50 protein-coding genes (1 of these 50 running past the window's edge) are annotated in these 57671 nt (G+C 68.2%); 28 read left to right on the forward strand and 22 right to left on the reverse strand.

Annotation, left to right across the window (positions count from 1 at the left end; genetic code table 11):
• The first annotated feature begins 152 nt into the window (after positions 1-152).
• Positions 153-569: a hypothetical protein gene (locus WS49_RS32340; protein ID WP_124817551.1), complete on the forward strand. Its 417-nt coding sequence runs from the start codon at positions 153-155 to the stop codon at positions 567-569.
• Between the two features lie 140 nt (positions 570-709).
• Positions 710-1921 (forward strand): MFS transporter, encoded by a 1212-nt coding sequence (locus WS49_RS32345; protein ID WP_082725625.1) that lies wholly within the window; start codon positions 710-712, stop codon positions 1919-1921.
• A gap of 123 nt (positions 1922-2044) precedes the next feature.
• Here WS49_RS32345 and WS49_RS32350 read toward each other — a convergent pair whose 3' ends face one another.
• The 7 genes from WS49_RS32350 to cobA all read right to left on the reverse strand — a co-directional run bounded on the left by WS49_RS32350 (position 2045) and on the right by cobA (position 8067).
• Positions 2045-2743 (reverse strand): fumarylacetoacetate hydrolase family protein, encoded by a 699-nt coding sequence (locus tag WS49_RS32350; RefSeq protein WP_059537530.1) that lies wholly within the window; start codon positions 2741-2743, stop codon positions 2045-2047.
• 129 nt (positions 2744-2872) lie between these two features.
• The gene (locus WS49_RS32355; protein WP_059537533.1) at positions 2873-3814 is read right to left on the reverse strand and encodes a helix-turn-helix transcriptional regulator; all 942 of its coding nucleotides are present in this window, start codon (positions 3812-3814) and stop codon (positions 2873-2875) included.
• Positions 3815-3940: 126 nt separating this feature from the next.
• Positions 3941-4726, reverse strand: a complete 786-nt coding sequence (locus tag WS49_RS32360) for a YkgJ family cysteine cluster protein (RefSeq protein ID WP_059537536.1) — start codon at positions 4724-4726, stop codon at positions 3941-3943.
• Between the two features lie 32 nt (positions 4727-4758).
• Positions 4759-5358, reverse strand: coding sequence for a uracil-DNA glycosylase family protein (locus tag WS49_RS32365; protein WP_059537539.1), 600 nt, complete (start codon positions 5356-5358; stop codon positions 4759-4761).
• 145 nt (positions 5359-5503) lie between these two features.
• A complete protein-coding gene (locus tag WS49_RS32370) occupies positions 5504-6547 on the reverse strand; it encodes a CmpA/NrtA family ABC transporter substrate-binding protein (protein ID WP_059537785.1) in 1044 nt (347 codons plus the stop codon).
• A gap of 5 nt (positions 6548-6552) precedes the next feature.
• Positions 6553-7149 (reverse strand): ANTAR domain-containing response regulator, encoded by a 597-nt coding sequence (locus WS49_RS32375; RefSeq protein ID WP_059537542.1) that lies wholly within the window; start codon positions 7147-7149, stop codon positions 6553-6555.
• A gap of 156 nt (positions 7150-7305) precedes the next feature.
• A complete protein-coding gene (cobA, locus tag WS49_RS32380) occupies positions 7306-8067 on the reverse strand; it encodes a uroporphyrinogen-III C-methyltransferase (protein ID WP_059537788.1) in 762 nt (253 codons plus the stop codon).
• 50 nt (positions 8068-8117) lie between these two features.
• Between cobA and WS49_RS35485 the strand changes: the two genes are divergently transcribed.
• From WS49_RS35485 to WS49_RS32415, 8 genes are all read left to right on the forward strand, one after another.
• Positions 8118-8732 carry a hypothetical protein gene (locus WS49_RS35485; RefSeq protein ID WP_156441492.1) on the forward strand — a complete coding sequence of 205 codons (615 nt, stop codon included), beginning with the start codon at positions 8118-8120 and terminating at the stop codon, positions 8730-8732.
• A gap of 1 nt (position 8733) precedes the next feature.
• Positions 8734-10059 (forward strand): MFS transporter, encoded by a 1326-nt coding sequence (locus WS49_RS32385; RefSeq protein WP_059537546.1) that lies wholly within the window; start codon positions 8734-8736, stop codon positions 10057-10059.
• A 21-nt stretch (positions 10060-10080) separates the two neighbouring features.
• Entirely contained in the window at positions 10081-12654 is a 2574-nt protein-coding gene (gene nirB, locus WS49_RS32390; RefSeq protein ID WP_059537550.1) for a nitrite reductase large subunit NirB, read from the forward strand.
• A gap of 38 nt (positions 12655-12692) precedes the next feature.
• The gene (nirD, locus tag WS49_RS32395; RefSeq protein ID WP_059537554.1) at positions 12693-13040 is read left to right on the forward strand and encodes a nitrite reductase small subunit NirD; all 348 of its coding nucleotides are present in this window, start codon (positions 12693-12695) and stop codon (positions 13038-13040) included.
• A gap of 17 nt (positions 13041-13057) precedes the next feature.
• Complete coding sequence (locus tag WS49_RS32400; protein WP_059537558.1) at positions 13058-17248, forward strand: bifunctional nitrate reductase/sulfite reductase flavoprotein subunit alpha; 4191 nt, start codon at positions 13058-13060, stop codon at positions 17246-17248.
• Between the two features lie 214 nt (positions 17249-17462).
• Positions 17463-17897, forward strand: coding sequence for a hypothetical protein (locus WS49_RS32405; protein ID WP_059537561.1), 435 nt, complete (start codon positions 17463-17465; stop codon positions 17895-17897).
• Between the two features lie 393 nt (positions 17898-18290).
• Complete coding sequence (gene mprF / locus WS49_RS32410; protein ID WP_059537564.1) at positions 18291-20885, forward strand: bifunctional lysylphosphatidylglycerol flippase/synthetase MprF; 2595 nt, start codon at positions 18291-18293, stop codon at positions 20883-20885.
• Entirely contained in the window at positions 20882-22147 is a 1266-nt protein-coding gene (locus tag WS49_RS32415; RefSeq protein WP_059537567.1) for a virulence factor family protein, read from the forward strand. The genes mprF and WS49_RS32415 overlap by 4 nt, the downstream gene beginning before the upstream one ends.
• A gap of 70 nt (positions 22148-22217) precedes the next feature.
• On the opposite strand, the gene WS49_RS32420 is transcribed toward WS49_RS32415, so the two are convergent.
• The 4 genes from WS49_RS32420 to WS49_RS32435 all read right to left on the reverse strand — a co-directional run bounded on the left by WS49_RS32420 (position 22218) and on the right by WS49_RS32435 (position 26562).
• Entirely contained in the window at positions 22218-22664 is a 447-nt protein-coding gene (locus tag WS49_RS32420) for a DUF934 domain-containing protein (RefSeq protein WP_059537572.1), read from the reverse strand.
• A complete protein-coding gene (locus WS49_RS32425; RefSeq protein ID WP_059537575.1) occupies positions 22661-24445 on the reverse strand; it encodes a nitrite/sulfite reductase in 1785 nt (594 codons plus the stop codon). Before WS49_RS32425 ends, WS49_RS32420 begins: the two co-directional genes overlap by 4 nt.
• Positions 24446-24643: 198 nt before the next feature.
• Positions 24644-25045 carry a hypothetical protein gene (locus WS49_RS32430; protein WP_059537578.1) on the reverse strand — a complete coding sequence of 134 codons (402 nt, stop codon included), beginning with the start codon at positions 25043-25045 and terminating at the stop codon, positions 24644-24646.
• An 83-nt stretch (positions 25046-25128) separates the two neighbouring features.
• A complete protein-coding gene (locus tag WS49_RS32435; RefSeq protein ID WP_059537792.1) occupies positions 25129-26562 on the reverse strand; it encodes an aminotransferase-like domain-containing protein in 1434 nt (477 codons plus the stop codon).
• 348 nt (positions 26563-26910) lie between these two features.
• Between WS49_RS32435 and WS49_RS32440 the strand changes: the two genes are divergently transcribed.
• Together WS49_RS32440 and WS49_RS32445 are read left to right on the forward strand one after the other, a co-directional pair.
• Positions 26911-28035 carry an extracellular solute-binding protein gene (locus WS49_RS32440; RefSeq protein ID WP_059537582.1) on the forward strand — a complete coding sequence of 375 codons (1125 nt, stop codon included), beginning with the start codon at positions 26911-26913 and terminating at the stop codon, positions 28033-28035.
• Entirely contained in the window at positions 28032-29807 is a 1776-nt protein-coding gene (locus WS49_RS32445) for a diguanylate cyclase domain-containing protein (protein WP_059537587.1), read from the forward strand. The genes WS49_RS32440 and WS49_RS32445 overlap by 4 nt, the downstream gene beginning before the upstream one ends.
• A 98-nt stretch (positions 29808-29905) precedes the next feature.
• Here WS49_RS32445 and WS49_RS32450 read toward each other — a convergent pair whose 3' ends face one another.
• The 3 genes from WS49_RS32450 to WS49_RS32460 all read right to left on the reverse strand — a co-directional run bounded on the left by WS49_RS32450 (position 29906) and on the right by WS49_RS32460 (position 31649).
• Positions 29906-30205: a DUF4148 domain-containing protein gene (locus WS49_RS32450; protein ID WP_059537592.1), complete on the reverse strand. Its 300-nt coding sequence runs from the start codon at positions 30203-30205 to the stop codon at positions 29906-29908.
• Positions 30206-30463: 258 nt separating this feature from the next.
• Complete coding sequence (locus tag WS49_RS32455) at positions 30464-30724, reverse strand: hypothetical protein (RefSeq protein ID WP_006760082.1); 261 nt, start codon at positions 30722-30724, stop codon at positions 30464-30466.
• 76 nt (positions 30725-30800) lie between these two features.
• Positions 30801-31649: a sulfite exporter TauE/SafE family protein gene (locus tag WS49_RS32460; protein WP_059537596.1), complete on the reverse strand. Its 849-nt coding sequence runs from the start codon at positions 31647-31649 to the stop codon at positions 30801-30803.
• Between the two features lie 289 nt (positions 31650-31938).
• Here WS49_RS32460 and WS49_RS32465 point away from each other — a divergent pair, with 289 nt between their 5' ends.
• Positions 31939-32835, forward strand: a complete 897-nt coding sequence (locus tag WS49_RS32465; RefSeq protein WP_059537600.1) for a LysR family transcriptional regulator — start codon at positions 31939-31941, stop codon at positions 32833-32835.
• 131 nt (positions 32836-32966) lie between these two features.
• Positions 32967-33599 (forward strand): LysE family translocator, encoded by a 633-nt coding sequence (locus tag WS49_RS32470; protein ID WP_059537604.1) that lies wholly within the window; start codon positions 32967-32969, stop codon positions 33597-33599.
• A 210-nt stretch (positions 33600-33809) separates the two neighbouring features.
• On the opposite strand, the gene WS49_RS32475 is transcribed toward WS49_RS32470, so the two are convergent.
• Positions 33810-35495: a purple acid phosphatase family protein gene (locus tag WS49_RS32475; RefSeq protein WP_059537608.1), complete on the reverse strand. Its 1686-nt coding sequence runs from the start codon at positions 35493-35495 to the stop codon at positions 33810-33812.
• Between the two features lie 296 nt (positions 35496-35791).
• Here WS49_RS32475 and WS49_RS32480 point away from each other — a divergent pair, with 296 nt between their 5' ends.
• The 6 genes from WS49_RS32480 to WS49_RS32505 all read left to right on the forward strand — a co-directional run bounded on the left by WS49_RS32480 (position 35792) and on the right by WS49_RS32505 (position 40401).
• Positions 35792-36091, forward strand: a complete 300-nt coding sequence (locus WS49_RS32480) for a YXWGXW repeat-containing protein (RefSeq protein WP_059537612.1) — start codon at positions 35792-35794, stop codon at positions 36089-36091.
• 221 nt (positions 36092-36312) lie between these two features.
• The gene (locus WS49_RS32485) at positions 36313-37056 is read left to right on the forward strand and encodes an RNA polymerase sigma factor (protein ID WP_082725626.1); all 744 of its coding nucleotides are present in this window, start codon (positions 36313-36315) and stop codon (positions 37054-37056) included.
• The gene (locus WS49_RS32490) at positions 37053-37472 is read left to right on the forward strand and encodes a hypothetical protein (RefSeq protein WP_059537616.1); all 420 of its coding nucleotides are present in this window, start codon (positions 37053-37055) and stop codon (positions 37470-37472) included. The genes WS49_RS32485 and WS49_RS32490 overlap by 4 nt, the downstream gene beginning before the upstream one ends.
• On the forward strand, positions 37469-37972 hold the full coding sequence (locus WS49_RS32495; RefSeq protein ID WP_059537619.1) for a periplasmic heavy metal sensor: 504 nt from the start codon (positions 37469-37471) through the stop codon (positions 37970-37972). Before WS49_RS32490 ends, WS49_RS32495 begins: the two co-directional genes overlap by 4 nt.
• A gap of 145 nt (positions 37973-38117) precedes the next feature.
• Positions 38118-38963 carry a GNAT family N-acetyltransferase gene (locus tag WS49_RS32500; RefSeq protein ID WP_059537623.1) on the forward strand — a complete coding sequence of 282 codons (846 nt, stop codon included), beginning with the start codon at positions 38118-38120 and terminating at the stop codon, positions 38961-38963.
• A 442-nt stretch (positions 38964-39405) separates the two neighbouring features.
• Positions 39406-40401, forward strand: a complete 996-nt coding sequence (locus tag WS49_RS32505) for a hypothetical protein (protein WP_059537626.1) — start codon at positions 39406-39408, stop codon at positions 40399-40401.
• 225 nt (positions 40402-40626) lie between these two features.
• Here WS49_RS32505 and WS49_RS32510 read toward each other — a convergent pair whose 3' ends face one another.
• The 3 genes from WS49_RS32510 to WS49_RS32520 all read right to left on the reverse strand — a co-directional run bounded on the left by WS49_RS32510 (position 40627) and on the right by WS49_RS32520 (position 44107).
• Positions 40627-41679 (reverse strand): alpha/beta fold hydrolase, encoded by a 1053-nt coding sequence (locus WS49_RS32510; RefSeq protein WP_059537629.1) that lies wholly within the window; start codon positions 41677-41679, stop codon positions 40627-40629.
• A gap of 371 nt (positions 41680-42050) precedes the next feature.
• Positions 42051-43052 carry an aldo/keto reductase gene (locus tag WS49_RS32515; protein ID WP_059537632.1) on the reverse strand — a complete coding sequence of 334 codons (1002 nt, stop codon included), beginning with the start codon at positions 43050-43052 and terminating at the stop codon, positions 42051-42053.
• 77 nt (positions 43053-43129) lie between these two features.
• Positions 43130-44107 carry an oxidoreductase gene (locus tag WS49_RS32520; RefSeq protein ID WP_059537635.1) on the reverse strand — a complete coding sequence of 326 codons (978 nt, stop codon included), beginning with the start codon at positions 44105-44107 and terminating at the stop codon, positions 43130-43132.
• A gap of 152 nt (positions 44108-44259) precedes the next feature.
• On the opposite strand from WS49_RS32520, the gene WS49_RS32525 reads away from it, so the two are divergent.
• From WS49_RS32525 to WS49_RS32540, 4 genes are all read left to right on the forward strand, one after another.
• Positions 44260-45141 carry an AraC family transcriptional regulator gene (locus WS49_RS32525; protein WP_059537797.1) on the forward strand — a complete coding sequence of 294 codons (882 nt, stop codon included), beginning with the start codon at positions 44260-44262 and terminating at the stop codon, positions 45139-45141.
• A gap of 261 nt (positions 45142-45402) precedes the next feature.
• A complete protein-coding gene (locus WS49_RS32530; RefSeq protein WP_059537639.1) occupies positions 45403-46797 on the forward strand; it encodes a DUF1800 domain-containing protein in 1395 nt (464 codons plus the stop codon).
• A 2-nt stretch (positions 46798-46799) separates the two neighbouring features.
• Positions 46800-47963, forward strand: a complete 1164-nt coding sequence (locus WS49_RS32535; protein WP_059537642.1) for a DUF1501 domain-containing protein — start codon at positions 46800-46802, stop codon at positions 47961-47963.
• A gap of 42 nt (positions 47964-48005) precedes the next feature.
• The gene (locus tag WS49_RS32540) at positions 48006-48224 is read left to right on the forward strand and encodes a YXWGXW repeat-containing protein (protein WP_059537645.1); all 219 of its coding nucleotides are present in this window, start codon (positions 48006-48008) and stop codon (positions 48222-48224) included.
• Positions 48225-48245: 21 nt separating this feature from the next.
• On the opposite strand, the gene WS49_RS32545 is transcribed toward WS49_RS32540, so the two are convergent.
• Complete coding sequence (locus WS49_RS32545) at positions 48246-49439, reverse strand: tyrosine-type recombinase/integrase (RefSeq protein WP_059537648.1); 1194 nt, start codon at positions 49437-49439, stop codon at positions 48246-48248.
• A 307-nt stretch (positions 49440-49746) separates the two neighbouring features.
• Positions 49747-50922, reverse strand: coding sequence for a helix-turn-helix transcriptional regulator (locus tag WS49_RS32550; RefSeq protein ID WP_059537651.1), 1176 nt, complete (start codon positions 50920-50922; stop codon positions 49747-49749).
• Positions 50923-51163: 241 nt separating this feature from the next.
• Between WS49_RS32550 and WS49_RS32555 the strand changes: the two genes are divergently transcribed.
• Complete coding sequence (locus WS49_RS32555) at positions 51164-51544, forward strand: DUF4377 domain-containing protein (RefSeq protein WP_059537654.1); 381 nt, start codon at positions 51164-51166, stop codon at positions 51542-51544.
• Positions 51545-51573: 29 nt separating this feature from the next.
• Here the strand turns inward: WS49_RS32555 and WS49_RS32560 are convergent, their stop codons facing one another.
• Positions 51574-52962, reverse strand: a complete 1389-nt coding sequence (locus tag WS49_RS32560) for a DHA2 family efflux MFS transporter permease subunit (RefSeq protein WP_059537657.1) — start codon at positions 52960-52962, stop codon at positions 51574-51576.
• Positions 52963-53244: 282 nt separating this feature from the next.
• Positions 53245-53595, reverse strand: coding sequence for a VOC family protein (locus WS49_RS32565; RefSeq protein WP_057925050.1), 351 nt, complete (start codon positions 53593-53595; stop codon positions 53245-53247).
• 258 nt (positions 53596-53853) lie between these two features.
• Here WS49_RS32565 and WS49_RS32570 point away from each other — a divergent pair, with 258 nt between their 5' ends.
• The 3 genes from WS49_RS32570 to WS49_RS32580 form a co-directional block, all read left to right on the forward strand.
• Positions 53854-54993, forward strand: coding sequence for an LLM class flavin-dependent oxidoreductase (locus WS49_RS32570; protein WP_059537661.1), 1140 nt, complete (start codon positions 53854-53856; stop codon positions 54991-54993).
• A 171-nt stretch (positions 54994-55164) separates the two neighbouring features.
• Positions 55165-56358, forward strand: a complete 1194-nt coding sequence (locus WS49_RS32575; RefSeq protein ID WP_059537664.1) for an acyl-CoA dehydrogenase family protein — start codon at positions 55165-55167, stop codon at positions 56356-56358.
• A 10-nt stretch (positions 56359-56368) separates the two neighbouring features.
• Positions 56369-57671 carry the 5' portion of an FAD-dependent oxidoreductase gene (locus WS49_RS32580; protein WP_059537666.1) on the forward strand. It continues 455 nt past the right edge of the window, so 1303 of the gene's 1758 nt are visible here — the first part of the coding sequence; the start codon lies at positions 56369-56371; the stop codon falls past the right edge of the window.

Below are 57671 nucleotides of genomic sequence, written 5' to 3' on the forward strand. Positions count from 1 at the left end.
TCGCCCCATCGTCGCCTCTCTTCGGAACGGGTTGATTCAGTCTAGGCGATCGAACGCGTTTTTACACAGCCTCGGCCAGTTTCGGTCAATCGTTGCTAGTTCCATAATCGTCGACAATTTAAGCTTGCAGCGTTGCCACATACATGATCCAAATGGCAGACCGGATTGCACTTGTTCGCGCAACCTTAGACGAGGTTGCAGCACTACGGGCCGTAGACTTTGGAGGTGACGAAGAGAATCTTCGCCAGCTGCTTAGTATCTATGGAGAGAACAGCGATTTGGCGGAATTGCTTTGGGCCGACCTGCCGGAGAATTATTGCCTGCAGGATGTTGCTGACCTGTTAAATCTGTGGGCGTGGCGAACTAACGACAATGGTCAGCGCATCATGTGCACCCTGACACGGTGGGTAAGTGAATGCTCGGATTTCGGTAAAGTTTGGGTCGCCCTGCATCAGGATGCTTATCCATTTATCGAGCGTTCAAGCCGCATTGAACATCTGCGTAGGGTAATGAGAGTGTTTCCGTCGTTACGCGCTTCGTGCGAGGTGATGATCGAGCAAAGTCAGTGAAGGATGCGTAAGACTTGAACGGCTCGAAATGGCCGTTTCGGAGAAATCTGACGGGCCACTTCGGGTCGACAAGCGACATCCACGGAAATCCACAAGCTCCTTTTCCATTGCGCACGGCCACGCGCCCGGAGGCCACCCACTTGCAACCAAACCCGCCGATCGCTTCCGAACGAGCCGCACCGCGACCCGCAACGCTGATCCTGCTATGCGCGTTCTCGGTGCTGCCGTTGAGCCTGTTCCTGCCGTCACTGCCCGCGATCGCGCTTGACCTGCGCGCCGACTACGCACTCGTCGCACTGTCGCTCGGCGGCTACGCAGCAGTCGCCGCGTCGCTCGAGTTCGTGATGGGGCCGCTGTCGGACCGCTTCGGGCGGCGGCCGATCATCCTGACGAGCCTCGGCATCTTCACGCTCGGGTCGCTGGGCTGCGCAATGGCGTCCGACATCCGCGCGTTCCTCGCGTGTCGGCTGATGCAGGCGGCGATCACGTCGGTCTATCCGGTGTCGATGGCGACGCTGCGCGACACCGCCGGCGGGGCGCGCGCGGCGAGCCGGATCGGCTATGCGGCGATGGCGGCCGCGTTCGCGCCGATGATCGGGCCGACGCTCGGCGGCGTGCTCGATCAGACGCTCGGGTGGCGCGCGAGCTTCTGGTTGCTTGGTGCGACAGGCATCGCGCTGCTCGGCTGGTGCATGTTCGATCTAGCGGAAACCCATGCGACCCGCGCCGCGACGCTCGCCCAGCAGCTTCGCGCATATCCCGCGCTGCTCCGCGCGCGCCGCTTCTGGGCCTATGCGCTTTGCATGGCGTTTTCGACCGGTGCCTTCTACGCGTTCCTGGCCGGCGCGCCGCTCGCCGCGCAATCGGTGTTTCGTATTCCGCCCACGGAAATCGGCTTCTACATGGGAACGATCACGGCCGGCTTCGTTTGCGGGAGCTTTCTGGCTGCGCGTTACGCGCATCGCTATCCGCTGGCCACGACGATTCTCTGCGGCCGCGTGGTCGCATGCGCGGGGCCTGCGATCGGCCTCGTGCTGTTTCTCGGAGGGACGACGCACGCGATCGCATGGTTCGGGCCGTGCGTGCTGATCGGCATTGGCAACGGGTTGTCGAATCCGGGCGCGCATGCGGGGGCGATGTCGGTGCGGCCGGAACTGGCCGGTAGCGCATCGGGGTTGGCCGGGGCGATGACGATCACGGGCGGGGCGGCGCTATCGTCGCTGACGGGCGCTGTGCTGACCGTCGGCAACGCCGGTCATGCGCCGCTGGTCATGATGCTGCTGTCCGCGGCGATCGCGCTGGCGGCCGCGGTGTGCATACGAATTTTCGACGCACGCGAACGGGGTGCGTAATCGATGTGACACGCACGGGGCATGCCGATCCGGCGCGATGCGATCGCCGCCCGGATCGACAGGGAGCGACACGACGCGACGTCCGTCGGACGAACGCCACGTCACATGCCCCCGCACGCTGCGTTACGGCTTCGCCCCCATCACGAACTCGAACGTCGCGACGCCGTCGACGCCACCCGTCACGCGGTCGCCCGGCTGCAGCGCGCCGACGCCGGCCGGCGTGCCGGTGAAGATCAGGTCGCCGGCCTTCAGCTCGACCGAGCGCGACACGTACGCGATCACGTCCGGCACGGCCCAGATCATGTCGGCGAGATCGCCTTGCTGGCGGGTTTCGCCGTTGACCGCGAGCCAGATCCGGCCGCTGGCCGGATGGCCGGTCGCGGTCGCCGCGCGCAGCGCGGTCACGGGGCCGGACGCATCGAAGCCCTTCGCCCAGTCCCACGGGCGGCTCAGCTTTTTCGCCTCGGCCTGCAGGTCGCGGCGCGTGAGGTCGACACCGACGCCGTAACCCCACACATGCGACAGCGCCTCGGCCGGATCGATCGAACGGCCGTCCTTGCCGATCGCGACGACCAGCTCGATTTCGTGATGGAGGTCGCCGGTCAGCGGCGGATACGGGACGGTGCCGGCGGCCGGGACGATCGCGTCGGCCGGTTTCGTGAAGAAGAACGGCGGTTCGCGGTCGGGATCGGCGCCCATTTCGCGCGCGTGGTCGGCGTAGTTGCGGCCGACACAGAACACGCGGCGCACCGGAAAGCGCGCGGACGACTGTTCGACTTCGACGGAAGGACGCTCGGAAGCGTCGATGACGTATGCGGACATCGGATGGCCTCGTTCGATGGAAAGACGGATGCCGTCGCCCGCGCAATCCACCACGGGCCGGCATGCATGGAACGATACCCGACGCATGCGTGCCCGGATGCGACGCAACTGCGCTTTAACCGGACAAATCTACGCGTCGCCGGCCACTGGCGCGTCGTCGGCGGCCGGCAGCGCGGCGTTCGCGTCGCGGTACGCCTTCGGCGACACGCCGACCCGCGCGCGGAAGCGCCGCGCGAAATACCCTTCGTCACGGAAACCGACGGAACGCGCGATGTCGGCGATGCGCCGGCTCGTATGCGCGAGCAGCGATTGCGCGAGCGCGATCCGCCGCTCGGTCACGAGATCGGTGAAGGTGCTGCCGGTTTCCTTGCGCACCAGATGCGCGAGGTAGTTCGGCGACAGGAAGGCGGCCTCGGCGGTGGCCGCGAGCGTCAGGTCCTCGCGGGTCAGGTTCGCGCGCACGTGGCGCAGCACGCGCGCGAGCGCGTCGCGCCGGCCCGCGCGCTGGGCGCCGCGCTGCGCGAGCTTGTCGAGCGCGCCCGCGTACTGCGTGCAGACGAGCCCGATCAGTTGCAGCAGGTAGCCGCGCAGCAACGTGGTGGAGCCGAAGGTGCGCACGCGGTCGGCATCGAGCATGCACAGCGCGAGGCGGCGCGCCTCGTCGAACGCGTCGCCGGTCAGGATGAAGTCGAGATGTTCCTGGAAGCGGAACGGCGTCAGCTCGGGAAAGCGGTGCGCGGGCACGTCCTCGAGATCGAGCGGATCGACGTCGAGATCGGCGCGCAGGAACGCCTGGCTGAAGTTGATCACGATGAAGTGCGCGCCTTCCGGATGCGGAATCAGGTGCTCGCGGTGCGGCAGCACGAACGCGAGCGCGCCGCGCGGAAACGGCCGCGTGACGCCGCCGATACGCTGTTCGGTGTCGCCGCCGAGGTTGAACTGGATCTGGAAATACGCGTGCCGGTGCGGCTCGGTGATCGCCTGGCGCGACGCCTGGTCGCGGATGTAGAAATCGAGCCGGTCGCTGCGTTCGGGCATCCCGTACAGGCGCGGCGGGGCGGTGGAGGGCATGAAGGATTCTGCTGTTCGTGACGCGGTTGAGCCGCGATGGTACAGCGAACCGGGCGCGGCCGGAATCCGCGGGCGCGATCCGCATCGGCCGGCGGGGCGGCGCGCACCCGCCCGGCGACGAGTCAATCAGGCGGCCGGATGAAAGCCCAGGTAGCGGCAGCGCGTGCCGGCCTCGTCGGATGCGGCAAGCCGGCTGGATGCGCCGACCGAGCGGAGCGTGTCGGCCGTCGCGCTGCGATTCGTGAGCAGCGTCCATGCCGTCGGGGCGGCCTCGGCGGCGGCCGTCGCGCGCGCATCGTCGAGCAGGCTCAGCGCGGCCAGCAGCAGGTCGGCGGGCGGCGCATGAATCGCGAAGCCTTCGTTCGCGACGGCTGCCGCGTCGATGCCGAGCGCCGCGCACAGGCGCGCGCGCAGCGGCGCCTCGGCCGCGCTTGCTTCCCGCGCGCGCACGATGTTCTCGCGCGTGAGCGCGTCGACGATCGTGCCGCCGCGGGTGAGCGGCGCGTGCTGCCACGCGTCGGACGGGCACTGCTTGCCGTCCGGCACCAGCGGCACGAACGGATTGACCTCGGCCGGGTAGATCCGGCACACCAGCGGCCGTTCTTCGTAGATGCCGCAGCGCAAATCGTCGAGCAGGTTCGGGCATGGCCCGGCATGGGACGCGGTGAGCAGCGTGGTGACGCGCACCGGCAGCGTGCCGCTGAGCGCGGGCGACGAACGGGCGCGCTTGTACGCGGCGAACGCGTCGTCGGCGGCCGGTTCGACGGGCCATGGCATGGCGTCGCACAACAGTTCCACGTGGCCGCCGCGCCGCAGCCAGGCAGTGGCCTCGGCGACGGTCAGCGGAATGCGCAGGTCGTGGCAGCAACGGCCGCAGCCGGTGCATGAAAAGTCGATGTCGTTCTGATTCATTTCGGTAGGGAACGGGGCACGGCCGGCGTGCGTCAGCCGGCGATCAGCGTCGCGATGCGCCGGCGCAGTTCGGGCACGATCTCGGCGTCGAACCACGGATGATGTTTGAACCACGCCTGATTGCGCGGCGACGGATGCGGCAGCGGCAGCACGCCGGGGCCATAGTCGCGCCACGCGTGCACGGTGTCGGTCAGCGTCGCCTTGCGTGTGTCGCGCAGGAAATGCCGCTGCGCGTACTGGCCGATCAGCAGCGTCAGCCGGATCGACGGCAATCCGGCGAGCAGCCGGTCGAGCCACAGTCGCGCGCATTCGGGGCGCGGCGGGTTGTCGCCGCTCGCACCGCGGCCCGGGTAGCAGAAGCCCATCGGCACGATCGCGAAGCGTGTCTCGTCGTAGAACGTGTCGGGCTCGACGCCGAGCCAGTCACGCAGCCGCTTGCCGCTCGCATCGTCCCACGGGATGCCGCTCGCGTGGACGCGGGCGCCGGGCGCCTGCCCGACGATCAGGATGCGGGCGTCGCGATGGGCGCGCACGACGGGGCGCGGGCCGAGCGGCAGGTCGGCTTCGCAGGCGCGGCACGCGCGGATTTCGGTGAGCAGCACGTCGAGCGGCGTGCGCGTTCGTTTCGGCATCGATTCTGAACGGGGACGGAGTGGCGGCACGCACGCAGATGCGTCCATGTCGCGCGGCGGGCCGGCGCGGACCGGCGCATCGCGTCAGGCGTTCCGCGGGATACGGCATCGCGCTGCGCGGCGGCTCCGGCAGCCCGTGTCGGGATCACCTGTCCGCCGCATCGCCCTCGGCGACCGCAGCATCATACAACGCCGTCTGCGCGATTGCCGCGGCGATCGCCGCGTCGTCGTGCGTGCCGTCGAGCATGCCCCAGCGCCGGTATTGCAGCAGGAACCAGCGGCCTTCCTGCGGATCCGGCCGGTTCACGGCGCCGCCGTCGTGGAAGCGGATCGGCAGCGGCGGCTGCGCGAACGGCCCCGCGCCGTAGTCGCCGAGCAGGCGCGGCGCGATCAGCCGGGCCGGCACGCCGAGCGCGTCGGGCGACGCGAGCCAGTCGGCCGCGTCGCGACGGTGCGCGGGGGTGTCGAGCCACGCGCACGCATCGACGAGCGTGCGGATCAGCGCACGCGCGGTGGCCGGATACAGCGCGACGAAATCGCGCCGGGCCGCGAGCACTTTCTCCGGATGATCGGGCCAGATCTCGCTGGTGACGGCGACGGTCCGGCCCGCGCCGCAGGCTTCGGCCACGGCGTGCCATGGCTCGCCCGCGCAGAAGCCGTCGAGCTCGCCGCTCGCGAGCGCCGCGACCATCTCGGGCGGCGGGATCACGACGCTGCGCACGTCGCGCAGCGGATCGACGCCGTGCGACGCGAGCCAGTGGTTCAGCCACATCGCATGCGTGCCGGTCGGGAAGGTCTGCGCGAGCAGCGGCTTGCGGCCGAGCGTCGCGAGCGCCGCGCGGACGTCGCCGCTTGCGCGGTACGCGTCGGCGAGGCCGCGGGCGAACGTGATCGCCTGGCCGTTGCGGTTCAGCACCATCAGCGCGGCCATGTCGGCCTGCGGGCCGCCGATGCCGACCTGCAGCCCGCACACGAGCCCGTACAGCGCGTGCGCGGCGTCGAGTTCGCCGGTCAGCAGCTTGTCGCGCACGGCGGCCCAGGAGGGCTGGCGGCACAGCTCCAGCGTCAGGCCGTGGCGCGCGCCGAGATTCAGGTGCTGCGCGACGATCAGCGGGGCGGCGTCGCTGAGCGCGACGAACCCGAGACGAAGATGCGCGCGTTCCGGCGCGGCGGGAGGCGAAGGTTTCATGGCATTCATGACGGGTGGGTCGCATCGAGCAGTTGGCGCGCGACGTCGACGATGCGCTGGCCCTGATCCATCGCGCGCTTGCGCAGCAACGCATACGCATCGTGCTCGGACAGCCTGCGCTGATCCATCAGCAGGCGCTTCGCGCGATCGATCAGCTTGCGTTCGGCGAGCTCGCGCTCGACGTCGGCGAGCCGGCGGCGCAATGCATCGTCGTGCGAGAAGCGCGCGAGCGCGACTTCGAGGATCGGCGCGAGGCGCTCGGCCGACAAGCCTTCGACGAGATACGCGCTGACGCCGGCGCCGACCGCCGCGTGAATCAGCGCCTGGTCGGCATCGTGGCTGAACATCAGCACGGGGCGCGGCGCGGTTGCGTGCATCACGGCGAGTTGCTCGAGCGTGTCGCGCGACGGCGAATCGGTATCGATGATCACGACGTCGGGGCGCTGCTCCTCGACGGCGGCGGGCAGGCGCGCGGGCGTCGCGACGTCGTTGAGCATCTCGTAGCCGAGGCGCGCGAGCGCGTCGCCGAGTTCGCCGATCGGCTTGTCGGTGTCGGTGACGAGCAGCACGCGCAGGCGTGCGGGCGGGACGGACGAACTCATGACGCGAACGGGGACGAACGAGCGTCGATGCAACGGTTGAACGGCGGTTGCGGGGTGCTGACGGATGTCGACGGATTCAGGGCCTCACGACCGCATCCCCGACAGCCGGCGCGAACGCCGCTGCGGTGACCGGAATGCCGATGCGGACCGCGCATGCTATGCCGCCCGGAACAGCATCGCTTCGCCGACGGCATCGGTGCCGTGCACGGCGGCTTCGCCGATCGCCGCGCCGACGAGCATCACGGCCGGGCTGCCGAGCCCGGCTGCCGCGACGCCGCGCGCGAGGCCGCCGAGCGTGCCGGTCCAGCGGCGCTCGTGCGACGTGCCGGCCCATTGCACGGCGGCGGCCGGCGTCGACGCGGGCAAGGCGGCGAGCAGGCCCGCCGCGATGCTGTCGACGCGGCTCATGCCCATGTAGATCGCGAGCGTGGTGCCGGTCGCCGCGAGCGTCGCCCAGTCGGGTTCGCCGTGGTCCTGGCGGTGTGCGGTGACGAACGTGACGCCCTGGCAGTGCTCGCGGTGCGTGAGCGAGACGCCGAGGCTCGCGGCGGCCGCGAAGCCCGACGAGATGCCGTTGACGATGTCCACCGGAATCCCCGCGGCGCGCAGCGTCGCGAGTTCCTCGCCGGCGCGGCCGAACAGCAGCGCGTCGCCGCCCTTGACGCGCACGACGTGCGCGCCGCGCAGCGCATGGCGGCGCATCAGTTTCTCGATGAATGCCTGCGGCGTGGAGCGGCAGCCGCCGCGCTTGCCGACGCGGATCACGCGCGCGTGCGGCGCGAGTTCGACGATGCCGGGCGCGACGAGATCGTCGAGCAGCAGCACGTCGGCGGCCGCCAGCGCTTTCACGGCCTTCAGCGTGAGGAGATCGGGATCGCCGGGGCCGGCGCCCAGCAGCGTGACTTTTCCAGTCGTCATGTCGTATTCCATTGCCGCGCGCGTGCGAGCGAGCGGCTGTCGATAACACGTTGTTGCTTGCGGCGGCGGCGGGCGGTCGAAGCGACCATGGCATCCGGCCGTGCCGCGCACGGGAGGACGTCGTTGTCCTGATCTGCTGCGCCCGCCTGCGATGGCGGGCCGACTTGCGGGGACTGCCCACCGGCGCCGTTGCCGGTGTGTGGACGAAATTCAGCAATATCCGGGCCAACCTGAGCGAGCGCGGCGACATGCGCGGCGCGACGCCCCGCGCGACGGAGGCCGGCACGCATGCGGCCGCGGGGACGCGGCGCACGCGATGCCGCATCGACGTGCATCGCGCCCCGTCATCGCGCACCGCGATGTCGCACGGCGACAGTGCTGCAGCGCACCACATCTGTGCCTGGCTGCATCGCGACGCATCGCGCGCCGCGCCCCGCAGCCACGCGTCCGGCGCCCCGCGCGCCTTGTGCGACGGGGCCGCCCGTGCGATTCGGGTCGACATGGCATGGCGTTTGCGTGAGCTCGTCCGGGCGGATCAACGGCGATTCGTCCGCAGTACCGATTACCGACGCGCCCGGAAACGGGCTTCATGGGCAACGGCGTCCTACACATCGGGTCTCGACGAGACCGGGTGTGCAGGACGCCGTTTTTCGTTTGGCGGATGACATGACCGACAAAGCTACCCGTATCGATCTCTTCAGCTTCCGCACCGCGCCGATGCGCGCCTTCCACATGACGTGGATGGCGTTCTTCGTATGCTTCTTCGCGTGGTTCGCGTGTGCGCCGCTGATGCCGCTGATTGCGCGCGAATTTCACCTTACCGCGGCACAGGTCGCGAACATCAACATCGCCGCGGTGGCCGCGACGATCGCCGTGCGGCTGCTGGTCGGCCCGTTGTGCGACCGCTTCGGCCCGCGCCGCGTGTATGTCGGGCTGCTCGTGCTCGGCGCGATTCCCGTGTTCGCGGTGTCGTTCTCGCACGACTACCTGACGTTCCTGATCTGCCGGCTCGGCATCGGCGCGATCGGCGCGGGCTTCGTGATCACGCAGTACCACACGTCGGTGATGTTCGCGCCGAACGTGGTCGGCACCGCGAACGCGACGACGGCCGGCTGGGGCAACGCGGGCGCGGGCGCGACGCAGGCGATGATGCCGCTGCTCGTCGCCGCCGGCCTGATGCTCGGCTTCGGCGACGACGCGTCGTGGCGCATCGCGCTCGTCGTGCCGGGCGTCGCGATGCTCGCGATGGCCTGGGCGTACTGGCGCTTCACGCAGGACTGCCCGCAAGGCGATTTCGTCGCGCTGCGCAAGCAGGGCGTGACGGTCGACAGCGGCAAGAAGGGCGGTTGGGCGAGCTTCTTCGCCGCATGCGGCAACTATCGCGTGTGGATGCTGTTCGTCACGTACGGCGCGTGCTTCGGCGTCGAGGTGTTCATCCACAACATCGCGGCGCTGTACTACGTCGATCACTTCAAGCTGTCGCTGAAGGACGCCGGCTTCGCGGTCGGGATGTTCGGGCTGCTCGCGCTGTTCGCCCGCGCGCTCGGCGGCTGGCTGTCGGACAAGATCGCCGCGCGGCGCAGCCTCGACGTGCGCGCGGCGCTGCTGTGCGCGCTGATCGTCGGCGAAGGGCTCGGACTGATCTGGTTCTCGCATGCGCAAGGCATCGGCATGGCGCTCGTCGCGATGCTGACCTTCGGCCTCTTCACGCACATGGCCTGCGGCGCGACCTATGCGCTCGTGCCGTTCATCGACCGCAAGGCGCTCGGCGGCGTCGCGGGGATCGTCGGCGCGGGCGGCAACGTCGGCGCGGTGGCCGCGGCGTTCCTGCTGAAGGGCGTCGGCGACGTGCAGCACACGCTGAGCCTGCTCGGGCTCGCCGTCACCGCGACCGCATTGTGCGCGATGGCCGTGCGCTTCAGCGAAGAACACAAGGCACGCGAGGCCGAGCTGCGCGATCGCGCGCTGGCCGCCGCCAGCGTCGCGAACTGATCGACCGAAGGACACGTCATCATGAAACTCATCGTCATCGGCCACGGGATGGTCGGCCACAAGCTCCTCGAATGCGTCGCCGCGCAAGCCGGCGCGGCGGGCACGCTGCAGGTCACGGTGCTCGGCGAGGAACCGCGCCCGGCGTACGACCGCGTGCACCTGTCGGAATTCTTCGCGGGCAAGTCGGCGGACGATCTGTCGCTCGTCGAACCCGGCTTCTTCGAGCGTCATCCGCAGTTCGACCTGCGCCTGAACGCCCGGGTCGCATCGATCGACCGCGCCGCGCACACGGTCACGCTCGCGTCCGGCGAAACGCTCGCGTACGACAAGCTGGTACTCGCGACGGGCTCGCGTCCGTTCGTGCCGCCGATGCCGGGCCGCGATCGCGCCGGTTGCTTCGTGTACCGAACGATCGAGGATCTCGAAGCGATGCAGGCGTGCGGCACGCACGCGAAGCGTGGCGTGGTGATCGGCGGCGGGCTGCTCGGCCTCGAATGCGCGAAGGCGTTGCGCGACATGGGGCTCGACACGCACGTCGTCGAATTCGCGCCGCGGCTGATGGCGGTGCAGGTCGACGACGGCGGCGGGCGGATGCTGCGCGCGAAGATCGAAGCGCTCGGCGTGACCGTGCATACGGGCAAGAACACGCTCGAGATCGTCGACGGCGACGAAGGCACGCACCGGATGGCGTTCGCCGACGGCTCGCATCTCGACGCCGACATGATCGTGTTCTCGGCCGGCATCCGCGCCCGCGACGAACTGGCGCATGCGTGCGGCCTGGAAATCGGCCCGCGTGGCGGCGTCGCGATCGACGACGCGTGCCGCACGAGCGACGCCGACATCTACGCGATCGGCGAATGCGCGGCCTGGAACGGGATGGTGTACGGCCTCGTCGCACCGGGCTACGACATGGCGCGCGTGGTCGCGAAGCAGCTCGGCGGCGACCGGGAAGAAGCGGCCAACGCCGCGTTCGCCGGTGCCGACATGAGCACCAAGCTGAAGCTGATGGGCGTCGACGTCGCGAGCATCGGCGATGCGCACGGCGCGACGGCCGGCAGCCGCACCTACCAGTACGCGGACGAACGCCGCCAGATCTACAAGAAGCTGGTGGTGTCGGACTGCGGCAAGTTCCTGCACGGCGCGGTGATGGTCGGCGACGCGGCCGAATACGGCACGCTGCTGCAGATGATGCTGAATCGCATCGAGCTGCCCGAGTCGCCGGAATTCCTGATCCTGCCGTCGTCGGACGGCGCGGCGAAGCCGGCGATCGGCGTCGACGCGCTGCCGGACGGCGCGCAGATCTGCTCGTGCAACAACGTGTCGAAGTCGCAGATCTGCGCGGCGGTGGCGGATGGCGCGACGAGCCTCGGCGCACTGAAGTCGTGCACGGGCGCGGGCACGTCGTGCGGCGGCTGCGTGCCGCTCGTCACGCAGATCATGAAGGCCGAGATGAAGAAGCAGGGTCTCGCGGTCAACAACCATCTGTGCGAGCACTTCCCGCATTCGCGCCAGGAATTGTTCCACCTGATCCGCGTCGAGCGCATCACGACGTTCGACGAATTGCTCGCCAAGCACGGCCACGGGCTCGGCTGCGACGTGTGCAAGCCGGCGGTGGCGGGCATCCTCGCATCGTGCTTCAACGAGTTCGTGCTGAAGAAGGAGCATGCGGGGCTGCAGGATTCGAACGACTACTACCTCGCGAACATCCAGCGCGACGGCACGTACTCGGTCGTGCCGCGCATGCCGGGCGGCGAGGTGACGCCGGAAGGGCTGATCGCGGTCGGCCAGGTCGCGAAGAAATATGGGCTCTACACGAAGATCACGGGCGGCCAGCGCGTCGACCTGTTCGGCGCGCGCGTCGAACAGCTGCCGTCGATCTGGGAAGAGCTGATCGCGGCCGGCTTCGAATCGGGGCATGCGTACGGCAAGTCGGTGCGCACCGTGAAGTCGTGCGTCGGTTCGACGTGGTGCCGCTACGGCGTCGACGATTCGGTCGGCCTCGCGATCGACATCGAGAACCGCTACAAGGGCTTGCGCGCGCCGCACAAGATCAAGTTCGGCGTGTCGGGCTGCACGCGCGAGTGCGCGGAAGCGCAGGGCAAGGACATCGGCATCATCGCGACCGAGAAGGGCTGGAACCTTTACGTGTGCGGCAACGGCGGGATGAAGCCGCGCCATGCGGAACTGCTCGCGTCCGATCTCGACCGCGCCACGCTGATCCGCTACATCGACCGCTTCCTGATGTTCTACGTGCGCACCGCCGACCGGCTGCAGCGCACCAGCGTGTGGCGCGACAACCTCGAAGGCGGGCTCGACTACCTGACCGATGTCGTCGTGCACGACAAGCTCGGGATCGCGGCCGAACTCGAGGCCGACATGCAGCACGTGGTCGACACCTACGAATGCGAGTGGAAGAAGGCCGTCACCGATCCGGAAACGCGCAAGCGCTTCCGCCATTTCGTGAACAGCGACGCGCCGGACGCGACCATCGCGTTCGTCGAAACGCGCGGCCAGATCCGTCCCGCCACGCCCGACGAGCGCGCGGGCGGCAGGCCCGTTGCGATTCCCGTCGTCGCCGAACCCGCAACCGTCTGACGCTGACCGACAGCAGCGTCTTTTTCAAGGAGCCCATCATGAACGATCGTCTTCCCCTGTCCTGGACCCGCGTGTGCCCGCTCGACGACATCGTGCCGAACACCGGCGTGTGCGCGCTCGTCAACGGCGAGCAGGTCGCGGTGTTTCATGTCGCGCATGCCGAGGAAGGCGGCGTGTTCGCGATCGACAACGTCGATCCGGTGTCGCAGGCAGCGGTGATGTCGCGCGGGCTGATCGGCAGCCTCGGCGAGCGCGTGGTGGTCGCGTCGCCGCTGTACAAGCAGCATTTCGACCTGCGGACCGGCGAATGCCTCGAATCCCCCGAGAAATCGGTGCACGCGTATCCGTCGCGGGTCGAGGACGGTTTCGTGTGGATCGCCGCCTGAGCGCCAACGGAGCACGCATGACCGCCACCCCCGTCAAGAGCGTGTGCCCATACTGCGGCGTCGGCTGCGGAATGGTGCTGCACGTCGAGGATGACGAAGTCGTCAAGGTGTCCGGCGACTCCGATCATCCGACCAACTTCGGGCGGCTGTGCACGAAGGGCTCGTCGGCGCACGTCGCGTTGCGCCGTTCCGGGCGGCTCGACCGCGCGTTCGTGCGGCGCGCGCGCGAGGACGACCTCGTGCCGCTGCCGGCGCGCGACGCGATCGTCGAGACCGCGCGGCGGCTGCGCGCGGTGCTCGACGCGCACGGGCCCGATGCGTTGTCGTTCTACGTGTCGGGGCAGATGTCGATCGAGGCGCAATACCTCGTGAACAAGCTCGCGAAGGGCTTCGTCGGCACCCACAACATCGAGTCGAATTCGCGCCTGTGCATGGCGAGCGCGAGCACGGGCTACAAGCAGTCGCTCGGTGCGGACGGCCCGCCCGGGTCGTACCAGGATTTCGATCGCGCGAACCTGTTCTTCGTGATCGGCGCGAACATGGCCGACTGCCACCCGATCCTGTTCCTGCGCATGATGGATCGCGTGAAGGCCGGCGCGAAGCTGATCGTCGTCGATCCGCGCCGCACCGGCACCGCCGACAAGGCCGACCTGTTCCTGCAGATCCGGCCCGGCACCGATCTGGCGCTGACCAACGGGTTGCTGCATCTGCTGCACGCGAACGGCCGCACCGATGCCGCGTTCATCGATACGTACACCGAAGGTTGGGACGCGATGCCCGCGTTTCTCGCCGACTACACGCCCGAGCGCGTCGCGGCAATCACCGGTCTCGCGGAAGCCGACATTCGCACGGCCGCGCAATGGATCGGCGACGCGCAGGAATGGATGAGCTGCTGGACGATGGGGCTCAACCAGAGCACGCACGGCGTATGGAACACCAACGCGATCTGCAACCTGCATCTCGCGACCGGCGCGATCTGCCGCCCGGGCAGCGGGCCGTTCTCGCTGACCGGCCAGCCGAACGCGATGGGCGGGCGCGAGATGGGCTACATGGGCCCCGGCCTGCCGGGCCAGCGCTCGGTGCTGTCCGACGACGACCGGCGCTTCGTCGAAAACCTGTGGCGCGTGCCGGCCGGCACGTTGCGCAAGGACGCCGGCCACGGCACGGTCGACCTGTTCGAACGGATGGCGGCCGGCGACATCAAGGCGTGCTGGATCGTCTGCACGAATCCGGTCGCGACCGTGCCGAACCGGCAGAACGTGATCGCGGGGCTGCAGGCCGCGGAACTCGTGATCGCGCAAGACGCGTTCCTCGACACCGAGACCAACCGCTTCGCGGACATCCTGCTGCCTGGCGCGCTGTGGGCCGAGGGCGACGGCGTGATGGTCAATTCCGAGCGCAACATGACGCTGATGCGTGCCGCGGTCGCGCCGCCCGGCGACGCGCTGCCGGACTGGCGCATCGTCGCGGAAGTGGCGCGCGCGATGGGCTTCGGCGATGCGTTCGACTATGCGTCGGCGGCCGACGTGTTCGACGAGATCGTGCGGTTTTCGAATCCGGCGACCGGCTACGACCTGCGCGGCGCGAGCCACGCGGCGCTGCGCGACGGCCCCGTGCAATGGCCGGTCGCGCCGGGCACCGCGCGCGAGCGGCACCCCATCCGCTACCTGAACGACGGCGTGAGCCAGACGCCGCGCCCGGCGACCGACGGGCATGACGCGCCGCGTATTGCGTTTCCGACGGCGTCGGGCAAGGCGCGCTTCCTCGCGCGGCCGCACGTTGCGCCGGCCGAACTGCCCGACGACACGTTCCCGATCGTGCTGAACACCGGCCGGCTGCAGCATCAATGGCACACGATGACGAAGACGGGCAAGGTCGCGATGCTGAACAAGCTCAATCCGCGCCCGTTCGTCGAGCTGCATCCGGACGATGCGAGCGCGCTCGGCATTGCGACGAAGGACAGCATCGAGATTCGCTCGGCGCGCGGCCGCGCGGTGCTGCCGGCCGTCGTGACCGAGCGCGTGCGGCGCGGCAACTGTTTCGCGCCGATGCACTGGAACGACGTGTACGGCGACGACCTGTGCATCAATGCGGTGACGAACGACGCGATCGATCCGGAATCTCAGCAGCCCGAACTGAAATATTGCGCGGTCGCGCTGACGCGCGTCGACACGGACGCGTTCGCGTCCGCTGCCGACGACGACACGGCGCGACCCGATGCCTCGGCTACCGACGCGCGGCCCGCGCCCGCGTCGGCGCAGATCACGGCTTCACAGGAATCCGACATGGCAGACCTCGACACTTTCGCGGCCGCGCTCGGCGTGGCCGATCTCGCGCCGCCGCCGCTCTCCGATACGGAGCGCCTGTACGTGGCCGGCCTCGTCAGCGGGCTGAAGGCGAGCGCCGGGCGGTGCGAAGGCGGCGTGCCGGTGCTGCCGGCCGGCGCGCCGCTTGCGCCGCCGGTGCGGTTCTGGGTCGAGGGGATGCTCGCGGGGCTGTTCAGCCGCTCGGTGCCTGCGCACGCATCGGACGGTGCCGCGCCCGCGCTGCCGTCCGAGGCCGCCGCGCCCGGCGGTGTGCGGATCGTGCGCACGCGGCCGAAGGTTGTGCTGCTGTGGGCGTCGCAGACGGGCAACATCGAGTCGCTGACCGAGGACTACGCGACGCAGCTGATGAACGCCGGCTTCGAGATCCGTACCGCGTGCATGTCCGACTATCCGGTCGCGTCGCTGGCCGGCGCGCAATACGTGCTGCTGATGACGAGCACGTTCGGCGACGGCGACGCGCCCGACAACGGCAGCGAGTTCTGGGATGCGCTGCAGGACGGTGGCGCCGCGCGTCTCGACGGCGTGCACTTCGCGGTGCTCGCGTTCGGCGATCGCAACTACGACCAGTTCTGCGGACACGGCCGCCGGCTCGACGCGCGGCTCGCGGAACTCGGCGCGGCGCGCCTGTGCGCGCGCGTCGATTGCGACGTCGAGTTCCAGCGCGATGCGGACCAGTGGCTCGAACGCGTGGTTGCCCGGATCAAGGAAGCGGATGCCGCGCTGCACGCGGTGCCGTCCGCCGGGGTAAGCGCGTCGGGGCTGCTGCCGACCAAGGCGCATCCGGCGCCGTCGAAGCTCGTCGCGAACCTGCGGCTCAACCGGCCGGGCGCCGCGAAGGACACGCGCTACGTGTCGCTGTCGACCGAAGGCGCGAACCTCGAATACGAAACCGGCGACGCGCTCGGCGTGTGGCCGACCAACTGCCCGGAGCTGGTCGACGAGCTGCTGTCCGTCACCGCGCTGAAGGCCGATGCGCCCGTGTCGGTCGCGGGCATCGGCGACGTGCGGCTCGGCGATGCGCTCGCGCGCCACTTCGACATCACGCGCCCGCATCCCGACACGCTCGCGTTCATCGCGTCGCGCAGCGCGAACGGCTCGCTGAAGGCGCTGCTCGGCGACGATCGCAAGGCCGACCTGAAGCAATGGTTGTGGGGGCAACAACTCGCGGACGTGCTGCACGAGTTCCCGGTCGATCTGTCGGGTACGGAGCTGGTCGGGATGCTGAAGCGACTCCAGCCGCGCCTGTATTCGATCGCGTCGAGCCCGAGCGCGCACCAGGGCGAGATTCACCTGACGGTATCGGCCGTGCGCTATCACAACGGCCGGCGCGCGCGCAAAGGCGTCGCGTCGACGTTCCTCGCCGATCGCGCGGACGACGGCCGCGTGCCGGTGTTCGTGCAGAAGTCCGCGCATTTCCGGCCGCCGGTGAACGGCGACGTGCCCGTCGTGATGGTGGGGCCCGGCACCGGCGTCGCCCCGTTCCGCGGCTTCCTGCACGAGCGGCAGGCGCGCGGCGCGCGCGGGCGCAACTGGCTGTTCTTCGGTGAGCAGCACGCGCAGACCGACTTCTACTACGGCGACGAACTGAGCGCGATGCGCGACAGCGGTTTCCTCACGCGGCTCGATCTCGCGTTCTCGCGCGACCAGGCCGACAAGATCTACGTGCAGGACCGCATGCGCGAGCAGGGCGCCGAGCTTTACAAGTGGCTGGAGGAGGGCGCGCACTTCTACGTGTGCGGCGACGCCGCACGCATGGCCAAGGACGTCGATACCGCGCTGAAGGCGGTCGTCGCCGAGCACGGCGAGATGTCGGACGACGCCGCGAACGACTACGTCGCGCGGCTTTCGAAGGCGCGGCGCTACATGCGGGACGTGTATTGAGCGCAGGCGATGCGGCCGTGCGGGCTTGCCGGCCCGACACGGCGGCCGGCAAGCCGAAACCGCCGGCGGCCCGGGTTGCCGGCATGGCATCTTCGCGATCATTTCCTCCGGGCGTGCTGCGCGAACGGGCCGGCACCGACGAGCGCGCACGCTGCAGCGATGCGCGGGACGGCGCATGATGACGGCGTCATCCATACAGCCACGGAGTCGCGTCATGACGGCACGCCGGAATCACCCGCTTCGAACCCTTGCGATCGTCGCATCGCTGGCCGCGGCCGCATTCTGCGGCGCGCCGGCCGTCGGGCAGACGTCGACGGTACCGGCCGGCACGGCCGCCGCGACGCCCGACAACGCGGTGCTCTTGACGGTCTTCCTGAAGCACGACCAGTCGCGCCCGCTCGCCGAGCTGAACGCGCAGCTCGCGAAACAGGGGTTCTACAAGGCGTTTCCGCCGCCGGGCGTCGAGGTGGTGAGCTGGACGGTGGCGATGGGAATCGGGCAGATCGTCGTGCTGCGGTTGCCGGCGTCGCGGGTGCGGGAGGTCAATCGCGTGCTCGAAGACACGGCCTGGGGCGCGTACCGGACGGAGTTCTATCCGACCTACGACTACAAGGCGATCGGGCTTGCGGCGCACGAGCGGGCGAAGTGACGAAGGGCGCGGCGCGACGATCCGTCCCTATTCGCTGAAACCCGCGCCCGGTCGCGGTTTTGCCCTCGCTCGCCCGGCCGGGCCGGAGAATTTCTCCCAAATGCATCACAAGTCATTCATCTGATGAGAAAACCCGGTCGGTTCCCGGTATCATGCGCACCTTGCGTGTGTCGAACCCACGATTTTGATGCGGTATTGATGCGCCTCGCGTGCCACAAAACCGCACAATCCGAACTTGAAAGATTCTGTAATATAAATTCCGTATACTCGTAAGTTCTGATCCAGGCGCCGCCTGCCTCCGTCTTCGGCCGACCGCCCACGCAGAACAACCCGATATGTCGCCGCCGGGCCAACCCGCGCCGCGACTCGCTATGCACCACCACTGAACAACCTATGTCTTCCCGCCACCCTGGTCCGCCCGGCCGCGCCGCGGCGGTGATCGCCCGTGTCCGGGCGCTGATCCGCAACGAACGCGTGCTGTCGCCGCTGCTCGCGCTCGGCATCGGGCTGCTGCTGATCGTGGTTTTCCAGCACCTGTCGGAATCCGTCGACTACCGGTCGGTGATCCGCGAGTTGCGTCACATGTCCGCCGAAGAGTGGGGCGCGTCGCTGGCCGCGACGGCCCTCAGCTATCTCGCGCTCGTCGCCCGCGACGCGGTCGGCCTGCGCTATGTCGCCGCGAAGGTGCCGCGCGTCGCGTTGTGGATCGGCGCGATCGCCGGGTCCGCGCTCGGCAACGCGACCGGCTTCGGCGCGCTGACGGGCGGCGCCGTGCGCGCGCGCGTGTACGGCGTGTCGGGCGTCACGCCCGCGCAGATCGGCCGCATGACGGTATTCACGAGCGGCACGCTCGCGCTCGCGCTGGTGCTGATGACGGCGGTCGGCATGGTCTGCGTGCCGCAGACGCTCGCCGCGATGCTGCATGTCGCGCCCGGCGTCCTCACGTGGAGCGGCGCCGCGCTGCTCGTCGTGCTGGCCGTGATGACGATGATGTGCGGCAACACCGCGCGCCCGGTCGTCACGCGCTTCAAGTGGCTCTCGTTCGACGTGCCGGCGCGGCGCGACCTCGTCGCGCAGGTCGTCTATGCGGTGCTCGACGTCGTGGCCGCCGGCCTGACGCTGTGGGTGCTGCTGCCGGCCGCGCCGGTCGGTCTTCCGACCTTCATCACCGTATACGCGGCCGCGCTGCTGCTCGGGATGATCGGCCATACGCCGGGCGGGATCGGCGTGTTCGAAGCGGCGATGGTCTTCACGCTGGGCCGCGAAGTGCCCGCGCATGCGATGGTCGCCGCGCTGATCGCCTATCGCGCGATCTACTTCGGCGTGCCGCTCGTGTTGTCGGCCGGCCTGCTGGCCGGTTTCGAGGGCCGCGCGCTGCGCCGCCGGCTCGTGTCGCGGCAGGCCGCGCGCGTGTCGCAGCTGGCGCCGCTGTTCCTGAGCCTGGTGACCTTCGCGGTCGGCAGCATGCTGGTGATTTCGAGCGCGACGCCTGCGTTCTGGTACCGGATCGCGATCCTGCGCAACATCGTCCCGCTGTGGGTGCTCGAAGGCTCGCAGGTGATCTGCAGCGTGCTGGGCGTCGCGTTGCTGTTCGTCGCGCGCGGGCTGCTGCGCCGGCTCGACGGCGCATGGTGGATGACCTTCGCGCTGACGCTCGCGAGCCTCGCGCTGTCGCTGGCGAAGGGCCTCGCGTTCGTCGAGGCCGGCGTGCTCGGCACGCTGCTGGTGCTGCTGCTCGTCAGCCGCCGCCGCTTCAACCGGCATTCGTCGCTGCTCGCCGAGCGCTTCACGGTGAGCTGGTTCGTGTCGGTGACGATGGTGCTGATCCTCGCGGTGTGGGTGCTGTGCTTCGCGTTCCGCGACGTGCCTTACACGCGCGATCTGTGGTCGCATTTCTCGTTCGACGCCCGCGCGCCGCGCGCGCTGCGCGCGACGCTCGCGGCCGGCGTGTTCGTCGCGATGTTCGCGCTGTGGCAGCTGCTGCGGCCGGCACCCGGACGTTTCGTGAAGCCCGCCGAGCAGGACCTGGTCGACGCGGAGCAGATCATCCGCGCGCAGGAATGCAGCGATGCGGGCCTCGCGCTGATGGGCGACAAGTCGTTCCTGTTTTCCGAATCGCGCCGCGCGTTCCTGATGTACGCGAAAAACGGCCGCACGTGGGCCGCGCTGCACGACCCGGTCGGGCCGCGCGAGGAATGGCCGGCGCTGATCAGCAAGTTCATCGCGCTGGCGCACGCGCACAGCGGCCGCGCGGCGTTCTACCAGGTGCGCGCGAACGCGCTGCCGCTGTATCTCGACGCCGGGCTCACGCTGATGAAGCTCGGCGAGGAAGCCCACATCGCGCTCGACCGGTTCGACCTGAAGGGTTCGAACCGGTCGCACCTGCGCTATGCGCTGCGCCGCGGCGACAAGGACGCGCTGACGGTCGAGGTGATCGCGCCGTGCGACGTGCCGGCCGCGCTGCCGTCGCTGCGCGACATCTCCGACGGCTGGCTCGACAGCCGCGACGCGCGCGAGAAGAGTTTCTCGGTGGCCGCATTCCACGACGGCTATCTCGCGACGCAATCGGTGATGCTCGTGCGCCAGGCCGACAAGCCGATCGCCTTCGTCACGTTCATGACGACCGACCTCAACACCGAGGCGACGGTCGGCGTGATGCGTCATCTGCCGGACGCGTCGCCGTATGCGATGGAGTATCTGTTTACGCAGCTCGCGCTGCATCTGAAGGAAGCGGGGTTCCGCAAGCTGAGCCTGGGCATCGCGCCGTTCTCGGGGATGGGGGCGGCGAAGATGCCGTCGCCGTGGCACAGGTTCGGGCTGATGGTCTGGCGCTTCGGCGGCCGCTTCTACAACTTCCGTGGCTTGCGTGCATTCAAGAGCAAGTTCGAGCCGCACTGGGAGCCGCGCTATCTCGCGGCCTCGGGCTCGGTCGGCGTGTTCGTCACGCTCGCGGATCTGTCCCTGCTGGCTGGAGGTCGGCGTTCATGATGTTGAAGAAGGGTATCGCGCAGGCGGCGCTCGCCTGTGCGGGAATGATGTTGGCCGGCGCCGCGCTCGCGGCGCAACCGGAAACCGTATCGGGCGGCCGCTACGGTCCCGTGACCGTGACGAAGCCGGGCGGCCCGCTGCGCGGCTTCGTCGTGCTGTTCTCGCGTGGGCGGGGCTGGGGCGCCGCCGACCAGCAGGCGGCCGACGCACTCGCGAAAGCGGGCGCGATGACCGTCGGTGTGGATTCGGAACGCTATGCGGCGAACCTCGCCGCGAAGCAGGAAACCTGTCACCACCTCGACGGCGACGCCGAGGCGGTCAGCCACCAGCTCGAACGCCTCGCGCAATCGGCGCGCTATTACACGCCGATCGTCGCGGGCGTGGGCCAGGGCGGCGCGATCGCGAAGCAGATCCTGTCGATGGCGCCGGAAAACACCATCGCCGGCGTCGTGTCGGTCGCGCCGGCGGCGAAGCTCGATGCGCGCTTCAAGCCGTGCCCGCCCGATCCGACGATCGTGCGCCGCGCGATGCCGGGCTTCGTCGAAACGGCCGCGGCCGGCGACACTGCGAAGCTCGTGTCGCTCGTCACGTCGCACCTGCACGACACCAGCAGCAGCGACGAGCTCGACGTGTCGGACCTGCCGCTCGTCGAGCTGCCGGCCAAGGGCGGCAGCGACCGCCTCGCGATCGTGATCTCGGGCGACGGCGGCTGGCGCGATCTCGACAAGACGATCGCCGAGGCGCTGCAACGCGACGGCGTGTCGGTCGTCGGCATCGACAGCCTGCGCTATTTCTGGAGCGAGAAGCCGCCCGCGCAGGTGAGCCGCGACCTGGCGCGCGTGATGCGCACGTACATGGCGCGCTGGCATGCGAACCGCGTGGCGCTGGTCGGCTACTCGTTCGGCGCGGACGTGATGCCGTTCGCATACAACCGGCTGCCGGCCGACCTGCGCGACAAGGTCGCGGTGATGTCGCTGCTCGGCTTCGCGCCGGCGGCGGACTTCCAGATCCGCGTGACGGGCTGGCTCGGCATGCCGGCGAGCGACAAGGCGATGAAGGTCGCGCCGGAAATCGCGAAGGTGCCGCCGCAGCTCGTGCAGTGCTTCTACGGCGCGGAAGAGAAGGACACGATGTGTCCGGCGCTCGCGAATACCGGCGCCGACGTGATCAAGACGGGCGGCGACCACCACTTCGGCCACGACTACATCGCGCTCGAAAAGAAGATCCTCGGCGCGTTCGGCAAGCCGGTGGCGGCGCGCTGAATGCCGGCGCCCGCTTCGCGGCGGGCGCGGTTGTCGTTCATCGGACGGGCGGCCTGCGGGCCGCCCGTTTTCATTGCGCCGTCTGCGTCGCCGCGTCCTGCCGCGGCGCTACCGTTCTCGCGTCGCGCTGATAGAAGCCGGGAAACCGGTCGAGCTGCCGGCGTGCGGCCGCGAGATCGGCATCGGCGCCGAGCACCGCGCTCGAAAACCCGGTGCGTTCCATCAGCAGCAACTGGTCGATCAGCACGTCGCCCGTCGCGCGCAGGTCGCCGGCGAAGCCGAAGCGCTTGCGCAGCAGATACGCCTGGCTGTATGCGCGGCCGTCGGTGAAGGACGGGAAGTGCAGGTCGATGCGCGCGGCCTGCGCGATCCGCTCGGCGAGCGGCGCCAGTTCCTCGTCGTTGCCGATCGTCAGGGGCGTGAGCGTCGCCGTGTCGGGCGAGTGCGTGTCGTCGGCGTGTTCGGCCGGTGTCAGCAGCCGGATGCGTGCGTGGGTGTTTGGGCCGGTCGCGTTCATGCGTGCTCCGCCTGGTGACGTGCGTCGTTCGCCGCGGCCTTGAAGGGCTCGACGCCGATGCGGCGCACCGTGTCGATGAATCGTTCGCCGCGGCCGTCGGCGTCGAGCCGCGCGTCGAGATAGACGTTGACGAGCGCGTCCACCACATCGACGATCTCGTCCGCCGAGAACGAAGGGCCGATCACCTTGCCCGGCCGCGCGGGGCCGCTCGCGCTCGAACCGTCCGAGCCGCCGAGCGTCACCTGGTACCACTCGGCGCCGTCCTTGTCGACGCCGAGGATGCCGATGTGCCCGCTGTGATGGTGGCCGCACGAGTTGATGCAGCCGCTGATGTGCAGGTCGATGTCGCCGACGTCGTGCAGCATGTCGAGATCCTGGAACCGTTCGGCGATCGCGTCGGCGATCGGAATCGAGCGCGCGTTCGCGAGCGCGCAGAAATCGCCGCCTGGGCACGCGATCATGTCGGTCAGGAGTCCGACGTTCGCGCTGGCGAGACCGATCGCGCGCGCGTGTTCCCACAGCAGGAACAGGTCGTCGACGTGCACCCACGGCAGCACCACGTTCTGCGTATGCGTGACGCGCGCTTCGCCGGCCGAGAAGCGATCGGCGAGTTCGGCGAGCGCGTCGAGCTGCTCGGGCGACGCATCGCCGGGCGCCTGCAGGCGGCGCTTGAACGACAGCGTGACGATCCTCAGCGCCGGGTCGCGGTGCGCGGCGACGTTGCGCGCCAGCCACCGCGCGAAGGCCGGATGGCGACCGGCGTGCGCGGCCATGCGCGCTTCGGCATCCTGCACGTCGAGCGCACGCGGCGCGATGCGCGGCGGCACGAACGATGCCGCGATGCGGTCGAATTCGGCCTGCGGGATCGTGTGCGGGCCGCCGTCATGCTCGACGATCTGGCGAAACTCTTCCTCGACGTCGTCGATGTAGCGCTGGCCCTCGCTCTTCACGAGGATCTTGATGCGTGCCTTGTACTTGTTGTCGCGCCGTCCGTAGCGGTTGTAGACGCGGACGATCGCCTCGATGTAGTTCATCACGTGCCGCCACGGCAGGAATGCGCGCAGCAGCGTCGCGATCAGCGGCGTGCGGCCCATGCCGCCGCCGGCGCTCACGCGAAAGCCGAGCTCGCCCGCGTCGTTGCGCACGAGCTTCAGCCCGACGTCGTGCCAGTCGGTTGCCGCACGGTCCTCGGCCGCGCCGGTGATCGCGATCTTGAACTTGCGCGGCAGGAACGCGAATTCCGGATGCAGTGTCGTCCACTGGCGCATCACTTCGGCGAACGGACGCGGATCGGCGATCTCGTCCGGCGCGACGCCCGCGCGCTCGTCGCACGAAATGTTGCGGATGCAATTACCGCTCGTCTGGATCCCGTGCATGTCGACGGTCGCGAGCAGGTCCATCACGTCGGCCGCCTTCGCGAGCGGAATCCAGTTGAACTGCACGTTGGTGCGGGTCGTGAAGTGCGCGTTGCGGATCGGCAGGCGCAGCGTGCCGAGCAGCGCCTGCGCGTCGCGGGCGGCGCGATAGGTGGCGTCGTCGGACACGTCGTAGTCGTGTGCGATCCGGGCGAGCACGCGAAGCTGCGCGCTCGACAGTTCGCCGTACGGCACGGCCACGCGCAGCATCGGCGCGTGGCGCTGCACGTACCAGCCGTTCTGCAGGCGCAACGGCCGGAACGCGTCCTCGCTCAGCGTGCCGTGCTGCCAGCGTTCGAGCTGGTCGCGGAACTGGGCGGCGCGGCTGTGCACGAGCGCCCGGTCGAAATCGGTATATCGGTACATGACGTGATACGCGAGAGGAGCGGCGGTGCAGGGCGCGCGCCGCTCGGAAGGGGACGTTGCGACGGGTGTCGGGCAACCGGAGACAGCGTAGGGAAGGCGGGGCGGCGGGACAAGCAGCAGATCGGGACGAAAAGGGCGCAGCAGATCGGCGATGCGTCGGCCGCCGTCGGGCATGCGTTGCGCATGCCCCCGTCGGGTTCAGGCTTGCGCTTGCGCGTCGACGATCAAGGCCGGATCGAGCGCGCGGATGCGCTGGTCGATGAAGTAGCCGCCGCCTTCCTGGTAGCGCAGGAACAGCCGCCCGCACGACACGCAGCGGCCGACGTTGCAACGGTTGTACGGAAAGTGGCGCGGCGCGATCGGCGCGCGGTCGGACCAGTAGCGCGTGCCGTCCGGATGGAATTCGTCGTAGGTCGGCTCGGGGTCGTCGGGCGGCGCGAGCGTCGCCACTTCGACGAGTTGCGTGTCCTGCAGCGACAGCGGCAGGCTCGTCCAACCGGCAAGCGGGGTCTTCGTACAGGTGCACGGCTGCGTGACGCCGGCGGCTTCGGCGGCGAGCGTCAGCAGCGCGGCGTGATCGAGGTACGGCAATGCGCTCATGAGATGGGTCGAGGGAGCGAAGAGAGGTGCACTGTAACCCGTGCGTGCGTCGGCTGCACGGCGGCGGCCGCCTGCGTGCGGGCTCAACCGGCCTTGCGTACAGCGGGCTCGGCGACCAGTTCGCCAAGCACGCGGATCGCGCGTTCGATGTCGCGGCTCCACGGATGGCCGAAGTTCACGCGCACGCAGCGCTCGAAGCCGTGCGCGGCCGAGAACAGCGGCCCCGGCGCGAAGCTGATGCCGCGCGCGATCGCCTGGCGATGCAGTTCCATCGCGTCGATCGCATCGGGAAACGACAGCCACAGGAAATATCCGCCGTCCGGCCGCACCCACTCGACGCCGTCCGGCAGCCAGCGCCGCAGCGCGTCGTCCATGCGGGCGAGCTGCGTCTGCAGCGCGCCGCGCAGCTTGCGCAGATGACGATCGTAGCCGCCGTGCTCCAGATAGTTCGCGATGCCGGCTTGTGCGGGGATGCTCGCCGACAGCGTGGTCATCAGCTTGAGCCGCTGCACTTTTTCCGCGAACCGGCCGGCGGCGGCCCAGCCGATCCGGTAGCCCGGCGCGAGCGTCTTCGAGAACGAACTGCAGTGCATCACGAGACCGTGCCGGTCGAAGGCGCGCGCGGGCAGCGGATAGTCGGGGCCGAAATGCAGCTCGCCGTACACGTCGTCCTCGATCAGCGGCACCTCGCGCGCGGCAAGCATCTCCACGAGCGCGCGCTTCTTGTCGAGCGACAGCGTGACACCGGTCGGATTCTGGAAATTGGTCATGAACCAGCACGCGCGGATGTCGTGCCGGTCGAGCGCGTTCGCGAGCGCATCGAGATCGAGGCCCGTGCGCGGATCGACGGGAATCTCGACCGCGCGCAGGTCGAGCCGCTCGATCGCCTGCAGCGCCGCATAGAAGCCGGGCGATTCGACCGCGACGACGTCGCCGGGCCGCGTGACGGCCATCAGGCACAGGTTCAGCGCCTCCAGCGCGCCATTCGTGACGACGATCTCGTCGACGGGTTGCGCGACGCCGGTTGCCAGATAGCGCCGCGCGATCTGCTGGCGTAGCGCCTCGTTGCCCGGCGGCAGGTCGACGACCGTGCTCCACGGGCTGACGAGCCGCGTTGCCTGCGCGAGCGATTTCGCGAGGCGCGGCAGCGGAAACAGCTGCGGCGCGGGGAACGCGGAGCCGAGCGGCACGATGCCGGGTTGCGTCGCGGCGTCGAGCACCGAGAACACGAGATCGCTGATGTCGACCTTGCGCGTGGCGCCGGCGCGGCTTGCGCGGTGTTTCGCGGGCGGGTGCGCCGCCGGGCCCGCGCCCGGCGCGACGTAATAGCCGGAGCGTTCGCGTGCGCGGATCAACCCCCACTGTTCGAGCAGGTAGTACGCGCGAAACACCGTCGACTGGCTCACGCCATGCTGCGCGATGATCTGGCGCAGCGACGGCAGGCGCGTGCCGACCGCGAGGTTGCCGTTGCGGATTTCGTCGGCGATCGTATGGGCGAGGGTTTCGTAGCGTTTCATCGGCGCCGGTGGAGCATGCGTGCGCCGCGCGCGGGCCGGTGCGGCGCCGCGCGCGGCGGAGGCGGGACATTGTCCGACGAGCGGCCCGAAAAGAAAAGTGCGACGGGTGGGCGCGGTCGCGCCGTCGTGGCGATGCCGATGCGTGCGCATCCGTCGCGCGTGATCGCGGCGTTCACTCGTGTGCCGCGTGGCTGCAACCGCACGCGGCACGCGTCGAGTCATGCCTATCACCTGATGATTCTTCGCGCGCGCGGACGCGGTGTGCGTGCGGCTTGTTCCAATTGCGCGGCGATATTTTTTATGGTCTTGTTGCAAGCTCAAGCATCGACTCGAAAAAAGGATAGTCGAATGCATACGGGGAATGCGGGCGAGGACCGATTGATCAGGGGAATCGGCGCGTGTCGGCGTGCGCGCCGGGCCGTATGCCGATGGTTTGTCATCCTGACGCTGGGCTTGCAGGGCCTGCCTGCGTGCGCGGCTTCTCCCGAGACCGTCAACGACAACGTCCTGCGCGTCCTTGCATGGCCCGGCTACGCGGACAACGATGTCGTCAATGCGTTTGAGACGCAATTCCACGTACGCGTCGAAGTGACGTTCGTCGATTCCGACGAAGCGTTGTGGACGCGAATGCACAGCGCGTCGCCGCCGCCGTACGACCTGCTCGCGGCCAACACGGCAGAGATCCAGCGCTACGCGCGCGACGGCCTGCTCATACCGATCGACCTGTCACAGATCCCCAACCGTCGGCGGCAACAACCGAATTTCCAGCAGCTCGCGACGATCGGCGGACTCGTGCACAACGGCTCGACCTATGCGATTCCGTTCACGTATTCGTCGATGGGACTGATCTACGATCGCAAGCAGGTGCCCGCTGCGCCGCGCTCGATGCTGGAACTGTGGAATCCGCGCTACCGCGGCAAGGTGCTCGACTTCAACAGCGCGCAGCATAATTTTTCGTTCACCGCACTCGCACTCCGCTACCCCGACCCCTTTCACCTGTCGCCCGCGCAAACGCTTGCCGTCGCGCACAAGCTGGTCGACCTGCGACGCAACCTGCTCACGTATTACACGCTTCCGGAAGAGGCGACCGCGCTGTTCGTCCAGCATCACGCGGCGCTGATGTTCGGCAACTACGGCACGCAGCAGGTCGAACAACTGCGTCGCGCCGGTGCGGACGTCGGCTACGTGATTCCGGACGAAGGCGCGCTCGCGTGGCTCGACTGCTGGGGCGTCACGCGCGGCGCGGAGCATCGCGAGCTCGCGTTCGCATGGATCAACTACATGCTCGAACCGGCGATCGGCGCACTGCTGACCGAACGCCAGGGGCTCGCGAATACCCTCGAGCCGCCACCCGGTCTCGAGTCCGGCAACCAGCACCTCGTGTGGATCCAGCCGGTCGAGGACATCGCGCGGCGCGAGTCGCTGTGGAGCCGCATCGTGTCGGGCGACCGGCCGGAGCGGTTCGACAAATGATCAGGCTCGGGCTCACGTCGAAGCTGTCGGTGCTGTTCGCGTGCATCGGCGTGATCGCGTCCGGCACGACCGGCTACTCCACCTACCGCGCGAACCGGACGATGCTCGTGCAGGAAGCACAGCACAACCTGCTGATGTCGACGCAATTGCTCGGACAGCGCTTCACGACCGCGCTGTCCGACGTGGCCGACGATGCGCTCGTGCTCGCGCAATTGCCGTCGGCGGCGAGCGTCGCGAGCGGCGAGGGCACCGATCCTGCGCCGCGCTCGCGGCTCGAGCAGGTGTATGTCAGCTTCATGAAGAACCATCCCGAGTATCTGCAGATCCGGCTGATCGCGCGCGGCGATTTCGGGCTCGAGCGGATTCGCGTCGATCGCGACGCGCGCGGCATCGTCGTGCTGCCGGAGAGTGCATTCCAGGAGAAAGGACAGTTTTCCTATGTATTCGATACGCTCGCGACGGCACCCGGTCATATCTACCTGTCGCCGATCGTGATCAATCACGAGACCGGCGCGCATGCGGCCGAAGGGCTGCCGATCCTGCGCGTGGGCACGCCGGTCGTCGACCAGGCCGACGTGGTGGTCGGCGCGCTGGTCGTCGACGTCGAGCTGTCGCGCATGTTCGATCGGCTCGAGCGCGACCTGCCGCAGGACTATGCGGTGTTCCTCGCGAACGAGTGGGGCGACTTCCTCGTGCATCCCGATCCGTCGCAGACCTTCGGCTTCGATCGCGGCCGGCGCGTGCTGATGCAGGACCGCTTTCCCGGCACGCGGCTGCTGTTCGCCGGGACGCGCACGAACGTGACGCTCAACGGTCTCGCGCAGCCCGACGACGTACCGGGCGAGATGCTCGCGTTCGTGCGCACGCCGTTCGGCAACAACGAGGGCAACCGCTTCGTTGTCCTCGGCATGGCGCGTCCGCTCACGGACGTGCTGGCGCCGGCCGGGATGCTCGGCGAACGCATCATCCGGATGGTGTTCCTGATGAGCCTGGCGGCGGTGATTCTCGCGATCCTGTTCGCGCGCGCGATCACGCGTCCATTGCAGATGCTCGCGCGCGCGGCGACCCACGTGTTCGACGATCCGGCCGCCGAGCGATTGCCCGTTGCGCGGGCCGACGAGATCGGCGTGCTGGCGCGCTGTTTCGACAGCATGCGCGTCGAGATCCGCACGCAGGTCGCGATGCTGCGCGCGAAGCAACTGGAACTCACGCACCTGGCCGGCCACGATCCGTTGACCGGGCTGCCGAACCGCCTGTTGTTCATGGAGCATCTCGAGGCCGCGATCCGGCATGCGGCCGCGGTGCGCGAGGGGCTGGCGGTGATGTTCGTCGATCTCGACCGCTTCAAGCAGATCAACGACCAGCACGGACACGCGGCCGGCGATCGAACGCTCGTCGCGGTCGCGAAACGGCTGAGCCTCGTGCTGCGTAGCGGCGACATGGCCGCGCGGCTCGGCGGCGACGAATTCATCGTGCTGATTTCGGACGTGCGATCGCCCGAGGTGATCGGCGATATCGCGTCGCGTATCCAGATCGTGATGGCCGAGGAGCTGGAATTCGGCGAACGTCACCTGGCCGTGGGCGCGAGCATCGGCGTCAGCGAATATCCGGCCGATGGCGCGTCGGCCGAGGAGCTGCTGGTCAAGGCCGACGCGGCGATGTATGCGGCGAAGGCGTCCGCGCAATGCGCGTACGTGCGTTACCAGGAATTGCTGGGCGGCGGCATCGGCGCGGATGCGGGCGCCCGCGTGGCGGCGGGCGGCAGCGGCTGACGGCGGGCCGACCCTGCGTGCCGCGCAAACGCGACGAGCCCGTCACGGGACGGGCTCGTCGGAACCGGGCGGACTGCGCGATGCGCGCAGCGGCGGGCTTAGTGGCCGAAGTAGACCGAGTCGCGCGCGTTCTGCACCTTGACTGCCGGTGCGCCGCCCTGGACGACCGGGGCCGGTTGCGCGCCGTAGCCGCTGGCGTCGGCGGCGTGCACGCGCGCTTGCGCGGCCTGGATGTCGGCCGGGTAGTACGGGCTCGACTGGCTCGGCTTGTAGCCGGCGCTTTCGAGCTGGACGAGTTCGTTGCGCACTTGTGCGCGGGTCACGGTGCTTTGGGCGAATGCGCCGAACGAAGCGGACAGGGCAACAGCGGCAACGACTGCGGAAACGAGCGATTTCATGATGACCTCCGATGTTCTATTGAGTTCGCCGGCGACACCATGTCGTAAGCGATTGATTACATCGTAGGCGTCAGCCGATTCAGGGTAAACGTGGATTCCGACGAAAGATCGTTGCGGCCGAGGTAATAATCGCCGCGGAAATTCGATCCGTCCCCGTCCGGCATTGCGGGAATGGCAAACCAACGGCGGGCGGAAGACACGAGGCGCGGCGCGCGGTGTGGTGCCGGCCGGCGGAGCGGGATCGGGGGTCTTGCGCGATCAGACGCCGTCGGCGTCGTCGATTTCCTTGCGCTCGCGGCGTTCCTCGTTGCCGCGGCGGGCCCGCAGGCGCTGGCGCGACAGGACGGCGATCACCTGCTGGGTCGGCGCGCCGGACGGCAGTTCGTTGCGGATGCGATCGGGCACCATCGGCAGGCCCGCGCGCTGCCGGCGCAGGGCCTTCGCGATTGCCCGGCGGCATTCGTCCCCGTGGCAATCCCATTCATCGCGGATTCTCTGGCAATAACGGCATTGTTCCATCGGGACAGTCTAACGCGTCTTGGGGATCGGGGCCGAAGGGGGCGCGGACCGTGACCGGGCCGGCGGGCGGCCGACGTCATTTCGCGTGCGCGTGCGGGCTGTCGGCCGGTGCGACGGGCGAGGCCGCGTGCCGGAAGACGCCCGACTTCCAGATCATCTGGGACGCGGCCACGAGCACGAACAGCAGGACGACCATCCGGAATACACGCGGCGACATCTTGTCCCGCAGCGGGCGAATGAGCCACATGCCGGCGATGGCGGGCAGGCTCGCCGCGGCGGAAATCGCGAGGTCGGCGGCGCTCGCGTGCGCGGCGCCGCTGAACGTCGTGATCAGCGTGACGATCGACACCACGAGGATGATCGCGATCTGCTTCGTGAACGCGCGGCCGGTCGCGCCGGATGAAATCAGGTAGGTGGCGAGCAGCGGCCCCGGCACCGACGCGATGCTCTCCATCAGCGCCGCGCCGAACCCGAGCGCGAAGCCGACCGGCTTTTGCCATGCCTCCGGCAGGTTCAGCTTCGGCGCGCTCAGCATCAGCGCCGCGGCGACGATCAGCAGCGCGCCCGACGCGGCCTGTGCGTGGCCCGCGTTCAGTGACAGGAGAATCGCGACGCCGACGACGTTGCCGAGCACGGTGCCGGCGATCGGTGCGGCGATCTTGCGCGCGGTCGCCAGTACCTCGCCGCCTTCCAGCGCCTGCGGGATGTTGCCGAGGATGATCGGCATCGACAGCAGCAGCACCGCGTGACGGATCGGCAGGAACTGGCTCAGGATCGGCATCGCCACCAGCGGAACGCCGATGCCCGTGATTCCCTTGACCATCCCGCCGAGCAGCAGCGCGACGGCGATGCCGATCAGGTCGAGCAGCGCGAGCCCGTGCAGGCTGGACACCAATACACCTTCAGTCAGATCGAGATGAGTCATCGGGAGCAGGTCGGGACATGAGCGGCGGCGGGGCGGTCGACGGCACCCGTTGCCGATGCGTGCGACGGCGCACGCCGTTGTCTGGTTTTAGGTCGAACCGGTCGCCCGTTGCATCGTCCGCCGTCGGCATTCGACACGGTTCGAGGCTGAATCTTACCCGAGCGCGGCGCGGGGCATCGGGCGTGGTCGAGGGCGCGCGTTCGTCGAAGGTCGTTGAGGCGATTCGATGCAATTCATGATGCACGGCCCTATCATGTGAAAAATACATGGACCGAAACAAGGAGGCGAAATGACGCTTGCGCAGTTGCAGGCCCTGGCGGCCGTGGTCGAACTCGGCTCGCTGACGGCCGCGGCCGAGCGGCTCAGTCGCAGTCAATCCGCGATCAGTCATGCGTTGACCGAACTGGAGGACATCACCGAGGTCAAGCTGCTGTTGCGCGACCGGCAGCCGGTCGTCCTGACTGCCGCCGGCGAACGCCTGTGGCCGTACGTGCAGAACGTGGTTCGCGAGGCACAGACGCTGCGCCAGCAGTTCGGCCTGTCGCGCGGCAAGCTCGAAGGGCGGCTGGTGGTCGCGTCGCTGCCGAGTGTTTCGCTCGCATTCGTCGTGCCCGCGCTCGAGGCGTTGAAGGCGGCGCATGAGGGCGTGACGGCGGTACTGCTCGAAGGCACGGACGCGGAGGTCGAAGGATGGCTCGACGACGGCACCGCCGACGTCGGCGTGGTCGCGGGCACGAAGACCTTCGCGAACAATCTGCCGTTGCTCGACGAGGATTTCGTCGCGGTGGCGGCGGACGGCATGTTCGACGGCCGCAAGAGCATATCCGCGAAACGGTTGTCAGCGATGCCGTTCATTTTCTCGAAGGCGGGGTGCGGGCCGCTCATCGCGGACTACTTCGCGCGCAACGGTGCGTCGCTTCGCGCCGCGTTCAACGTGGTCGAGATGCGGACCATCCTGTCGATGGCGGAGGCGGGAATGGGCGTGTCGATCGTCCCGCGCATCACGCTCACCTACACCCGGTTCGGCGGCCAGGTGCTGGCGCTGTCGCCCAGGCTGCACCGTTCCGTGCGGCTGTCGTGGAACGCGACCGGCAACGCGGTCGCAGACGCGTTCGTGAAGCTGGTCGACGCCCAGCGCGCGAAGGCGGGAAAGGCGATTCAGGCGCGCACGAAAAAGGGAAGGTAGCGCATCGGCGGCGCGATGAGGCGATGAAGCGCGCTCATGGGCGACTTGCAGTTTATTCATGCCGGCAGCTGTCGACATGCAATACATTGTGGGTCATTCGCCCTGACTTCACTGCCTCGAAGGAGACCGCCGTGCCGGCCTTGCCCACCCTGATCGCTTTCGGACTCGTGTCGCTCGGCATGGTCCTGACGCCCGGCCCGAACATGATCTACCTGATCTCGCGCTCGATCTGCCAGGGCCGCCGCGCGGGGCTGGTGTCGCTCGGCGGCGTCGCACTGGGGTTCGTGTTCTACATGTTCTGCGCGGCATTCGGCATCACCGCGCTGGTGCTGACCGTGCCGTATGCGTATGACGCGCTGCGTTTCTCCGGTGCGCTGTACCTGTCGTATCTCGCGTGGCAGGCGCTCAAGCCGGGCGGGCGCTCGGCGTTTCAGGTCCGGCAATTGCCGCACGACAGCGGCGCGCGGCTCTTCACGATGGGTTTCGTCACCAACCTCGCGAACCCGAAGATCGCCGTGATGTATCTGTCGCTGCTGCCGCAGTTCATTTCGCCGGGGCACGGCAGCGTGCTCGCGCAATCGCTGGCACTGGGCTGCGTGCAGATCGCGGTCAGCGTCAGCGTCAACGCGCTGATCGCGAGCATGGCCGGCGCGATCGCGGCGTTTTTTGCCGGTCGGCCGGTCTGGGCGCGCGTGCAGCGCTGGTTGATGGGGACCGTGCTGGCCGGACTGGCCGTGCGTATCGCGCTGGAATCGCGAGGCTAGCCGGTTGAACGGCTTGCGGACGCGATGGACGTACCGATGCGCACGCAACCTTCGGATGGCGAACGGATGCAGTCGATCCGCGTGAGGCAGGCCACCGCCCATTCGCCATACCGATAAGCGGACGGCGCGCGTTGCGCGCGATGTCCCGCACGAGCCGCCCCCAACCTCGACCGCCCGCCGCGCGATCGCGCGCCGCGGGCGGCCGCCGCATCAGCGCTCGCGGCGCTTCTTGCTCAGCTCGATCGTCTCGAACAGCTCGTACTGCGCGGTCGGATGCTGATCCGCGCCCGGCGCGTGGTAATAGCGCATCGTGATCGTCGTGTGGCCGCCCGCGTGGCCCGGATCGTGGTCGAACACGGCGATCCCGTAGCCCGTGCCCGTATCGCGGCGTGCGGACCAGATCGCATCCTCGAGCGCATCGGCCGGCTTGCGCACGAACGTGTTCGGCGAGGCGCCCGGCACCGGCCGATTCGGCTTCGTGAAGACCTTGGCCTGTGCAAAGCCGGTCGCCGGGTTTTCGCCGTACACGTCGAGCGGCGCACTGGTGCCGCCGCCGCCGAGAATCAGGTGGATCGTGCCGTGGCTCGTGTCGAACGTCGTGCTGTTCGGATCGGTCGACCCGACCGGACGCGGCTGCAGCGTCTCGACGACTTCGCCGGTCGAGGCATCGACGCCCGCGCGGTGATTGCAGCCGCGCACCGGGTAGCTGCGCTCGTAGTCGTGATCGTGACCGCACAGCACGAGGTCGACGCCATAGCGGTCGAACAGCGGCAGCCATGCCTCGCGAATGCCCTTGTCCGACCCGTTGCCCGTCTTCGACGAACTCAGCGCGTCCTGGTGCATCTGCACGACGATCCAGTCGATGTCGTCGTCGTGCGACGCGTGACGCAGCGTGTGCTCGAGCCAGCGCGTCTGCTCGCCGTTGCTGTAGCCGCGTACGTAGAACGACGTGCCCGGTTCGATCGGCGCGCGGCCGGTGCTCGCGGCCGGCACGAGCGGATTCGGGCCGCCGACGAATGCGGCCGCATCCTGGTACACGACGTCGTCGGCGTCGAGCGAGATGAACAGCACCGAACTCACGCGGAAGCTGTACCAGCGGCCCGGAAAGCGCGTGCCGTTCTCCGGGAGCGTGTAGCGCGCGAGATACGAGTCGAGCCCCTGCGGGCCGTTGTTGAATTCGATCTCGTGATTGCCCGGGCATGGCATCCACGGGCGGTTCGCGGCCGACGTCTGGTTGTTGTTGCCGAAGTCGCGCCACACCTCCGGCTGATGCGCGGGGTTCAGGTTCGCGTAGCAGAGGTCGCCGTTCAGCAGGTGGAACAGCGGCTGGAACTGCTCGACGGCCTGCACCGCGAAGCGGCTTTGCGGCGACGACAGCACCCACGCGCCGTTCGGCGTCGCGAGGTCGCCGTAGCTCGTGAAGCGGAACGGCGCGCGCCCGCGCGGCGCGGTCGTGAAGGTCGCGGCAAACGGCTGCGCGGCGTTGCTGTCGTTGTCGGCCGTTAGTTCATAGCGGTAGCGCGTGTTCGGCTTCAGGCCGTGCACGCGTGCGTGGTACGTGAACACGGTTTCGCCGTTCAGGCCGTCGGTGTAAAGGCGCTGCACGCCGTGCACGGTGCGTGCCGGTTCGCCGTCGGCGACGATCCGCGCGCGCGGATTGACGGCCGGTGCGAGCGACGCCCACGAGATCGCGACTTCCGATGTCGGGTCGCTGCCCCACGTCAGGTGCACCTGCTCGGGCGTGCCGTCCGGGTTCGACGCGGCGGCGCGGGCGGCTGCGAGCCCGCCCGCGGCGGTGGCGAGGCCGGAAACGCCGGCCAGTTTCAGGAAGCCGCGACGCGATACGGAAGCGGCCGGCTCGTTCGACTCGGCGGGGAGGTTTTCCTGGTTCGACATGATCGTATTTTCGTTGAATGACACGCGAGATGAGGAACCGCCCGGCCGTGCGCGAGCGCGTCGGGGGCGTGGGCCGGAAACGAGCGGGATCCCGGTGACACGCATTGTCGAAGGGCAGTTTTGCCGGGTTGTGACAGACGGTAATCGATGCGCGAGCCCGATGCGTCGATGGCGCGCGCGGCGTTGCCGGCGCGGCAGAAATTTATTTGCGTGTGTCGCGACGGATTTTTTCCGCATGCGTCGTTTAACGAACGAACGGCCACCTCCGGCCGGGAAACGATGCTTCGGAGTCTTTCATGAAACTTTCCATTTCATTACGGTTTGCCGCGGGATGCGTGGCCGCGCTGGCGACGTCCGCCGCATTCGCGCAGGCCGTCATCGTCGCACCGGTCGCACCGCCGCCGCCGCGTGTCGAAGTGATGCCGGCGCCGCGCGCGGGCTACGTCTGGGATCAAGGCCACTGGCACTGGCGGCAGGGCCGCTACGTGTGGATTCCGGGGCACTGGCAAGTGGTACGTGCCGGCTATCACTGGGTGCCCGGACAATGGGCCGCGCGCGGTCCCAACTGGCGCTGGGTACCGGGCCACTGGGCGTGACGCGCAGGTCGCCGCGTGGCACGCAGTGCCTGCCCGCGCGGCGGGATTTCCACACAACCTCATCGGCTGAGCCATGCCTTTTCGAACCATACTTGTCCTGACAGCCGCGGCCGTCGTGCTGGCCGGTTGCGTCGTGGTGCCGGCGCGTCCGGTGTATTACCGGCCCGCGCCGGTCGTCGTATATTGATCGCGCCGGTCGGTGGGCGATCGACAGGATCGATATGCCGTTCGAACCGGATCTCGGTGAAATCGATCGGGCCGATCCCCGGCGTGGCGCATCACGTGTCGCCGATGCGCCGGTCCGATGCCTGCAAGGAGAGCACGACGATGAGCTTCAGCCGGACAACGGGCGCAACCGCCGGCAGCATGCGGCGTTCGCACCGCGCATCGCGGAGCGGCCTGCGTTGAGCGATGCCGATCCGGACGCGGAACTCGTCGCGCGGGTGGGCGCGCGCGACGCGTCGGCCGTGCGTGCGCTCGTCGCACGCAAGCTGCCGCGCTTGCTCGCGCTCGCGACGCGCATGCTCGGCGACCGGACCGAAGCCGAAGACGTTGCGCAGGAAACCTTCCTGCGGATCTGGAATCATGCGCCGCGCTGGCGGGATGGCGAAGCGCGCTTCGACACGTGGCTGCATCGCGTCGTGCTGAACCTGTGCTACGACCGTTTGCGCGGACGGCGCGAGGAGCCGGTCGACGCGGTGCCCGACGTGCCCGACCCGCAACCCGAGCCGGCCGCGCACGCGGAGTTGCGCTCGCGCGACGCGCGCGTGCGCGAGGCGCTCGCCGCGTTGCCGCCGAGGCAGCGGGAAGCGCTCGTGCTCCAGTACTATCAGGACATGTCGAACGTTGAAGCGGCCAACCTGATGGGCATCACCGTCGATGCGCTGGAAAGCCTGCTCGCGCGCGCAAGGCGCAACCTGCGCGCGCAACTGGCCGGCGACCCACCTAGCGAGGACAAGCGATGACACCCGAACGATTCCGTACCATCGTCGCCGCGTACGGCTCGGATGCGCGGCGCTGGCCGCAAGACGAACGCGCGGCGGCCGAAGCGTGGGCGCAAGCGCATCCGCGTGACGCGCTGGAGGCGCTCGACGATGCCGCCGAGCTCGATGCCTGGCTCATGCAGGACACGGTCGCGCCGCCGACGCCGGCACTCGTCGAACGCATCGTCGCGTCGGCGCCGGCGCCTCGACGTGCGCGGCGTCGGGGCCGGGTGTGGTGGTCGGGCGCGGCGTTCGCGGGTGTCGGGCTGGCCGGCGCGCTGGCGGGCGCGGTGGCCGTGTCGATGCTGATGCTCGGCAGCGCGCCGATCGCGCAACACGAACCGGGCTACCTGACGACGACGTTCGGCGGCCCGAGCATCGACGGAGGCGACGAATGAGTGAACGCGGCTGGAAATTCGTGCTCGTCGGGTCGGTCGTGCTGAACGTGTTCATGCTCGGCGCGATTGGCGGCGGCGCGTATCAGTGGTTCTCGACGCATCCTGACCTGCATGGAATGGGAATGCCCGGACAGCGCACGGCGTTGCGGTTCGCCGCGGACGGATTGTCCGATGCGCGTCAGCGGGCGTTCGCGGCGGCGCTGAAGGCGGCACGCAAGGACGCTCGGGATTTCGCGCGGGAAGGGCGTGACGGGCGGATCACGGTGCTCGATCTGCTGGCCGCGCCGCAGCTTGATCGGCCGGCGATCGATGCGGCGCTCGAACGGACGCGTGCGGCCGATAGCGCGTTGCGAGGGCAAGTCGAGCGCAGTGTCGTCGATTTCGCGGCGACGCTGACGCCGGACGAGCGCGCGAAGTTCGTCGACGGGTTGCGGCGTAGCGGGAACTGGCGCTTGCCGGCGAGATTGCAGAAGCAGCAGGGGGCGGCGGGAAGCGAGTGAGCCGCTCGTCGTCCTGTGACGGCACGGAATGACCGTTCACGCCGATAGCCGTCCCGGGATTATGATGGCCCGATCGACAGCATCTTCCCGATGATTTCACCGCAACGCGAGGCGGCAATCTCGAGCGCCGCGGCAAGGACGAATCATGGATCGAAGCGAAGACTTTATCGTGCGCACCATGTCGGCCGGTGAAGTGGCCTTGTCGGTCGAATGGGCGGCCGCGGAAGGGTGGAATCCCGGTCTGCACGATGCGCATTGTTTCAGGGAAACGGACCCGGCCGGTTTCTTCGTCGGCATCTGGCGCGGCGAGCCGGTCGCTTGCCTTTCGGCGGTTGCTTATGACGAACACTTCGGCTTCATCGGTCTCTACATCGTGAAACCGGCGTTTCGCGGCAAAGGCTTCGGCATGCGCATCTGGCAGCACGGCATGCATTACCTTGGAGAACGAAACATCGGCCTGGACGGTGTCGTTGCCCAGCAGGCGAATTACAGGAAGTCGGGGTTCCGGCTCGCGTATCGCAACATCCGCTATCAGGGGCGCGTGGGCGGCATCGGGTGCGCACATGTGGCGGCAGCGGCCGATGTGCCGTTCGAGCAGTTGCTCGCCTACGATCGTCAGTGTTTTCCGGCGGCGCGCGAGCGTTTCATCTCCGTCTGGATCGCGCAGCCGGATGCAGTTGCGCTCGCAACGATCGACGGGGGACGAGTTGTCGGTTACGGGGTCGTGCGCCGCTGCCATGCGGGCTGCAAGATCGGCCCGCTCTTTGCCGATGACGCCGACGTCGCGACGGGGCTGTTTCGTGCGCTGGCGTCGCGCATGCCCGGCGAGGTGATCGTGCTCGACGTGCCGGAAACGAACCCCGCGGCCGTCGCGCTGGCGGAACGTCACGGCATGTCGAGCGTGTTCGAGACCGCGCGGATGTATACGAAGGAAGCGCCCGCGATTGCGATCGACCGCGTGTTCGGGGTGACGTCTTTCGAGCTGGGGTGATCGTCGGGGGCATGGCTGGCCCCTGACCGGAACCCGGATGCGCTCATGCGTTCGCCGACGTGACGCCAGTTCTGGAAGGTTCTTGAGCCGGCTGCCGTTCGGCCATTCTCGGTCATGCCTCCATAATTCCCAGTGCAATGTATGGCCCTGCGGGCGCCGACCCACCTCAATCGGCACTGATATCTGACAGTCTTTGACCACGAAGCATGGTCGTTCGCTGTAGCCTTAGAGATGGATTCGCAAAGGTCGTTCGACGCCGTAACCATGATCGGCGTGGCGCAATACCCGGTCTCGGTTGTTCCAATCCCTTGGGTTATGCGAGCAACGAAAGTTGCAGCCCCACGAGGCCCTTGTGAAGCCGTCTCTTTTACATGCGCTGCGAGTGCAAGCATCCCTGAGCCGTACGCACCGGTGCCGTCCTGTTCATAAAAAGGTGATCCCCGTGAGGACCATTGCATTGAGCGTGTTGACCTGTCTGGCACTGACCGCCTGCGGGGGCGACGATAGTTCCTTTTCCCCGGCACAGGCCGGGAACGGAGCAGAGTCCACCAACAACGGTCGCATCGGGGGTAGCGACGGCTCTGGCAACAGTACGCAGACGCTGCGCTACGATGCACTGCCGACTGCGGCGGATCAGGCGAGCTTCCTGACGCTGATCAACAACGAAGGCGCAAAGGGCTATCGCTACCTCGGCGACTACTTTTACGACGCCAGCAATGGCGGTTCGCAATCGATCTTCGTGAACGACGGCGCCGCGCAGATATACACCTACCAGTTGCAGGCGACACCGACCAGCATGACGGGCTTTGTCAGCCAGGCCAACGCGCAAGGCGCGAGCGGCTACCGGTTCGAGGGGCCGCTCACGTACGGTTATCTCTATCGCAAGGACGGCGGCTCGTCGGCCACCTACACATACACGACAACGGACCTGTCGACGAACCCGGACGCGTTCGTCGCGCAGGCGAACGGCGAGGGGCAGTCGGGCTACTGGTTCCTGGGCCCGATGGTCGTGGGATCGGAACAGGCGAACGTGTACATGAAGAACAACGCGTCGAACGCGACCTATACATATGATGTAGTGATGCCGACGTCGACCGTCGGCGACTTCATCACGCAGGCCAACAGCGAGGGTGCGAAGGGCTATCGATCGAAGGGCAAGATGCAGTTCGGCCCGTTGCAACCGACTGGCGCGATCAATCTCTCGTGGATCTACATGAAGGACCAAACTCAGTCGGCGACTTTCACGTACCAGTCGGCCGCGGTCCAGGCGACCGGCGCGAGCTTCCTCCAGCAGTTGAATACGTTCGGCGCGCAGGGCAATGCGTATTTCGGCGATCTCCCTCTCGGCATGCCGTCGCCGACGGCATCTTTCTACTTCGAGGCCAGCAACTGCACGGGTTTCCTGTGCACAACGCTGAATCCGCTCACGCAGAACTAAGCAATCGCGGCGGCTGCGTTGAGCGGCTGCTTGTTTTTTCGCAGCCGGGCGAGTGTTGGCGATTCGGTATCCGCCTCGAGTTGGAGATATCCGAATCTAGTGTGACCGGCTAAAAGCGGGCCGCCAGTTCGGCCACAAAGGGACAGTCGCCGGGTCTGCGCGTACAGTCGACGCCGCATGCCCGCAAATCCGTACCGCGCGCCTTCAAGGCCGGAGGCTGCCGGATCAAAACCTGTCGACATCGATCACCGCCTGCGCAAACGCTCGCGGTGCCTCCTGCGGCAGATTGTGGCCAATGCCGCCGGTGAGCGTGCGATGTTCGTATTTGCCAGTGAACTTCGACGCGTACATGCCCGGCGGCACGTGAAAGGCGCCGTTGGCATCGCCCTCCATTGTGATGCTGGGAACGGTGATGGGCGGCGCCGACGCTAGCTGCTGCTCGTATTCGTCGTATTTCGGCTCGCCCGTGGCGAGACCTTGTCGCCAGCGATAGTTGTGGATCGTGATGGCGACATGGTCGGGGTTCTTGAATGCCGGTGCGCTTCGCTCGAAGGTGGCGTCGTCGAAGTTCCATTTCGGAGAGGCTTGTCTCCAGATGAGTTTGATGAAATCGTGTGTGTATTTCTCGTAGCCCGCGCGCCCGCGATCCGTTGCGAAATAGAACTGATACCACCACTGCAACTCGCCCTCCGGTGGCAGCGGCTTCTTTCCCGCCTCCTGATTGCCGATCAGGTAGCCGCTCACCGATACCAGGCCTTTGCATCGCTGCGGCCATAGCACGGCGATGATGTCGGCGGTACGCGCGCCCCAGTCGAACGCGCCGAAGACGGCCTTCTGGATGTTGAGTGCATCCATCAGCGCGATGATGTCGAGCGCGACGGCCGTTGGCTGACCGTTGCGCATGGTCTGGTCCGACAGGAAGGACGTCGTGCCGTAACCGCGCAGATAAGGGACGATCACCCGGTATCCCTTCGCGCCGAGCGCCGGTGCAACGTCGACGAAGCTGTGTATGTCATACGGCCAGCCATGTAGCAGGATGACGGGTGGTCCGTCGGCCGGACCGACCTCGGCGTAGCCGATGTTTAGGAGCCCCGCATTCACCTGCTTGATCGACGTGAACGACGTACGAGCGCCCGGGTGGATTCGCGGAATCGATGGGGTTTTCGAAGATGGATTCTGGGCCTGCGCGGATCGCAGCACTTCGAATTGCGCCGCAACGAGCGCACCGGCCGCCATGCGCGCGAAGCCACGCCGACGTGAGTCAAACTCTTGTGGCATTTTCTTCTCCCTGGTCGATTCGGCTAACGGACGAACGGCTGGACGAGTGTGCCTTCGCAAAATCTTAGTCGATTGGAAAAAGGTTGCAAGCTCAATCGAAACGAACACAAACCCTTCACGATTGCAGGACGCAAGATGGCAATGCGGGTGTCTCATACAAGCGATGCAAGATGAATTGCGCCATCACCGTCGCTGTGCCTGTTCGGATGCTTTTGAATCATCTCAACAATCCGGTACGAGCCGTTACACGTACGACAAACACTCGATAATAGGCAGCTACGCCAAGGCGGCCCCGCGCGCCAGAGCGCTAAGGGGCGGTGCGACGAACTGAACTCTTTCGACACGGCTTTGCCCCTGATTGACAGGGTGTCCTAGTGACCGAGTGTAGCCATCATTCCGGACGAATAGCGCTCGCCAGCTGCAGCGCCGAACGGAGCGGCTGCATCCAGGGCGTTCATCTCGTCCTGGGTCAACGTGATAGCGACTGCGGCGACGTTCTCTTCGAGATACCTGATGCGTCGCGTTCCCGGAATGGGCACCGTTCCGGTAGTCGTCACCCATGCAAGGGCGAGCTGAGACGGCATGACGCCCTTTGCTTCAGCGATCTCGGCGATGCGGTCGACCAACAGTAGATTGGACTGGAGGTTATCTCCCAGGAAGCGTGGATCGAACCGGCGGAAGTCGGTCGGATGCAGGTTGTCCAGATGCTTCAGCGCACCGGTCAAGAAGCCCCGGCCGAGCGGCGAGTAGGAGACGAAACCGATTCCCAGCTCTCGGACGGTCGCCAGCACATCGTTGTGCTCGACGCTACGCTCGAACAGGGAATATTCCATTTGGACGGCCGTGAGCGGATGAACCGCGTGGGCTTTCCGGATCGTCTTTGCCGATGCCTCGGAAAGGCCGAGGTAGCGTATCTTGCCTTCGTGCACGAGGTCGGCTAGCGCGCCGATCGTCACTTCGATCGGCGTTGCTGGATCGATGCGATGCAGGTAGACGAGGTCGATGACGTCGGTCCTCAGGCGTCGCAGCGATCCTTCGACCGACTTTCGGATATCCGACGGATCGCCCGTGACCAAGGGCTTTTCACCGTCCATGGCGAGCTTGCCGTGCTCGGTGAAGCGAAATCCTGCCTTGGTCGACAGGATGACCTTGTCGCGCTTGCCCATAAAGGCCTTGCCGAGAAGCTCCTCGTTCATGAATGGGCCGTAGACCTCCGCCGTATCGAAGAACGTCACACCGAGGTCGAGGGCTCGCATGAGGGTTGCAAGGCCTTCCTGCTCGTCGCTGGGCCCGTAGGTCGTGCTCATTCCCATGCACCCAAGGCCTTGCGCGCTGACCGCCATGCCTTGGCTCCCGAGTGATACCGTTCGCATGTTTTTTCTCCTGGCTATGTTGCCTCAGTGGTTAGTGACAAGGCGCGACTGGTTGTCCCGAGTCGCATCGAATTTGCTCAATCCAGCGTCGCGCCCGTCAGTTGTTCGCTGAGCTGCCACAAACGGCCGGCGGAGATGGGGTCGATGGCACGGGGCCTGACGCCGTGCATTTCAGCGCTCCCGTCGCTGGGAAGCGCAATGGCGATGTCGCAATCGGCGCAGTAGACGCCGCCCATGCCGGCTAGTTGAGGGCTCGTCGCGCACCACACCGAGGTGGCGGCCCCCTGCTCGGGCGTCTTCTTGTTGTTTTCCGGATCAATGACCGGCTTGCCTTCGGCATCGAAGATCTGGCTCGCCTCGATCTCGGCGGGCAGCATGTGGCGGGCTAGCGGGGTGGCAATGCCACCGGGATGGACGGCGAATGCGCGCACGTTCCGGTGGCGGCCAATTGAATCCAGCGCGACAGCGAACAAGGCGTTCGCGGTTTTGGCCTGGCCGTAGGCTATCCATCGGTCGTATTCGCGCCGCTCGAAGTGAGGGTCGTGAAAATCGATACCGGCGCGGCGATGTCCGTAGGAGCTGAGCGCTACGACGCGAGCCCCCTCCGCGCGCACGAGTGCGGGCCATAGCCGGCAGGTGAGTTGGAAATGGCCGAGGTGGTTGGCCGCGAACTGCATTTCGTAGCCGCGCGCATCGCGTGTCAGCGGTGCGGCCATGACTCCAGCGTTGTTGACAAGAATGTCCAGCTTGTCCGTCAGCGACAGTACGCGACTGGCGAATCGGTCTATCGCTGCAGGCTCCAGCAGGTCCATCGCTTCCACGATGACGTCAGGCATGGTCGCGAGGGCTGCTTTAGCCTTGGCTGTATCGCGGGCCGGCACGATGACCCTGGCGCCTGCGGAACGGAATGCGCGGACGGTCTCGATGCCGATACCCGAAGCGCCGCCGGTTACCACGACGGTCTTGTCCGTAAGATTGATGCCACGGATCACCTCGTCGGCGGTCGAGGCGGGGCCGAAGCCTGAACCGATCGGTTTTTGAGGCGTGTGCGTCATACGGTTTCCTCGTTCAATTCTGCGTTTGGGACGCTCCATTGAATCGCAGGGACCGTTCGCGGTGGTAGCGCAATGCCGCCAATTTCTTGCACAATCCTGTCAATTGGTGTTTCCGGAACGGGGGCAATGCCCTGAGGCGTTTGGAGGCAGGCTTGGACCACTTGTACGAACTTCGCGCGCTGGTCGAGCGCCATGGCCAGGAAAGCCCGACTGAAACCGCCGTTGGCGGGCTGACGCTTTATGTCGAGACGGATCCCTCCGTGGTCACCTACGTGGTCCACCGGCCGGTTTTGGCCCTAATCCTGGGCGGCGCAAAACGGACGGTGCTGGGAGGCCGGGTATTCGACATCGTGCCGGGCGACTACGTAGCCGTGTCCGTGGACCTGCCAGCGACAGGGCAGGTCACCCAGGCGCCATACTCCGCCGTCACGCTGGACCTGGACTTAGGCATGCTCGCGAGCTTGATCGCCGAGCCCATGGCGCCTCAGGGAGGCGCCGTCGGCGTGGAGGTCAACCACGCTGGGCCCGATTTGCTCGATGCGATGTGGAGATTGGTCAGGTTGCTCGACCGGCCGGAGGACATTGCAGTCCTTGCGCCCATGATCCGGCGCGAGGTGTTCTGGCGGATTCTGCAAAGCCCGTGTGGCCCCATGGTCCGTCAGATTGCCATGGCGGACAGTCGCCTCTCGCAGGTGAGCCGTGCCATCACATGGCTGCGCACCAATTTTTCGGAGTCGGTGCGGGTCGAGCGCTTGGCTGCGTTGGCAGGGATGAGCGCGGTTTCTTTCCACCGCCATTTCAAGGCCGCAACCGCCATGAGCCCGCTTCAATATCAAAAGCAAATCCGCCTCCAGACCGCTCGCGCCCGACTTTTAGCGCAACAAGGAGATGTCGCAGGCGTCGGCTATAGCGTGGGATATGAAAGCCCGAGTCAATTCAGCCGTGAATACGCACGCCAATTTGGAGTGTCTCCCGCGCGCGACATGGCCCGATTCCACGGGGCAGGAGCGCGCGCCCAATGCGTTGCAGACTAGCGATGCCGTTTCTCTCGTTCGACGCTCCCCCAGGGGCGTCTGGCCCGCAACGAACACCCATCGATAATCAAATTTGCAATGCATGGAATGACGGTGACGATCTGATACCCGCCATTGGAACGCCGAGCGGTCGACCGGCAGCAAGGGCTCGACAACCGACCACCACGCAAATCCACGAAGAACCAAATATTTCGCTCATCCCGCGACGGATTTCCCGCCAGCCACCGTTAAACACGGGTACGCATCGCGAGAGCCCCCGTCATGGACCATCCGAACGACATCTCACCGGCCGCCATCGCGCTGAACCGTTTCGGTCTCGGCGCGCGGCCCGACGAAGCGCCGCCTGTCGATCCGAAGGCCGCGCTGGTCGCCCAGTTCGACCGTTACGACCCGAGGCCGGCCGCATGGGCCGGTGAACCCGACGCGGTCACGCTCGCCACGCGCTTCGCGACGACCCGCAACGCGATGACGAGCGACGACGCGGCGGCCAAGCGTGCGACCGAGCAGTCGATCCGCCGCGACGGCTACGACGCATATCGCAGCGCGGTCGCCGCACGACTGAACGGCGCGCTCGTCACGCCCGCGCCGTTCGTCGAGCGTCTGGTGCATTTCTGGGCGAACCATTTCGCGGTGTCGGTCGACAAGGGGCAGGTGGCCGCGTATGCGGGCGCATTCGAGCGCGATGCGATCCGCCCGCACGTGCTCGGCCGCTTCGAGGACATGCTCGTCGCCGTCGAGCAGCATCCCGCGATGCAGCTGTTCCTCGACCAGGCGCGCTCGGTCGGCCCCGACAGCCCGGCCGCGCTGCGTGCTGAAGCCCGCAATCCGGCGGCGCGACGCGGCCTCAACGAGAACCTCGCGCGCGAAATCATGGAACTGCATACGCTCGGCGTACGGACCGGCTACACCCAAACGGACGTGACGGAATTCGCGCGCGCGCTGACCGGCTGGAGCATCGCGGGCGGACGCGGGCCGCAGCCCGGCGATGCGGCGCCGGGCGCTTTCGTGTTCCGCCCGAAGCTGCACGAGCCGGGCACCCGCACGGTGATGGGACGCACGTACGACCAGCAGGGCGAAGCGCAGGCACGCGCGATCCTGGCCGATCTGGCACGTTCGCCGGCGACGGGCCGGCATATCGCGTTCCAGCTCGCCCGTCATTTCGTCGCCGACAATCCGCCGCCCGCGCTTACCGACCGGCTCGCCCGCGCATTCGAGACGAGCGGCGGCGATTTGCCGACCGTCTACCGTGCGCTGGTCGATGCGCCCGATGCGTGGTCGCCGGTCAATCGGAAGTTCAAGACGCCGTGGGAGTGGGCCGTGTCGTCGCTGCGCGGGCTCGGTTGGCGCGACACGGGCGACCTGAAGGCCGCGCCGCTGCTCGCGCAGCTCGGTCAGCCGGTATGGCGGCCCGGGTCGCCGGCCGGTTACGACGACGTTGCCGCGAGCTGGGCCGCGCCCGACGCGCTGGTGCGCCGCGTCGAGATCGCGCAGCGGCTGGCTGCACGCACGGGCGACCGGCTCGACCCGCGCACGCTCGGCAATACGCTGCTGGCCGGCTCGCTGAGCGCGCCGACGGCGACCGCGCTGTCGCGTGCCGAAAGCGCGACCACGTCGCTCGCGCTGCTGCTCGTGTCGCCCGATTTCCAACGGAGATGAACATGGCCCGATCCTTGACCCGTCGACATTTCCTGAGCGTCGCCGCGGCCGGTGCAGGCGCGATCCTCGTCGCGCCGCGGATCGTGTTCGCGAACGTCGAAACCGACCGGCGCTTTGTATTCGTGATCCAGCGCGGCGCCGCCGACGGGCTGAACATCGTCGTCCCGTATGCGGAACCGGCGTATGCGTCGCTGCGCGGCCCGCTGGCGATCGACGCTGCAGCGGCGACGCGCATCGACGGCACGTTCGCGCTCCATCCGTCGCTCGTGCAGACGGCGCAGATGTTTCGCGACAAGCAGGCGCTGTTCGTCCACGCGATCGCGTCGCCGTATCGCGACCGCTCGCATTTCGACGGCCAGAACGTTCTGGAGACGGGCGGGCGCGCGCCGTACCAGGTGAGGGACGGCTGGCTGAACCGGCTCGCCGCGATGTTGCCGGCGACGCGCGACCGCGCGATCGCGTTCGCGCCGACGGTGCCGCTCGCGTTGCGCGGCAGCGTGCAGGCCGCGTCGTATGCGGCGTCCGGTCTGCCGGCCGCACCGGACGACCTGCTCGCGCGCGTATCGGCGCTTTACGAGGCCGACGCGCAGCTCGGGCCGCTGTGGCAGTCGGCGATGGCCGCGCGGGGCCTCGCCGGCGATGCGCATGCGCGCCAGGATCCGGCGGGCGTCGGCAAGCTTGCGGCGACGTTTCTCGCGCGCGACGACGGCCCGCGGATCGCGATGATCGAGACGGGCGGCTGGGACACGCACAGCGCGCAGAACGCGCGGCTCGCGAATCAGCTGAAGGCACTCGACACGATGCTCGCCGCGTTGCGCGACGGACTCGGGCCCGTGTGGCAGCAGACCACGGTGCTCGTCGCGACCGAGTTCGGCCGCACCGCCGCCGCGAACGGCACGGGCGGCACCGATCACGGGCAGGCGTCGGTCGCGATGCTGGCGGGCGGGGCGGTCGCGGGCGGGCGCGTGATCGCCGACTGGCCCGGCTTGCGGCCGGGCGACTTGTACGAAGGGCGCGACCTGAAGCCGACCGCGTCGCTCGATGCGCTGATCGCGGGCGCGGCCGCCGAAAGCCTGCGGCTCGATCCCGGCCATATCGCGGTCACGCTGTTCGCGCAAAGCGGCGCGACGCGGCCGATGACGGGCCTCGTTCGCGCAACCGCGTGACGCGCGAGCCGATGACATATGACACAACAGGGAGAATCGATGATGAAGATCCGATCCGTATCGCTCGCCGTGGTGGCGACGATGAGTGCCGTGCTGATGTCCGCCTGCGTGGTGGAACCGGCTCGGCCGCCGCAGCCCGCGCCGGTCGTCGAGGTGGCGCCGCCGCCGCCCGCGCCCGGTTATCGCTGGGCGAAGGGCCATTACCGCTGGGCCGGCAACCACTGGGCGTGGGTGCCCGGACATTGGGTGGCCGTGTATTGAAGCGCGCGCACGGCGCGTCGCTCACCAACCGATCCGATGCTTCTCCTCGGTTTCGCTGTGCCGCCAGTCGTCGTCCGCGTGCAGATACTGGCTCGTCGTCGTCAGCGACACGTGCCCGAGGTTGTCGCGCACGAGCCGCAGGTCGACGCGGCCATCGGCCATGTGCGAGCCCGCACTGTGGCGCAGCCAGTGCGCGGATGCCTGTTCGAGCACGCGCGCCTGTTCCTCGCCTCCATTCCCTTGCGCTCGCAACCGATCGGCCGCGAACCGGAACACCTGCTTCACGATCCGGTGCAGCGCCGCGCGTGTGAGCGGCTTGCGCGTGCGATTGGCCGGCAGCACGAGCGGCGTGGGTTCGCCGTCGGCCGGCTGCGCGGGCAGGCCATGCGCGCGCCGGTAGCGCGCGAGCTCGGCCATCATCTCGGCGGTGGCCGGCACGAGCCGCTGCCGGCCGCCTTTGCCGGTCACGTCGAGCCACCAGCGGTCGCGCCCGTTCGCATCGCGCCGTGCAAAGAAGTGTCCCATCGTGGTGTCGGCTGCTTCGGTGATGCGCAGCCCGCCGAGATACAGCAGCGTGAACACCCAGCGCGCGCGATCCGCATGGAGGGCGGCGCGCGCGTCGTCGCGCGGCATCGCGGCGATCGCGTCCTTGACCGCCTGCCACAGCGGCGGCCCGAGATGGCGCGTGACGCGCGGCGCGGGCCGTCGTTGCCGCTGCCGGGACAGCGCGAGCGGATTGCCGGCGAGATAGCCGGCCTGCACGAGCCACGAGAACATCACGTTCAGGATCACCATCGCCTGCCGCTGGCTGGCCGCCGACAGCGGGCCGTAGAACGGCCGCCAGCGCGGGTCGCCGCGCGGATGCTTGCGGCCGCCGTTCGCGCACCAGAGTTCGGCGGGCGCGGGAGCGAGCAGGAACTGCCGGTAGCCGACGAGATCCTCGTGCGTGAGCGACGACAGCGGCTTGCCGCACGCGATCACGGCCCACAGCAGCAGGCGTTCGGCTTCCTTGCGGTAATTCTGGAACGTGGTGGGCGTGTCGACGAAGCGCGCGAGCCACGCGCGCACGGCGTCGAGATCATGCGTCGCGGCGATCTGCGGATGCGCGCTGGTCGAGCGGTTGGTGCCCGCGCGTCCGTCGAGCGCGGCCGGCACGGTCAGCGTATCGATCGGCTGCGGCCGCAGCGCGATGCCGGACGGAACGGGTGAGGTCATGCGAAGAGGGGGCGCGGCTCGCCGATGACCGGGCGGGCGCACGCGGCGCGACGAAGCGTACGAGGAAGCGTCGATGGTAATACACGATCGTCATTTGGCGAAACGCAATGAGTGTCCAGTTGGCGCTTATACCGTCTACATCGGTCGTTCAGGCGCGAACCATTTCCTGCTTTCCGGTGTCAGCAGCAGTACTGCGGCGATGAGAAGCAGCGCATGGTTCAATCCGAATCGATAGTGCTGATAGTCGTAGAAGAGCGATGACACGTTCAGCGTCAAAGTGACGATAAGCCGCCATGTTTCGCGCACCTCACCCCAGCGACAACACGCTGTTCAGCAACGTCCGCACGAGCGTCGCCTGCCGCGTGACGCCCGTCTTCGAAAAGATCGCGCGCAGATGCGAGCGCGCGGTGTTCTTGCTGATGTCGAGCTCGTCGGCTGCTTCCTCGAGCGTCGATCCGTTGACGAGCGCGAGCGCCAGGGCGGTCTCGGCCGGCGTGAGGTCGAACAGCTTGCGCACGATGTCGTGCGACGCCTGCGACTTGCGTTCGCCATCGCGGATGAAGATCGCGCACGCGGGCCGGCGCGGATTGTCCTCCGACCATTCGCTGAGCGGGACCGTGCGGATCAGCACGCCGAGCGGCGGCTTGCCGGACGGGCGCGGCACGGCGATCGCCTGCGCGACCGTCGGCGCGCCGCCCGCGCGCTCCGCGAGCACCTGCCGGATCAGCTTCTGCAGCTTGCGGTTCTCCAGCGGATACGCGGCCTCGAGCGTGCCGCCGCGCACGCGCAGGCCGTCGCATTCGGCGAAGATCTCGTCCGCGACGGAGTTGGTCTTCATGATCGTGCCGCGCTCGTCGAGGATCGCGGTCGCGACGAGCATGCGGTCGATCGTGCTCGCGTACAGCATGCGCTCCGATTCGACCATCCCGAACTTCGCATGCAGGCGCACCGCACGCTTCAGGTGCGGCAGCAGCGCGTTGCAGACGGCCTTGTCGGTCACGGAGAACGCGCGGCCGTGATGCGAGCGGCACACGCGGAACCGGCATTCGATCCCGTCGGGCGTGCGCAGGTCCGCGCCCATCAGGTAGCCGACGTCGAACGGCTCGAGAAACTCGCGATACATCGCGCTGCCGCGCCACACGCCGACGCCGAGCAGTTCGTCGACGGTGACGACGCGATCGCTCGGCAGGTTCACGAACGGATCGAGCGCGTAATAGTAGTTGTTGTACGAGGCGACGCCCGGCAGCGGCGCGCCGTGCCCGGACGCATTGATCATCAGCCCCGTGTGACCGCTGGCGGGCCAGCGCAGGATCATCGTCACGTAGTTCGCGTCCAGGTGCGCGCGGATCCGTTCGAGGGCGCCGCCCCATGGCAAGTCCTCCAGCGGGCCTTCGTAGATGGTCGCGAGCAGCGTGTCGAACTGCTCGAGCGTCAGGCTCGATCGGGCAAGGCTCGGGGGAAGGGCCGGGGGCGCCGTGGTCATCGGGGTTGTCTCCTGTTGCCGCCGCCGGGTCGCGGTGCGCCGGGCGTGCGGGTGCGTGCACGGGCGTATCCGGACCGCCGGCGGCGGCGCGCAGCGGCCTGCACCGGAATACGGTAGCGCGCCGGCGCACGCGCGACATCGCACGAATGAGGGTGGCGGCACGCCGTTGTAAGCAATTCGTGAACTTTCCCGAAACGCCGTTCGTCTAATCGGCCCGCCAACGCTTCCCGAGGAACCCCCGATGATTCGCAAGACCAGAACGCTGCTCGGCGCGGCCATGATCGCAGGCAGCACGCTGCTCGCCGGATGCCAGACCGACGCGGCCGCGACGGACGCGCGCGCGGCTCGCCCGGCCGACGGCCGGCCCGTGACACGGACCGTGTATGTCGCGCCGCAGGCGGCGCGCTGCACGGGCGTCACGCCGATGGACTGCCTGCAGGTGCGCAGCAGCCCGGCGGAGCCGTGGAGCCTGTGGTACGCCGGTATCGAGGGCTTTGCGTACCAGCCCGGCTATCAATATGTGCTGGAAGTCGACGAATACCGCGTCGCGCAGCCGCCGGCCGACGGTTCGTCGATCCGCTGGGTGCTCAAGCGGGTCGTCGAGCGCCGTCAGGTGAACTGACGGCCGGCCGTGCCCGCCCGTGGCGCCGCTTACGCGGACGGGCGCTGCGCGACCGGCCTCGGCGGCGCAGCGGCATCGATCCGCCGGAACACGACGGACGACAGCAGCGTGACCGAGCCCATGCAGACGAACGACAGCACGAAGCCGTTCGCCATCGAGCCCCAATGCGCGGCGAACAGGTTCACGAGCCCGCCGCCGATCGACACGCCGAGCCCCATCGCCAGCATCTGCATCATCGTGAACAGGCTGTTGCCGCTGCCGGCGTCGGCGTGCGACAGGCCCTTCAGCGTCACGGCGTTCATCGCGGCGAACTGCATCGAGTTCGCGGCGCCGAACACGATCAGCAACGCAATCTCCAGTGCCGGCGCGGGCCGTGCCGAGACCAGCGCGAACCCCGCGATCGCGCAGCCGACGATCCCCGTGTTCACGATCAGGAACGTCGCATAGCCGAAGCGTTTCGCGAGCGGCGCGATCCAGCGCTTCGCGATCACGCCGGCGATCGCGGCCGGCAGCATCATCATCCCCGACCGCAGCGGCGTATAGCCGAGCTGCACCTGCATCAGCAGCGGCAGCATGAACGGCACGGCGCTCGTGCCGATCCGGCACAGCAGGTTGCCGAGCAGCCCCGCACCGAAGTTCGGCTCGCGGAACAATCCGAGCCGGAACAGCGGCTGCGCACGGCGCCGCGCATGGGGCAGGTACGCGAGCGCGCTCGCCACGCCCAGCACGGCGAGCCCGATGGCCCAGCCGCTGCGGTGCGCGGGCATCGGCGGATCGATCGCGAGCGACAGTGCGATCATCGCGACCGACAGCAGCGCGCAGCCGACGAAGTCGAACGGCGGCGGCTGCATTGCCTGATCGTGCGGCAGGAAGCGCTGCACCGCGAGGAAGCCGACCATGCCGACCGGCACGTTGACGATGAACACCCAGTGCCAGGAAATCGCCTGCGTGAGCCAGCCGCCGAGCGTCGGCCCGACGATCGGGCCGAGCTGCGCGGCGATCGACACGAACGCGATCGCCGCGACGTACCGTTCGCCCGGCACGCGGCGCAACACCGCGAGCCGCCCGATCGGCAGCAGCATCGAGCCGCCGATGCCCTGCACGGCGCGCGCGACGACGAGCTGGCCGAGCGTGTGCGACGCCGCGCAGCCGATCGACGCGAGCGAGAACACCAGGATGGCGAGCGAGAACACGCGGCGCGTGCCGAACCGGTCGGCGAGCCAGCCGGACGCCGGCGTGAGCATCGCCATCGTCAGCGTGTAGACGACCACGACCGGCTGCATCGCGAGCGGCGACGCATGCAGGCTTTGCGCGATCGACGGCAGCGCGGTGTTGACGATCGTCGTGTCGAGCGACTGCATGAAGAACGCGGCGGCGACGATCCACAGCAGCGCGGAGTGTGAGGGTTCGCGGGACATGACGAAACGGCGAGTGCGGCGACCGGCGCGGCGGCGACGTGACGGGCGACGCGGCCCGGCAGGCTCGCGCCGGCGCACGGCCGGTCTTCAAGCGTTCGATGGTACCGATTCCGGTGGCCATCGGGAAGCTGCCCGACGGCATTGACCGTCATCGAACGTGCCGATGAAGCGGCGGGGCGCTCGATCCCGTCTGGCTCATGACCCGACACCGATCGTTCCCGCGGCATCCGGCCGGGTTCCCGCCGGCCGGATCGCGTGGCACGCGCGCCACACGTGGCCGCGTCACGCGGCGCGTTTCTGCGAAATCACCAGCAGCGCGCCGTTGCGGTCCTCCAGCACCGCGCGGTATTCGTGCGGCCCCGCCTGCACCGGCACGCGCACCGACGCGCCGGCCTTCACGACCCGCGCCATCGCCGCGTACAGGTCGTCGTCCTCGTCCACGCGCAGCGTGAGCGCCGCGCGTTCGACGATCTGCTCGTCGCCGGCCACCAGCGCGATCGTCAGCGGGCCGCCGTCGAGCGCGCAATAGCGGTCGCCGTCGCGGAACTTCACGTTCAGGCCGAGCCCGTCGACGAACAGCGGCAAGGCCGTGTCGATGTCGTCGACCGGGTACAGCAGCATCGATACCTTCATTCCCTCTCTCCCTCGTCGTGATGTGTACGGCCGCACCGGGCCGTCGTTCGATGCTAGCGCGCGGTGCCGGCCGCGACGCAGTCTGTTCGGATGACGGTGAAACCCCTCTGTCCCCGCATGCATGCCGTTACTCCAAACAGACGATGCCCGTGCGGGCCCGCGCGCCGACACTCCCATCCGTGGACCGTCGCTATTCGTCCGTATCGTGCGGGCGGCTGCACGACCCCGACTCGTCCAACATACATGGAGACGCACGCAATGAAGTTTTCCCTCATCTACGAAGCCCAGACCACCGACGCATCGCGCGAGGGCGACCACCGGGTGTTCAAGGAGACGGTCGAGCAGGCGCTGCTGGCCGAGCAGGTCGGTTTCGACACGATCTGGTGCGTGGAGCACACGTCGCTGACCAACTATGCGCACATGAGCGCGCCGGAAACCTTCCTTGCGTACCTGGCCGGGCGCACGACGCGCATCGGCCTCGGTCACGGCGTCGTGTGCCTGCCGCCGGCGATGAACCATCCGATCAAGGTGGCCGAGCGCGTCGCGCTGCTCGACATCCTGTCGGGCGGCCGCGTGCATTTCGGCGTCGGCAAGGGCGGCAGCCAGCAGGAAGCGGGCGCGTTCGGCTACGACCTCAACGAACTGCAGCCGATGATCGACGAGTCGATGTACCTGGTCCCGAAGATGTTCGTGCAGGACGAGATCGAGCACGACGGCACGTACATCAAGATTCCGAAGCGTCCGATCCACCCGAAGCCGTTCCAGGATCCGCATCCGCCGATGTATCTCGCCTGCACGAACACCGACGCGCTGCTGCGTGCCGGCCAGCGCGGGATGGGCGCGCTGGTGCTCGGCTTCGGCGGCCCCGACGAAGTCGCGAAGAAGAACGCGATCTATCGCGAGGCATGGGCGAACCGCAAGCCGGAAGACCAGGTCGGCTTCCGCCCGACCCAGCACCTCGCGGCGCTGTGCCCGACGGTCGTGATGGCCGACGGCCAGAAGGCCCGCAAGATCGGCATCCGCGGCCAGCGCTACTTCATGGAATCGCTCGCGTACTGGTACACGGGCGGCGAGCGTCCGGACCCGGCGAAGTGGGGCGACGACCTCGTGCAGGCCGACACCGGCGAGATGGTGATCCGTTCGCGCTTCGCGTCGGAGGAAGTCGTCGTGAACTTCGCCGATCCGGCGCTCGCGATGATGAACCCGAACCACGCGTACGGCACGGTGGACGACTGCATCGGCTACGTGGGTCGCCTGCAGGAAGCGGGCGTCGACGAAGTGCTGTTCCTCTGCCAGATGGGCACGGTCCCGCACGACGCGCAGATGGAGACGATCCGCAACATCGGCGAGCACGTGATCCCGTTTTTCAACAAGGAGAAGGAGCGCGCCTGCGCGTAAGGCGGGCCGGGCCGCGCCGCGCCCGTCGTCCCTTCGGACGATGCGGCGCGGCCGCGCGAGCCCGAGCATCGTCGGCAGGAGCCCTCGCTCGCGGCGCCGGCCGCGACGAACCACTTAGAGAGAGACCGGGATGAGCGCCGCCGCGCGCGCCCCGTATCACAGGAGACATTCGTGCACCGCGACAACGATTCGAACGCACTGGCCGCCACCCTGATCGCCCGGGCCGAGGCGCTGGCGCCGACGCTTGCCGGCCGCGCCGCGCAGGCGGAAGCGCAGGGCCGCATCCCGGCCGAGACGATCGCCGACATGCAGGCCGCCGGCTTCTTCAAGGTGCTGCAGCCGAAGCGCTACGGCGGCTACGAGCTCGATCCGCAGACCTTCTTCGACATCCAGATGGCGCTCGCGCGCGGCTGCATGTCGACGGCATGGGTGTACGGCGTCGTCGGCGTGCACAACTGGCAGCTCGCGCTGTTCGACGAACGCGCGCAGCAGGACGTGTGGGGCAAGGATCCCGCGACGCTGATCGCGTCGACCTACATGCCGGTCGGCCGCGTGACGCCGGTCGAAGGCGGCTTCCGCCTGTCCGGTCACTGGAAGTTCTCGAGCGGCAGCGAACTGTGCGAATGGGTGTTCCTCGGTGCGCTGGTGCCGGCAGCCGAGGCCGGCCAGCCGCCGGAATACCGCACGTTCCTGCTGCCGAAATCCGACTACCGGATCCAGCAGGACTGGGACGTGCTCGGCCTGCGCGCGACCGGCAGCCACGACATCGTCGTCGACGACGTGTTCGTGCCCGCGTATCGCACGCACAAGGCGCTCGACGGGATGATGGGCACGAGCCCGGGCCTGGCCGTCAACGACGCGCCGCTGTTCAAGCTGCCGTTCGCGCAGATCTTCGTGCGCGCGGTGTGCACGTCGTGCATCGGCGCGCTGCAGGGCGCGCTCGACGATTTCACCGGCTATGCGGCCACGCGCGTGTCGGCCAACAGCGGCGCGAAGACGACCGACGATCCGGGCGCGCAGAACGCGTGCGCGAACGCGGCCGTCGCGATCGACGAGATGAAGGTGCTGCTCAAGCGCAATTTCGCAGAACTGATGGCGTCGGTGACGGGCGGGCCGGCCGTGTCGATCGAGCGCCGCGTGCATTTCCGCTACCAGTCCGCGCAGGTCGCCGAGCGCTGCGCGCAGGCCGCGAACGCGCTGCTGCGCTATGCGGGCGGCAACGGCATCTATCACCGCAATCCGCTGGTGCGCCGCTTCCTCGACCTGCACGCGGCCCGCGCGCACTACGCGAACAACGTGGACCGCTTCGGCCAGAACCTCGGCGCCGTGATGCTCGGCCGCGAGAACACGGACTACTTCATCTGACGAGGCCGCGATGAACGACACGCAAGCGCAGCAATACGTGTTCGACGTCGTGGTCGTCGGCTCGGGCGCGGGCGCGCTGCTCGCGGCATGCCGCGCGGCCGACCGCGGGCTGTCCGTCGTCGTGATCGAGAAGACGGCGCTGTACGGCGGCACGTCGGCGATCTCCGGCGGCGGCATCTGGATACCGTGCAACCACCACATCGCGGAACTCGGCGCGACCGATACGCGCGAGGCCGCGCGCCGCTATCTCGATGCGTGCACGGCCGGCGCATCGTCGCGCGAGCGGCTCGACGCGTATCTCGACCAGGCGCCCGCGATGTTGCGTTACCTCGAAACGAAGACACCCGTGCGCTACCAGGCGCTACCGAAGTACGCGGACTATTTCCAGAAGCTGCCGGGCGCGATGCCGGGCTATCGCGCGCTCGATCCGCTGCCGTTCGACGGTGCGCTGCTCGGCGACGAGCTCGACCGGCTGCGTCCGCCGTCGCCCGGCACGCTGATCGGCGGCCGCGTGGCCGTGACGTCGAAGGAGGCGCACACGCTGTTCTCGCGCGGGCCGGGCTTCATGAAGCTCGCGATCGCGCAATTCGGCCGCTACTGGCTCGATGTCGGCGTGCGTCGCCGCACGCGGCGCGACCGGCGCCTGACGCTCGGCAATGCGTTGATCGGCGGGCTGCGCCGCGCGCTGCTCGAGCGCAACGTGCCCGTCTGGCTCGACACGCCGATGCGCGACCTGCTCGACGTCGACGGCCGCGTGACGGGCGTGCGCGCGCAGCGCTTCGGGCAGCCGGTGACGATCGTCGCGCGGCGCGGCGTGATCCTCGGCGCGGGCGGTTTCGAGCGCAACCAGCCGATGCGCGAACGCTACCTGCCGCAACCGACGCAGATGCGATGGAGCGCGACGCCGCCGGCCAACACCGGCGACGCGATCGCCGAAGGCCACCGGCTCGGCGGCGCGCTCGCGCTGATGGAACACGTCTGGGGCGCGCCGACGGTCGGCGTCGCGGGCGAGGAGAAGCAGCGCGCGCTGTTCGTCGAACGCAACCTGCCGGGCTGCGTGATCGTCAACGGCCTCGGCAAGCGCTTCGTCAACGAAGCCGCGCCGTATTCCGAATTCGTGCCGGCGATGTATCGCGACCATGCAAGCACCGGCGCGTGCGTGCCGGCGTGGATGGTGTTCGATGCGCGCTTTCGCCGCAAGTATCCGTGCGGTCCGATCATGCCGGCGCCGATGATGCCCGATTCGCGGATTCCGGACGCGTTTCGCGACGTGCTCGTGACGGCCGACACGATCGATGCGCTCGCCGCGCGGA

Origin of the sequence: Burkholderia sp. RF7-non_BP4 (assembly GCF_001521935.1) — a bacterium.
GTDB lineage: Bacteria > Pseudomonadota > Gammaproteobacteria > Burkholderiales > Burkholderiaceae > Burkholderia > Burkholderia diffusa.

Bases quoted from the DNA above. Each gene is read 5' to 3' on its own strand.
- WS49_RS32440 (WP_059537582.1), top strand. From the start codon at position 26,911: ATGCATACGGGGAATGCGGGCGAGGACCGATTGATCAGGGGAATCGGC.
- WS49_RS32555 (WP_059537654.1), top strand. From the start codon at position 51,164: ATGATTCGCAAGACCAGAACGCTGCTCGGCGCGGCCATGATCGCAGGC.
- WS49_RS32430 (WP_059537578.1), bottom strand. From the start codon at position 25,045: ATGAGCGCATTGCCGTACCTCGATCACGCCGCGCTGCTGACGCTCGCC.
- nirB (WP_059537550.1), top strand. From the start codon at position 10,081: ATGAAACTCATCGTCATCGGCCACGGGATGGTCGGCCACAAGCTCCTC.
- WS49_RS32465 (WP_059537600.1), top strand. From the start codon at position 31,939: ATGACGCTTGCGCAGTTGCAGGCCCTGGCGGCCGTGGTCGAACTCGGC.
- WS49_RS32370 (WP_059537785.1), bottom strand. From the start codon at position 6,547: ATGAAACCTTCGCCTCCCGCCGCGCCGGAACGCGCGCATCTTCGTCTC.
- WS49_RS32500 (WP_059537623.1), top strand. From the start codon at position 38,118: ATGGATCGAAGCGAAGACTTTATCGTGCGCACCATGTCGGCCGGTGAA.
- WS49_RS32520 (WP_059537635.1), bottom strand. From the start codon at position 44,107: ATGACGCACACGCCTCAAAAACCGATCGGTTCAGGCTTCGGCCCCGCC.
- WS49_RS32425 (WP_059537575.1), bottom strand. From the start codon at position 24,445: ATGTACCGATATACCGATTTCGACCGGGCGCTCGTGCACAGCCGCGCC.
- WS49_RS32340 (WP_124817551.1), top strand. From the start codon at position 153: ATGGCAGACCGGATTGCACTTGTTCGCGCAACCTTAGACGAGGTTGCA.
- cobA (WP_059537788.1), bottom strand. From the start codon at position 8,067: ATGACGACTGGAAAAGTCACGCTGCTGGGCGCCGGCCCCGGCGATCCC.
- WS49_RS32460 (WP_059537596.1), bottom strand. From the start codon at position 31,649: ATGACTCATCTCGATCTGACTGAAGGTGTATTGGTGTCCAGCCTGCAC.
- WS49_RS32350 (WP_059537530.1), bottom strand. From the start codon at position 2,743: ATGTCCGCATACGTCATCGACGCTTCCGAGCGTCCTTCCGTCGAAGTC.
- WS49_RS32510 (WP_059537629.1), bottom strand. From the start codon at position 41,679: ATGCCACAAGAGTTTGACTCACGTCGGCGTGGCTTCGCGCGCATGGCG.
- WS49_RS32540 (WP_059537645.1), top strand. From the start codon at position 48,006: ATGAAGATCCGATCCGTATCGCTCGCCGTGGTGGCGACGATGAGTGCC.
- WS49_RS32545 (WP_059537648.1), bottom strand. From the start codon at position 49,439: ATGACCTCACCCGTTCCGTCCGGCATCGCGCTGCGGCCGCAGCCGATC.
- WS49_RS32435 (WP_059537792.1), bottom strand. From the start codon at position 26,562: ATGAAACGCTACGAAACCCTCGCCCATACGATCGCCGACGAAATCCGC.
- WS49_RS32530 (WP_059537639.1), top strand. From the start codon at position 45,403: ATGGACCATCCGAACGACATCTCACCGGCCGCCATCGCGCTGAACCGT.
- WS49_RS32375 (WP_059537542.1), bottom strand. From the start codon at position 7,149: ATGAGTTCGTCCGTCCCGCCCGCACGCCTGCGCGTGCTGCTCGTCACC.
- nirD (WP_059537554.1), top strand. From the start codon at position 12,693: ATGAACGATCGTCTTCCCCTGTCCTGGACCCGCGTGTGCCCGCTCGAC.
- WS49_RS32400 (WP_059537558.1), top strand. From the start codon at position 13,058: ATGACCGCCACCCCCGTCAAGAGCGTGTGCCCATACTGCGGCGTCGGC.
- WS49_RS32570 (WP_059537661.1), top strand. From the start codon at position 53,854: ATGAAGTTTTCCCTCATCTACGAAGCCCAGACCACCGACGCATCGCGC.
- WS49_RS32420 (WP_059537572.1), bottom strand. From the start codon at position 22,664: ATGAACGCGACCGGCCCAAACACCCACGCACGCATCCGGCTGCTGACA.
- WS49_RS32480 (WP_059537612.1), top strand. From the start codon at position 35,792: ATGAAACTTTCCATTTCATTACGGTTTGCCGCGGGATGCGTGGCCGCG.
- WS49_RS32415 (WP_059537567.1), top strand. From the start codon at position 20,882: ATGATGTTGAAGAAGGGTATCGCGCAGGCGGCGCTCGCCTGTGCGGGA.
- WS49_RS32560 (WP_059537657.1), bottom strand. From the start codon at position 52,962: ATGTCCCGCGAACCCTCACACTCCGCGCTGCTGTGGATCGTCGCCGCC.
- WS49_RS32355 (WP_059537533.1), bottom strand. From the start codon at position 3,814: ATGCCCTCCACCGCCCCGCCGCGCCTGTACGGGATGCCCGAACGCAGC.
- WS49_RS32360 (WP_059537536.1), bottom strand. From the start codon at position 4,726: ATGAATCAGAACGACATCGACTTTTCATGCACCGGCTGCGGCCGTTGC.
- WS49_RS32490 (WP_059537616.1), top strand. From the start codon at position 37,053: ATGACACCCGAACGATTCCGTACCATCGTCGCCGCGTACGGCTCGGAT.
- WS49_RS32515 (WP_059537632.1), bottom strand. From the start codon at position 43,052: ATGCGAACGGTATCACTCGGGAGCCAAGGCATGGCGGTCAGCGCGCAA.
- WS49_RS32535 (WP_059537642.1), top strand. From the start codon at position 46,800: ATGGCCCGATCCTTGACCCGTCGACATTTCCTGAGCGTCGCCGCGGCC.
- WS49_RS32495 (WP_059537619.1), top strand. From the start codon at position 37,469: ATGAGTGAACGCGGCTGGAAATTCGTGCTCGTCGGGTCGGTCGTGCTG.
- WS49_RS32365 (WP_059537539.1), bottom strand. From the start codon at position 5,358: ATGCCGAAACGAACGCGCACGCCGCTCGACGTGCTGCTCACCGAAATC.
- WS49_RS32445 (WP_059537587.1), top strand. From the start codon at position 28,032: ATGATCAGGCTCGGGCTCACGTCGAAGCTGTCGGTGCTGTTCGCGTGC.
- WS49_RS32485 (WP_082725626.1), top strand. From the start codon at position 36,313: ATGCCGTTCGAACCGGATCTCGGTGAAATCGATCGGGCCGATCCCCGG.
- WS49_RS32405 (WP_059537561.1), top strand. From the start codon at position 17,463: ATGACGGCACGCCGGAATCACCCGCTTCGAACCCTTGCGATCGTCGCA.
- WS49_RS32455 (WP_006760082.1), bottom strand. From the start codon at position 30,724: ATGGAACAATGCCGTTATTGCCAGAGAATCCGCGATGAATGGGATTGC.
- WS49_RS32565 (WP_057925050.1), bottom strand. From the start codon at position 53,595: ATGAAGGTATCGATGCTGCTGTACCCGGTCGACGACATCGACACGGCC.
- WS49_RS32475 (WP_059537608.1), bottom strand. From the start codon at position 35,495: ATGTCGAACCAGGAAAACCTCCCCGCCGAGTCGAACGAGCCGGCCGCT.
- WS49_RS32385 (WP_059537546.1), top strand. From the start codon at position 8,734: ATGACCGACAAAGCTACCCGTATCGATCTCTTCAGCTTCCGCACCGCG.
- WS49_RS32550 (WP_059537651.1), bottom strand. From the start codon at position 50,922: ATGACCACGGCGCCCCCGGCCCTTCCCCCGAGCCTTGCCCGATCGAGC.
- WS49_RS32450 (WP_059537592.1), bottom strand. From the start codon at position 30,205: ATGAAATCGCTCGTTTCCGCAGTCGTTGCCGCTGTTGCCCTGTCCGCT.
- mprF (WP_059537564.1), top strand. From the start codon at position 18,291: ATGTCTTCCCGCCACCCTGGTCCGCCCGGCCGCGCCGCGGCGGTGATC.